Source organism: Mycobacterium numidiamassiliense (assembly GCF_900157365.1).
Classification (GTDB): domain Bacteria; phylum Actinomycetota; class Actinomycetes; order Mycobacteriales; family Mycobacteriaceae; genus Mycobacterium; species Mycobacterium numidiamassiliense.
This window is the reverse complement of the sequence record NZ_FUEZ01000004.1, coordinates 3139888-3194384: the sequence shown is the minus strand read 5'-3', so window position 1 is coordinate 3194384 and position 54497 is coordinate 3139888. Positions and strand designations below refer to the sequence as shown.

60 protein-coding genes and 1 pseudogene (2 of these 61 only partly in view) are annotated in these 54497 nt (G+C 64.3%); 25 read left to right on the top strand and 36 right to left on the bottom strand.

What is annotated here, in order from left to right:
• Positions 1–525 carry the 3' portion of a carboxymuconolactone decarboxylase family protein gene (locus MNAB215_RS23550; protein ID WP_077080934.1) on the top strand. It extends 36 nt beyond the left edge of the window, so the window shows 525 of its 561 coding nt (coding positions 37–561); its start codon lies off the left edge, out of view; it ends in the stop codon at positions 523–525.
• A gap of 83 nt (positions 526–608) precedes the next feature.
• Here the strand turns inward: MNAB215_RS23550 and katG are convergent, their stop codons facing one another.
• Together katG and MNAB215_RS23540 are read right to left on the bottom strand one after the other, a co-directional pair.
• Entirely contained in the window at positions 609–2825 is a 2217-nt protein-coding gene (gene katG / locus MNAB215_RS23545; protein WP_077080933.1) for a catalase/peroxidase HPI, read from the bottom strand.
• Positions 2826–2858: 33 nt separating this feature from the next.
• Positions 2859–3299: a Fur family transcriptional regulator gene (locus tag MNAB215_RS23540; RefSeq protein ID WP_077080932.1), complete on the bottom strand. Its 441-nt coding sequence runs from the start codon at positions 3297–3299 to the stop codon at positions 2859–2861.
• 195 nt (positions 3300–3494) lie between these two features.
• Here MNAB215_RS23540 and MNAB215_RS23535 point away from each other — a divergent pair, with 195 nt between their 5' ends.
• On the top strand, positions 3495–4997 hold the full coding sequence (locus MNAB215_RS23535) for a flavin-containing monooxygenase (protein WP_077080931.1): 1503 nt from the start codon (positions 3495–3497) through the stop codon (positions 4995–4997).
• A gap of 12 nt (positions 4998–5009) precedes the next feature.
• Here MNAB215_RS23535 and MNAB215_RS23530 read toward each other — a convergent pair whose 3' ends face one another.
• Together MNAB215_RS23530 and MNAB215_RS23525 are read right to left on the bottom strand one after the other, a co-directional pair.
• Positions 5010–5558 carry a cupin domain-containing protein gene (locus MNAB215_RS23530; RefSeq protein ID WP_077080930.1) on the bottom strand — a complete coding sequence of 183 codons (549 nt, stop codon included), beginning with the start codon at positions 5556–5558 and terminating at the stop codon, positions 5010–5012.
• Between the two features lie 29 nt (positions 5559–5587).
• Complete coding sequence (locus MNAB215_RS23525) at positions 5588–6631, bottom strand: class I SAM-dependent methyltransferase (protein ID WP_077080929.1); 1044 nt, start codon at positions 6629–6631, stop codon at positions 5588–5590.
• 94 nt (positions 6632–6725) lie between these two features.
• Between MNAB215_RS23525 and MNAB215_RS23520 the strand changes: the two genes are divergently transcribed.
• Positions 6726–7130: a PPOX class F420-dependent oxidoreductase gene (locus MNAB215_RS23520; RefSeq protein WP_077080928.1), complete on the top strand. Its 405-nt coding sequence runs from the start codon at positions 6726–6728 to the stop codon at positions 7128–7130.
• Positions 7131–7138: 8 nt separating this feature from the next.
• Positions 7139–8017: an alpha/beta fold hydrolase gene (locus MNAB215_RS23515; RefSeq protein WP_077080927.1), complete on the top strand. Its 879-nt coding sequence runs from the start codon at positions 7139–7141 to the stop codon at positions 8015–8017.
• 42 nt (positions 8018–8059) lie between these two features.
• Here the strand turns inward: MNAB215_RS23515 and MNAB215_RS23510 are convergent, their stop codons facing one another.
• The 3 genes from MNAB215_RS23510 to MNAB215_RS23500 all read right to left on the bottom strand — a co-directional run bounded on the left by MNAB215_RS23510 (position 8060) and on the right by MNAB215_RS23500 (position 10008).
• Positions 8060–8296: a hypothetical protein gene (locus tag MNAB215_RS23510; RefSeq protein ID WP_077080926.1), complete on the bottom strand. Its 237-nt coding sequence runs from the start codon at positions 8294–8296 to the stop codon at positions 8060–8062.
• A gap of 137 nt (positions 8297–8433) precedes the next feature.
• The gene (locus MNAB215_RS23505; protein ID WP_077080925.1) at positions 8434–9192 is read right to left on the bottom strand and encodes a cutinase family protein; all 759 of its coding nucleotides are present in this window, start codon (positions 9190–9192) and stop codon (positions 8434–8436) included.
• Positions 9193–9459: 267 nt separating this feature from the next.
• Entirely contained in the window at positions 9460–10008 is a 549-nt protein-coding gene (locus MNAB215_RS23500) for a thioredoxin family protein (protein ID WP_077080924.1), read from the bottom strand.
• A 96-nt stretch (positions 10009–10104) separates the two neighbouring features.
• Between MNAB215_RS23500 and MNAB215_RS23495 the strand changes: the two genes are divergently transcribed.
• The gene (locus MNAB215_RS23495) at positions 10105–11034 is read left to right on the top strand and encodes a DMT family transporter (RefSeq protein ID WP_077080923.1); all 930 of its coding nucleotides are present in this window, start codon (positions 10105–10107) and stop codon (positions 11032–11034) included.
• Positions 11035–11115: 81 nt separating this feature from the next.
• On the opposite strand, the gene MNAB215_RS23490 is transcribed toward MNAB215_RS23495, so the two are convergent.
• Together MNAB215_RS23490 and MNAB215_RS23485 are read right to left on the bottom strand one after the other, a co-directional pair.
• Positions 11116–12303, bottom strand: coding sequence for a glycosyltransferase (locus MNAB215_RS23490; RefSeq protein ID WP_077080922.1), 1188 nt, complete (start codon positions 12301–12303; stop codon positions 11116–11118).
• A gap of 54 nt (positions 12304–12357) precedes the next feature.
• The gene (locus tag MNAB215_RS23485) at positions 12358–13002 is read right to left on the bottom strand and encodes a cutinase family protein (protein ID WP_077080921.1); all 645 of its coding nucleotides are present in this window, start codon (positions 13000–13002) and stop codon (positions 12358–12360) included.
• Between the two features lie 176 nt (positions 13003–13178).
• On the opposite strand from MNAB215_RS23485, the gene MNAB215_RS23480 reads away from it, so the two are divergent.
• Positions 13179–14021: an LLM class F420-dependent oxidoreductase gene (locus tag MNAB215_RS23480; RefSeq protein WP_245830385.1), complete on the top strand. Its 843-nt coding sequence runs from the start codon at positions 13179–13181 to the stop codon at positions 14019–14021.
• 5 nt (positions 14022–14026) lie between these two features.
• Here MNAB215_RS23480 and MNAB215_RS29845 read toward each other — a convergent pair whose 3' ends face one another.
• On the bottom strand, positions 14027–14197 hold the full coding sequence (locus MNAB215_RS29845; RefSeq protein WP_165691606.1) for a hypothetical protein: 171 nt from the start codon (positions 14195–14197) through the stop codon (positions 14027–14029).
• 192 nt (positions 14198–14389) lie between these two features.
• On the opposite strand from MNAB215_RS29845, the gene zwf reads away from it, so the two are divergent.
• Positions 14390–15889: a glucose-6-phosphate dehydrogenase gene (gene zwf / locus MNAB215_RS23475; protein WP_077080919.1), complete on the top strand. Its 1500-nt coding sequence runs from the start codon at positions 14390–14392 to the stop codon at positions 15887–15889.
• A 23-nt stretch (positions 15890–15912) separates the two neighbouring features.
• Here the strand turns inward: zwf and MNAB215_RS23470 are convergent.
• Together MNAB215_RS23470 and MNAB215_RS23465 are read right to left on the bottom strand one after the other, a co-directional pair.
• Positions 15913–16104 (bottom strand): annotated as a pseudogene (locus MNAB215_RS23470) (betaine-aldehyde dehydrogenase); the annotation flags it as partial.
• Between the two features lie 109 nt (positions 16105–16213).
• Positions 16214–17062: an aldo/keto reductase gene (locus MNAB215_RS23465; RefSeq protein WP_077080918.1), complete on the bottom strand. Its 849-nt coding sequence runs from the start codon at positions 17060–17062 to the stop codon at positions 16214–16216.
• Positions 17063–17198: 136 nt separating this feature from the next.
• Here MNAB215_RS23465 and MNAB215_RS23460 point away from each other — a divergent pair, with 136 nt between their 5' ends.
• Positions 17199–18080, top strand: coding sequence for an HpcH/HpaI aldolase/citrate lyase family protein (locus MNAB215_RS23460; RefSeq protein ID WP_077080917.1), 882 nt, complete (start codon positions 17199–17201; stop codon positions 18078–18080).
• On the opposite strand, the gene MNAB215_RS23455 is transcribed toward MNAB215_RS23460, so the two are convergent.
• Positions 18077–18706, bottom strand: a complete 630-nt coding sequence (locus tag MNAB215_RS23455; RefSeq protein WP_077080916.1) for a biliverdin-producing heme oxygenase — start codon at positions 18704–18706, stop codon at positions 18077–18079. The two genes, MNAB215_RS23460 and MNAB215_RS23455, sit on opposite strands and share 4 nt — an antisense overlap.
• Before the next feature lie 79 nt (positions 18707–18785).
• Positions 18786–19673, bottom strand: a complete 888-nt coding sequence (locus MNAB215_RS23450; protein ID WP_245830384.1) for an L-lactate permease — start codon at positions 19671–19673, stop codon at positions 18786–18788.
• A 368-nt stretch (positions 19674–20041) separates the two neighbouring features.
• Here MNAB215_RS23450 and MNAB215_RS23445 point away from each other — a divergent pair, with 368 nt between their 5' ends.
• The gene (locus MNAB215_RS23445) at positions 20042–20266 is read left to right on the top strand and encodes a deoxyribodipyrimidine photolyase (protein WP_077080915.1); all 225 of its coding nucleotides are present in this window, start codon (positions 20042–20044) and stop codon (positions 20264–20266) included.
• Between the two features lie 174 nt (positions 20267–20440).
• Here the strand turns inward: MNAB215_RS23445 and MNAB215_RS23440 are convergent, their stop codons facing one another.
• Positions 20441–20998 carry an FKBP-type peptidyl-prolyl cis-trans isomerase gene (locus MNAB215_RS23440; RefSeq protein WP_174604631.1) on the bottom strand — a complete coding sequence of 186 codons (558 nt, stop codon included), beginning with the start codon at positions 20996–20998 and terminating at the stop codon, positions 20441–20443.
• Between the two features lie 188 nt (positions 20999–21186).
• On the opposite strand from MNAB215_RS23440, the gene MNAB215_RS23435 reads away from it, so the two are divergent.
• Both MNAB215_RS23435 and MNAB215_RS23430 read left to right on the top strand, forming a co-directional pair.
• Positions 21187–21543 (top strand): DUF732 domain-containing protein, encoded by a 357-nt coding sequence (locus MNAB215_RS23435; RefSeq protein WP_077080913.1) that lies wholly within the window; start codon positions 21187–21189, stop codon positions 21541–21543.
• Between the two features lie 218 nt (positions 21544–21761).
• Positions 21762–23600 (top strand): putative bifunctional diguanylate cyclase/phosphodiesterase, encoded by a 1839-nt coding sequence (locus MNAB215_RS23430; RefSeq protein WP_077080912.1) that lies wholly within the window; start codon positions 21762–21764, stop codon positions 23598–23600.
• 130 nt (positions 23601–23730) lie between these two features.
• Here the strand turns inward: MNAB215_RS23430 and MNAB215_RS23425 are convergent, their stop codons facing one another.
• Both MNAB215_RS23425 and MNAB215_RS23420 read right to left on the bottom strand, forming a co-directional pair.
• A complete protein-coding gene (locus MNAB215_RS23425) occupies positions 23731–24207 on the bottom strand; it encodes an SRPBCC family protein (RefSeq protein WP_077080911.1) in 477 nt (158 codons plus the stop codon).
• Positions 24204–24893, bottom strand: a complete 690-nt coding sequence (locus MNAB215_RS23420) for a DUF899 domain-containing protein (protein ID WP_077080910.1) — start codon at positions 24891–24893, stop codon at positions 24204–24206. Before MNAB215_RS23420 ends, MNAB215_RS23425 begins: the two co-directional genes overlap by 4 nt.
• Before the next feature lie 138 nt (positions 24894–25031).
• Between MNAB215_RS23420 and MNAB215_RS23415 the strand changes: the two genes are divergently transcribed.
• The 3 genes from MNAB215_RS23415 (at position 25032) to MNAB215_RS30355 (ending at position 26607) form a co-directional block, all read left to right on the top strand.
• The gene (locus MNAB215_RS23415; RefSeq protein ID WP_077082270.1) at positions 25032–25340 is read left to right on the top strand and encodes a hypothetical protein; all 309 of its coding nucleotides are present in this window, start codon (positions 25032–25034) and stop codon (positions 25338–25340) included.
• Positions 25341–25546: 206 nt separating this feature from the next.
• Positions 25547–26002, top strand: a complete 456-nt coding sequence (locus MNAB215_RS23410) for a DMT family transporter (RefSeq protein ID WP_083746229.1) — start codon at positions 25547–25549, stop codon at positions 26000–26002.
• A gap of 32 nt (positions 26003–26034) precedes the next feature.
• A complete protein-coding gene (locus MNAB215_RS30355) occupies positions 26035–26607 on the top strand; it encodes a J domain-containing protein (RefSeq protein ID WP_131829167.1) in 573 nt (190 codons plus the stop codon).
• A gap of 196 nt (positions 26608–26803) precedes the next feature.
• On the opposite strand, the gene MNAB215_RS23400 is transcribed toward MNAB215_RS30355, so the two are convergent.
• Positions 26804–27394 (bottom strand): TetR/AcrR family transcriptional regulator, encoded by a 591-nt coding sequence (locus tag MNAB215_RS23400; protein WP_077080908.1) that lies wholly within the window; start codon positions 27392–27394, stop codon positions 26804–26806.
• A 99-nt stretch (positions 27395–27493) separates the two neighbouring features.
• Between MNAB215_RS23400 and MNAB215_RS23395 the strand changes: the two genes are divergently transcribed.
• From MNAB215_RS23395 to MNAB215_RS23380, 4 genes are all read left to right on the top strand, one after another.
• Positions 27494–27970 carry a DUF1772 domain-containing protein gene (locus MNAB215_RS23395; protein WP_077080907.1) on the top strand — a complete coding sequence of 159 codons (477 nt, stop codon included), beginning with the start codon at positions 27494–27496 and terminating at the stop codon, positions 27968–27970.
• Positions 27971–28025: 55 nt separating this feature from the next.
• Positions 28026–28343, top strand: coding sequence for an NIPSNAP family protein (locus MNAB215_RS23390; protein WP_077080906.1), 318 nt, complete (start codon positions 28026–28028; stop codon positions 28341–28343).
• 22 nt (positions 28344–28365) lie between these two features.
• On the top strand, positions 28366–28749 hold the full coding sequence (locus MNAB215_RS23385) for a DUF4267 domain-containing protein (protein WP_077080905.1): 384 nt from the start codon (positions 28366–28368) through the stop codon (positions 28747–28749).
• Positions 28750–29032: 283 nt separating this feature from the next.
• Positions 29033–29662: an NAD(P)-dependent oxidoreductase gene (locus MNAB215_RS23380; protein WP_165691605.1), complete on the top strand. Its 630-nt coding sequence runs from the start codon at positions 29033–29035 to the stop codon at positions 29660–29662.
• Positions 29663–30471: 809 nt separating this feature from the next.
• Here the strand turns inward: MNAB215_RS23380 and MNAB215_RS23375 are convergent.
• The 5 genes from MNAB215_RS23375 to MNAB215_RS23355 all read right to left on the bottom strand — a co-directional run bounded on the left by MNAB215_RS23375 (position 30472) and on the right by MNAB215_RS23355 (position 33941).
• Positions 30472–31050, bottom strand: a complete 579-nt coding sequence (locus MNAB215_RS23375; protein WP_077080903.1) for a carboxymuconolactone decarboxylase family protein — start codon at positions 31048–31050, stop codon at positions 30472–30474.
• A 127-nt stretch (positions 31051–31177) separates the two neighbouring features.
• Entirely contained in the window at positions 31178–31843 is a 666-nt protein-coding gene (locus MNAB215_RS23370; protein WP_077082268.1) for a nitroreductase family protein, read from the bottom strand.
• A gap of 35 nt (positions 31844–31878) precedes the next feature.
• Positions 31879–32592 (bottom strand): 2OG-Fe(II) oxygenase, encoded by a 714-nt coding sequence (locus MNAB215_RS23365; RefSeq protein WP_077080902.1) that lies wholly within the window; start codon positions 32590–32592, stop codon positions 31879–31881.
• A complete protein-coding gene (locus MNAB215_RS23360; protein ID WP_342743239.1) occupies positions 32592–33107 on the bottom strand; it encodes a methylated-DNA--[protein]-cysteine S-methyltransferase in 516 nt (171 codons plus the stop codon). The genes MNAB215_RS23365 and MNAB215_RS23360 overlap by 1 nt, the downstream gene beginning before the upstream one ends.
• 57 nt (positions 33108–33164) lie before the next feature.
• A complete protein-coding gene (locus MNAB215_RS23355) occupies positions 33165–33941 on the bottom strand; it encodes an isocitrate lyase/PEP mutase family protein (protein WP_077080901.1) in 777 nt (258 codons plus the stop codon).
• A 215-nt stretch (positions 33942–34156) separates the two neighbouring features.
• Between MNAB215_RS23355 and MNAB215_RS23350 the strand changes: the two genes are divergently transcribed.
• The 7 genes from MNAB215_RS23350 (at position 34157) to MNAB215_RS23320 (ending at position 41130) form a co-directional block, all read left to right on the top strand.
• Entirely contained in the window at positions 34157–34663 is a 507-nt protein-coding gene (locus MNAB215_RS23350) for an RNA polymerase sigma factor (RefSeq protein ID WP_245830383.1), read from the top strand.
• Positions 34660–35262: a methylated-DNA--[protein]-cysteine S-methyltransferase gene (locus tag MNAB215_RS23345; RefSeq protein ID WP_077080900.1), complete on the top strand. Its 603-nt coding sequence runs from the start codon at positions 34660–34662 to the stop codon at positions 35260–35262. The genes MNAB215_RS23350 and MNAB215_RS23345 overlap by 4 nt, the downstream gene beginning before the upstream one ends.
• Positions 35259–35882: a hypothetical protein gene (locus MNAB215_RS23340; protein WP_077080899.1), complete on the top strand. Its 624-nt coding sequence runs from the start codon at positions 35259–35261 to the stop codon at positions 35880–35882. Before MNAB215_RS23345 ends, MNAB215_RS23340 begins: the two co-directional genes overlap by 4 nt.
• Positions 35883–35960: 78 nt before the next feature.
• Positions 35961–36890: an alpha/beta hydrolase gene (locus MNAB215_RS23335; RefSeq protein ID WP_077082265.1), complete on the top strand. Its 930-nt coding sequence runs from the start codon at positions 35961–35963 to the stop codon at positions 36888–36890.
• A gap of 46 nt (positions 36891–36936) precedes the next feature.
• Complete coding sequence (locus tag MNAB215_RS23330) at positions 36937–37545, top strand: TetR family transcriptional regulator (protein WP_077080898.1); 609 nt, start codon at positions 36937–36939, stop codon at positions 37543–37545.
• Positions 37546–37786: 241 nt separating this feature from the next.
• Positions 37787–38221: an MmpS family transport accessory protein gene (locus tag MNAB215_RS23325; protein ID WP_174604629.1), complete on the top strand. Its 435-nt coding sequence runs from the start codon at positions 37787–37789 to the stop codon at positions 38219–38221.
• Positions 38218–41130: an MMPL/RND family transporter gene (locus tag MNAB215_RS23320; RefSeq protein WP_077080897.1), complete on the top strand. Its 2913-nt coding sequence runs from the start codon at positions 38218–38220 to the stop codon at positions 41128–41130. Before MNAB215_RS23325 ends, MNAB215_RS23320 begins: the two co-directional genes overlap by 4 nt.
• Here MNAB215_RS23320 and MNAB215_RS23315 read toward each other — a convergent pair.
• From MNAB215_RS23315 to MNAB215_RS23260, 13 genes are all read right to left on the bottom strand, one after another.
• On the bottom strand, positions 41123–41905 hold the full coding sequence (locus tag MNAB215_RS23315; protein ID WP_077080896.1) for an SDR family oxidoreductase: 783 nt from the start codon (positions 41903–41905) through the stop codon (positions 41123–41125). The two genes, MNAB215_RS23320 and MNAB215_RS23315, sit on opposite strands and share 8 nt — an antisense overlap.
• A 233-nt stretch (positions 41906–42138) precedes the next feature.
• Positions 42139–42621 carry a hypothetical protein gene (locus MNAB215_RS23310; protein ID WP_131829166.1) on the bottom strand — a complete coding sequence of 161 codons (483 nt, stop codon included), beginning with the start codon at positions 42619–42621 and terminating at the stop codon, positions 42139–42141.
• 174 nt (positions 42622–42795) lie between these two features.
• Entirely contained in the window at positions 42796–43977 is a 1182-nt protein-coding gene (locus MNAB215_RS23305; protein WP_077080894.1) for an acetylornithine transaminase, read from the bottom strand.
• Entirely contained in the window at positions 43974–44861 is an 888-nt protein-coding gene (argB, locus tag MNAB215_RS23300; RefSeq protein ID WP_077080893.1) for an acetylglutamate kinase, read from the bottom strand. The genes MNAB215_RS23305 and argB overlap by 4 nt, the downstream gene beginning before the upstream one ends.
• The gene (argC, locus tag MNAB215_RS23295) at positions 44858–45901 is read right to left on the bottom strand and encodes an N-acetyl-gamma-glutamyl-phosphate reductase (RefSeq protein WP_077080892.1); all 1044 of its coding nucleotides are present in this window, start codon (positions 45899–45901) and stop codon (positions 44858–44860) included. Before argC ends, argB begins: the two co-directional genes overlap by 4 nt.
• Positions 45902–46025: 124 nt before the next feature.
• A complete protein-coding gene (locus MNAB215_RS23290; RefSeq protein ID WP_217348943.1) occupies positions 46026–46880 on the bottom strand; it encodes a GNAT family N-acetyltransferase in 855 nt (284 codons plus the stop codon).
• A 49-nt stretch (positions 46881–46929) separates the two neighbouring features.
• Positions 46930–47193, bottom strand: coding sequence for a hypothetical protein (locus MNAB215_RS29840; RefSeq protein WP_165691549.1), 264 nt, complete (start codon positions 47191–47193; stop codon positions 46930–46932).
• A gap of 217 nt (positions 47194–47410) precedes the next feature.
• The gene (locus tag MNAB215_RS23285; protein ID WP_077080891.1) at positions 47411–48814 is read right to left on the bottom strand and encodes a WS/DGAT/MGAT family O-acyltransferase; all 1404 of its coding nucleotides are present in this window, start codon (positions 48812–48814) and stop codon (positions 47411–47413) included.
• Positions 48802–49755 (bottom strand): 3-oxoacyl-[acyl-carrier-protein] synthase III C-terminal domain-containing protein, encoded by a 954-nt coding sequence (locus MNAB215_RS23280; protein WP_083746227.1) that lies wholly within the window; start codon positions 49753–49755, stop codon positions 48802–48804. Before MNAB215_RS23280 ends, MNAB215_RS23285 begins: the two co-directional genes overlap by 13 nt.
• Entirely contained in the window at positions 49739–50842 is a 1104-nt protein-coding gene (locus tag MNAB215_RS23275; protein WP_077080890.1) for a 3-oxoacyl-ACP synthase III family protein, read from the bottom strand. Before MNAB215_RS23275 ends, MNAB215_RS23280 begins: the two co-directional genes overlap by 17 nt.
• 115 nt (positions 50843–50957) lie before the next feature.
• Positions 50958–52502, bottom strand: a complete 1545-nt coding sequence (locus MNAB215_RS23270; RefSeq protein WP_083746226.1) for a bifunctional aminoglycoside phosphotransferase/ATP-binding protein — start codon at positions 52500–52502, stop codon at positions 50958–50960.
• A gap of 42 nt (positions 52503–52544) precedes the next feature.
• On the bottom strand, positions 52545–53432 hold the full coding sequence (locus MNAB215_RS23265; RefSeq protein WP_077080889.1) for a universal stress protein: 888 nt from the start codon (positions 53430–53432) through the stop codon (positions 52545–52547).
• 181 nt (positions 53433–53613) lie between these two features.
• Positions 53614–54497: the 3' portion of a universal stress protein gene (locus MNAB215_RS23260; RefSeq protein ID WP_077082261.1), read on the bottom strand. The gene runs 4 nt beyond the window's last position; only the last 884 of its 888 coding nucleotides appear in the window; its start codon lies beyond the right edge, outside the window; it ends in the stop codon at positions 53614–53616.

Below are 54497 nucleotides of genomic sequence, written 5' to 3'. Positions count from 1 at the left end.
CCCGCCGAACCACCGCTGCCGAACGACATCCAACGGGCCGTCGACGCGATCATGCGCGGCAAGCCTCCGCTGCTGCTCTTTACGACCTTGGCGCGCGACCGCCGATTGTTCTTCAAATTCTTCAATTCCGGGCTGCTCGATCGGGGTCATTTGACCCTCCGCCAGCGCGAAATCGTCATCGACAGGGTGACCGCGTCGTGTGGCGCCGAGTACGAGTGGGGAGTCCACGTGAGCGCGTTCGCGGCCAAGGCGGGCCTCGGCGAGGACGAGATCGCATCCCTGACCACCGGAGGGCCGTCCGATGAATGCTGGGACGAGGCGGATCGGGTCCTCATCCGCCTGTGCGACACCCTCCACCTCGACTGCGCGGTAGACGACGAACTATGGGCACAGTTGACCAGCCAGCACAGCGACGAGGCGATCCTCGAGCTGCTGATGCTCGCGGGGAGTTATCGGACGGTCAGCTATTTGGTGAATGCGCTGCGCCTGCCGCTCGAACCGGGCGCACGCACCTTCTCGGTGTAGCGGGCCGTGCCCGCAACGCACGACACCCCGCGAGCTTGCGGCTCGCGGGGTGTCGCACCGTATGGACGATCAGCGCCCCAAGGTCACTTGAGGTCGTACCGATCGTTGTTCATGACCTTGACCCACGCCGCGACGAAGTCCTCGACAAACCGCCCCTTGTTGTCGTCCTGGGCATAGACCTCGACGATGGCGCGCAGCACCGAGTTCGAGCCGAACACAAGGTCATTCGCGGTCGCGGTCCATTTCTGCGCACCGGACGCCCTGTCGTATCCCACGTAGACGTTCTCCGCGGTCTCCGACGCCTTCCACTCGGTGCTCATGTCGAGCAGGTTGACGAAGAAGTCGGTCGTCAACGTCCCCGGGTTGTCGGTGAACACCCCATGCTTGGACCCGCCGTGGTTGGCACCGAGGGCCCGCAGGCCGCCGATGAGCACGGTGAGCTCCGGACCGTAGACGCCCAGCAGGTACGCCCGCTCGAGTAGCAGCTGCTCCAGCGGAGCCTTCTCCCCGGGACGGACATAGTTGCGGAAGCCGTCGGCCCGTGGTTCGAGCACCGCGAAGGAGTCCACGTCGGTGTTCTCCTGCGAGGCGTCGGTGCGCCCCGGCGCGAAATGCACCGAGATCTCGTAACCGGCGTCCTTGGCCGCCTTCTCCACCGCCGCAGACCCCGCCAACACGATCAGGTCGGCCAGCGAGATCTTCTTTCCGCCGCCGGCCGAGGCGTTGAAGTCCTGCTGGATCCTCTCCAGCACGGGCAACACCTTGTCCAGCTCGGAGGGCTCGTTGACCTCCCAATTCCGTTGTGGCTCAAGGCGAATACGTGCGCCGTTAGCGCCACCGCGCTTGTCGGTGTTGCGGTAGCTTCCCGCTGCCGCCCAGGCCGTCTTGACCAGCTGGGGAACGGACAAGCCCGACTCGAGCACCTTGGCCTTCAGGGCCGCGACGTCCTTGTCGCCGACCAGCTTGTGGTCGACCTCCGGGACCGGGTCCTGCCACAGCTGCGGCTCGGGAATCCACGGTCCGAGGAAACGCGACACCGGTCCCATGTCGCGGTGCAGCAGCTTGTACCAGGCCTTGGCGAAGGCCTCGGACAGCTCCTCGGGGTGGTCCAGCCAGCGCTTCGTGATCTCCCGGTAGATCGGGTCCTCCCGCAGCGCCACGTCGGTGACCAGCATTGTCGGGGCGCGGCCCGGCCCGCCGAACGGGTCGGGGATGGTGCCCGCCCCGGCGCCGTCCTTGGCCGTGAACTGCCATGCTCCGGCGGGGCTCTTGGTCAGCTCCCACTCGTAGCCGTACAGGTTCTGCAGGAATCCGTTGCCCCACTTGGTCGGGGTCGACGTCCACACCACTTCGAGGCCGCTGGTGATGGAATCCTTGCCCTTGCCACTGGCATACGAACTCTTCCAGCCCAGGCCCTGCTGCTCGATCGGCGCGGCTTCCGGCTCGGGACCGACCAGGTCGGCGTCGCCGGCGCCGTGGGTCTTGCCGAAGCTGTGGCCACCGACGATGAGCGCGGCGGTCTCCTCGTCGTTCATGGCCATCCTGCCGAACGTCTCACGGATGTCGACCGCGGCAGCGACCGGATCCGGCTTGCCTTCGGGGCCTTCGGGATTCACGTAGATCAAGCCCATGGTGGTCGCACCGTACGGCTGCGCCAGGTCCCGCTTGCCCGAGTAGCGCTTGTTGGTGCCGAGCCACTCGTCTTCCTCGCCGAACAGAATCTCTTCGGGCTCCCAGATGTCTTCGCGGCCGAAGGCGAAGCCAAAGGTCTTGAATCCCATCGACTCCAGCGCGACGTTACCCACAAAGAGCAGCAGGTCGGCCCAGGAGATTTTATTGCCGTACTTCTGCTTGATCGGCCACAGCAGGCGACGGCCCTTGTCCAGGTTGGCGTTGTCCGGCCAGCTGTTGAGCGGGGCGAAGCGCTGCATGCCCTGACCGCCGCCGCCGCGGCCGTCGTGAATGCGATAGGTGCCCGCGGCATGCCAACTCAGCCGGATGAACAGACCGCCGTAGTGGCCGTAGTCGGCGGGCCACCAGTCCTGCGAGGTGGTCAGCATCGAGATGACATCGGCCTTGAGGGCTTCGACGTCGAGCTTGGCGAACTCCTTGGCGTAGTCGAAATCATCGCCGAGTGGGTCGGACTGGGGCGCGTGTGGGTGCAGCTTCGATACGTCGATCTGGTTGGGCCACCAGTCCTGGTTGGTCAGGGGAGCGTGGCCTTTGGGCTCAGGCGCATCAATGACCGGATTTTCGCTCTCACTATGGGTTGTATCGGAAGACACAGCATTCCTTTCCAGGGGTGGTGATGTGGGCTGCGATCACGGCTGTGATCAGGGCACGACGCTGGAGCAATTCGGACACAAGCCCCAGTAGATGACTTCCGCCTCGTCGAGGACGAAGCCATCCAGAACGTTGTTGTCGTCGGACGGAGTCAGGCAGGGCGTATCGCCGACGGCACAGTCGATGTCGGCGATGACCCCGCAGGACCGGCACACGAGGTGGTGGTGATTGTCTCCTACCCGCGACTCATAGCGGGCCACCGACCCAAGGGGCTGGATGCGCCGGATCAAACCGACGGAGGTGAGCGCATTAAGCACGTCGTAGACCGCCTGCCGGGAGACATCGGGCAGGCCGTTCCGCACGGCCGAATAGATCGTCTCGGTGTCGGCGTGCGGGTGGTCGTGCACGACTTCCAAGACGGCGACTCTTGGTCGGGTTACCCGGAGATCGGCCAAACGCAGCTGCTCCGCGTAGTCCGACGTTGACGACACACTGTCAATATGTCGCACTTATCTGGAATCGGTCAAGACTTTCTCGGGGTAGCCCGAGAAAATATCTGGCGAACACGGCGCGACCGCGTGGAGCCGATTCACCCAGACGAGTGACGAGCTAAACCCTTGCCATCCTGCGCCCTGAACGAGACGCTGAGATTGCCGTCGCACCCGCGTGAACGAAAGGACGATCGCTTGCATCCTGACTTCCAGACCCTGATCGTTGGTGCCGGCTTCTCGGGAATCGGCGCTGCCATCGGGCTGGACGCTGCCGGAATGAACGGGTACCAGATTGTCGAAGCCGGCGAGGGTGTAGGGGGCACCTGGTTTTGGAACACCTATCCCGGGATCGCCGTGGATATTCCGTCGTTTGCCTACCAGTTCTCCTTCGAACAGAGTTCGCAGTGGTCACGCACTTACGCCCACGGCCACGAACTGCGGGCTTATGCCGAGCACTGCGCCACCAAGTACGGATTGTGGTCGCGAATCCGGTTCAACACCAAAGTGATTGGCGCCGCCTTCGACGAGGAGAACGATCTGTGGCGGATCGACCTTGATCCCGGCGGATCGGTGACCGCCCGCTTCTTGATCAACGCCAGCGGCGTGCTCACCATCCCGAACCTGCCGGATATCGACGGGGTCGACTCGTTCGCCGGCATCACCTTGCACACAGCGCGATGGGACCATGGTCAAGACCTCGCCGGCAAGCGGGTGGCGATTATCGGCACCGGCGCTTCCGCTGTTCAGGTGATCCCAGAGATTGCGCCAATCGTCAAGCACCTCACCGTTTTTCAGCGCACACCGATCTGGTGCTTCCCCAAAGCTGACGTCCCGCTGTCGACTGCGGCACACGTCGCGATGCGGGTCCCGGGCGGTAAGGCGCTGCAGCGACTGATCAGCCAAGCCTATGTGGAACTGACCTTTCCACTGGCCGCGCACTATTTCACGGTGAATCCGATGGCCCGGCATATGGACGACATCGGAAAGGCCATCCTGCGCAAGCAGGTTCGTGACCCGGTGGTGCGTGACAAACTGACTCCCCGTTACGCGGTGGGCTGCAAACGGCCGGGTTTTCACAACACGTACCTGTCGACGTTCAACCGCGACAACGTAAGGCTGGTGACCACCCCCATCGACAAGATCACCGGCGGCGGGGTTGCCACCAGTGACGGCGAGTCCCACGATGCCGATGTCCTGATCCTCGCGACCGGATTCAAGGTGCTCGATGCCGACAACATCCCCACCTATCCGGTCCGCGGTGTCGGGGGACAGTCCCTAGCCGGTTTCTGGGATGAGAACCGGCTGCAGGCCTATGAAGGCGTCAGCGTTCCTGGGTTTCCCAATATGTTCACGGTTTTCGGTCCGTACGGCTTTGTCGGGTCGTCGTATTTTGCTCTGATCGAGGCACAAACCCGCCACATCGTCCGCTGTCTCAAGCAGGCGCGCCGCAAGTCCGCGACTCGGGTGGAGGTCAGCCAGCAGGCCAATGACCGCTTTTTCGCCGAGATGATGCGCAAGCGGCACCGCCAGATCTTTTGGCAGGACACCTGCCGACTGGCCAACAGCTACTACTTCGACAAGCACGGCGACGTGGCGCTGCGCCCAGCCACCACACTGGAGGCGTACTGGCGCAGCCGCCGGTTCCCGCTGGACGACTATCGGTTCACCACTACGGCCCCCAGCGGGACCGCCGGATAGGCAAGGCCGCCGTCACACCTGCCGGAACGACGGCTGTGTGGGATCGATCAGCAACTGGTCGACGGGGCCGACCCCGAAGACGGCGATCACGGCAGGATCTGGCTGGTTTGCCGGAACGCCGTCGTAGTGTGGGGTGCGCGCCGTCCGCTTGACGTATCCGCCCGGCCCGACCGGAAGCGCGTCCTGCGGCTGAAACTCGTTGCCGCTGTTGACAAACCAGGTGCCGAACACCACGACCTGAATCCGGTCGGTCGCGTAGCTATGCGGCGCGCTGAACCAACCCGGATTCCATTTCATCAGCACCAGGTACGGGCCGGGCTTATCGAAATCGCCGTATAGCTTGGCCATTTCGCCGCTGTGCGGCGGTAGGTTGCCCCACGGCTGAAAGCCGATCTGGTCGTATTGCTGGACGAAGGTCTCGCGTGGGTCCGGGCCCGTTTTTGGTGGTGGGCCTAGTTTGATGCCCCCGCCGGCGCCTGACTTGTCACCGGCGGCGATCGCCGCCAGCAACAGCGGGGCGGCCATGAGCAGTGAACGCCGGTTGGATTCCAGATCTCCCATCACACAAACCTCCCCACTAGTCTGCTGACTCAACCCTCCTTCTGGTACACGAGCCAGCGCAACTCGATCGGGGATTCCTCGGGGTCGACGTCGAACACGTCCAGCCCACGTGCCCACCCGTCAAACCAGTCGGTCGGCGGCCACGCGCCGGCGGGCAGGTGGGTCTTCTCGTATTCGTAGGCGGGATCGTCGGCAACGAGCCGCAGTGGGAGCCCCGCGGCGGCCGCCGCGAACTCATCGCGAGTGAAAAACGTGCTGTTGCACTGCTGCGCAAGCTCTCGCGCGGCGTCGTCGGGGGTGTAGTCCACGTGTGCCTCGAAGGCGTTGAACACCAGGCGCCCACCGGGAGCCAAGGATTCGGCGGCCAGTTCAAGCAGGCCACGCAGCTCCTGTGCCGTCCGGAAATCGGGCACCACCTCCGAGGCCACGATCAACTGATACTCCGTCCCAAAAGCTTCCACGGCCATGAAGACGTCATTCTGGATGACGCGTACGTCAAGCGAATCCCGTTCGGCCTCCGAGCGAATGATGTCGGCGAACTTCGTCGCCACCTCGACCGCGTCGACCGGGTGCCCGCGTCGGGCCAGTGCCAGCGCGTTACGCCCCGTGCCGGCGCCGATGTCGAGAACCCGATGGACGCTGGGGTCGGGCGCCTCGGTAGCCAGCGCCCAGACCCGGGCGTCGGGTTCGATGCCGAACAGTGGCCCCTCGCGCGCGTTAAGCCAGGTGTCGTAGTCGCCCCCGACGGTCGACCATTGGGGTTTGACGCGATAGTTCAGCATCACGCCGAAGGGCGCGTTGAATTCGATGACGATGTTCGACCGTGACGAGGCCTTGAAAGCCTTGCCCAGCTCGCCCTGCAGCACCGTCTTCAGCTGGGCAGACTCCTCGTCGGTGTAGTTCACTCCGAGACTGGCGAAGAGGTTGAGACACATGGTCATGTACTCGTCGATCATTGCCGGAACGGCCGGCAGCGCGATCTTTCCCTCGGCCACCGTTCGCCGATACAGTCGTCGGGCCGTGGCTTCGCGCAGCACCGAGGCGTCGAAAGACCTGGGGGGCCGATCCTCCATCAGACTCTTGTACACGACCCAGCCCGCCGACGCACCGTCGGGCGGGGGGGAGGATTACCGGACTGGGATCGTTAGCGAAGGAGAAGGGGAGGCCATGAGCACCGATAGCGCAGCAAGTCTGGGATCGCAGAAGTTCGTGTCGCTGACGACGTTCAAGCGCAGCGGAGAAGCCGTGGCCTCACCGATGTGGATCGTCGGCGACGGCGGCCTGCTGTGGGCCTGGACACCGGCCGACGCGTGGAAGGTCAAGCGGATCCGGCGCGATCCCCGCATCACGCTGGCCCCCTGCGGACGAACGGGGAAGCTGCAGGCCGGTCAGCCCGTCGTCGACGGAACCGCCGAAATACTCACGGACCCTCAAGACGTCGCGCGGGTTGAAGCATTGATCAAGCGCAAGTACGGGTTGGAGTTTCGGATCGTGACCCTGATCGAGGCCATCGCGGCGCGCGGCCGCAAACCCCGGTTCGCCTTGCGCATCACGCCGTCGAGCTCCGGCTGACCGTCCTCATGTCCGCGTCGAGTAGGACAGTGAACGGCTTTCGGCTGGCGTTCGACCGCTTTGGATCCGAGAACCGCGAGTCGGTGGTCTTGCTGCACGGCTGGCCGGGCAATCGGCGCGACTACCGCCTGGTGGTACCCCGCCTCGCCGACGTCGCCGATGTGGTGGTGCCGGATCTACGTGGTTTCGGCGAATCCGACAAGCACCTGCTGGAGCCGCGGCAGTTCTACACCGCCGACGCGCAGGCCCGCAGCGTGGCCGCGCTCATCGACGAGTTGGGGTTGGAGCGCGTCGTGGTCGGCGGCTACGACATCGGCAGCCGGATCGCGCAGGCGCTGGCGCATCGGCTTCCCGGGCGGATCGTCGGCCTCGTTCTCTCGCCGCCGTTGCCCGGTGTCGGTGATCGCATCCTCAGGGAGCCCGCGCAGCGAGAATTCTGGTATCAGGCATTCCACCAGCTTGACCTGATCGAGGACCTGGTTGACGCAAAGCCAACCGCGGTCCGCGCTTATCTGCGCCACTTCTGGGACCACTGGTCGGGCCCGGGATTTCGCCTGTCCGATGCCGACCTGAACCGGCTCGCCGCCGAATACGAAGCTCCGGGAGCCTTCACTGCCTCGATAGCGTGGTACCGCGCCGGCGCTGGAACCGTCGCACACTCATTAGGCGAGCACACACCCAATCCCGCCGAGCGCACGGCGGTGCCGACCCGGGTGCTTTGGCCGCGGCACGACCCACTCTTCCCGCCGGACTGGGCCGACCGGCTGAACGAATACTTCTCCGACGTCACCGTTAAATTCTGTTCTGGCGCAGGGCATTTCACACCACTGGAATGCCCTGCCGACTTCGCGGAATTGGTTCGCGGCTTCCTCAGCCCAGCGCCTTAGCCGGCGATCGGGTGATCGCCGGTTCGTGGGGGGCCTGCGGCGTCAGTTGCAGGGGTAGCAGGCCCACCCGCGGTCGCCGTTGCGCCAGGTCCAGCCGGGACCGCAGCCATGGCCACCGGTGGTGCCGTTGCAGTCGAGCGGCTGGATCAACGACGGCGTGCCAGGGTTGGTGGGAACGGTTGGGTAGTACGGGTCCTGTGCGGCCTGCGCATGCGGGGCCATCGACACCGAGCCCATGACAATCGCCGCGGCGGCAAAAGTAGCAATTCGTGTTCGCATTTTGGCGTCCCGATTCGTCAAGGTGGAGGGGACTGCGACGTTACGCCCGTGCTGCGGCTCTCAAAGAAATTCCTACGAGTTGTTCAACACCCCTACATTTGCGTGTTTCCCCAGGTCCACCTGGCGCGGCCGGTGGCTCAGTTGCCGAAGCCGCCGCCCGGGGAGTGCGCGGTTGATACCGGTCCAGGGGGCGTGGCGTCGAGCCGGCTGACCGCGAAGTCAGTCCCCTTGTCGACGATGTTGGCGTCGTCGGCGTAGGTGTCGTGCGCGGCGAAGTTCAGCCCGTCCGAGCACACCGGGTCCTCGGGCGCACACACCTTGATCGTCTTGGCCTGATAGGTCGGGCCGATCACAACCGGCGGCTGGCCCAGGAAGTTCATCGCACGCACATTGGGCATCCCGAACAGCACGACGGCGGCGACGTGTTGGGCGATCTCGGGAGCCAGCGGCTTGGGCACCGTCGCGGGGTCGACGCCATCGGGCACCGCGGCCGAGGTGACGAAACCCATCACGGCCGCGCCCTGCGAATACCCGCTGAGAACCATCCTGGTCTTGGGGCAATTACCGGCCATGGACACCACGTGTGCGCCCGCGTCGGTGATGCCCTCCAAACCCGTCGACCATTCGTTGCTGGCCGGGTAGTTGACCGCGTAGACGTCGACGGACTTGCCCGGCTCGCGTGAGCGGAGCTGGTCGACGAAGGCCTGCCCGGTCGGGCCGATGCCGGGATCCTCCCCGGTACCGCGGGCGAAAACCACCTGCACGTCGGGACACGGGTCCGCCGACGCGAAGGGGGCGTCGGCGGTCAGGGCCGCACCGAGGGCGCTTAAAGCGACAGCGGCAGCGGCCAGGAATCGAAGGACGTAACGCGCGCTCATATGGCAATAAATGCCCATGGAAACGAATCCTCAAACGGGTGACCTTCCACACGCCTCCGAAATAATTCGCGGTGCGGTGGCGATGGCGATCAACGCACCCGCCAATGTCCTTGTCGCAGCAGATTTTAACCGGGTCGCTGACAACAACGATTGTCGCGGCCAAACGCCGGCCCCGTCGTCGAATGTACGTGTGTCTCGATTCCCGTCGCGTCGTGAACAATTGGGGATCGGGACCCGGTTACTTGAACAGCCGCAAGCTATCTCGTGGGGTCGCCGCGAGCCGGCTCAACGCCATTTGATGCCGCAGCCTATCGACGGCCGCTGATTGGGGTCGACCACGCGCCCAGCCAGGACGGCCTCCACCGCCGCCCGGACGTCGGCCGCCGTCACCGGCAGGCCGTTGCGGGGCCGGGAATCGTCGAGCTGACCTCGATACACCAGGCGACGCTCGCCGTCGAACACGAAGGTGTCGGGCGTGCAGGCGGCCGAGAATGCGCGGGCAACGTCCTGCGTCTCGTCGTAGAGGTACGGAAATGTCCAGCCGTGACGGCGAGCCTCGGCGGCCATCTGCTCGGGTCCGTCCTGCGGGTGACTGGTGATGTCATTGCTGGAGATCGCGACCATCGCCACACCTTGCGCAGTGAGGTCTCGGCCCAGCTCGGCCAGTCCAGCGGCGACATGCTGGACATACGGGCAGTGGTTGCAGATGAAGGTGACGACCAGGGCAGCGCCCGTGAGGTCGTCCAGCTTGACCGTGTCACCGGTTGCTGGGTCGGGCAGCGCGAACTGCGGCGCGGGGGTGCCAAGGGCGAGCATGGTGGACTCGATAGCCATCGCACCAGCCTACGTCGGCATCGCGCGTGCGAGTTCGGCTGGTGGCGTGGTGCATTGCGAGTTAGCCGCATCGGCATCCGGGGTATTCGACGAGGCATGGGGTGGGTGGCGTCGCACGCAATCGCGATTTTCTCGGGTTTGCTGGCCGCGTTCTGGGCCGCGGTTGGCATTGTCGTCCGGCAACGCGTCGCGCAAGAGGTTCCGCCTGATCAAGAGCGGTCGGCGACGATGGTGTCGGCCTTGGTGCGCCACCCGTTGTGGTGGGCAGGCACCCTTGCCGCCGCCGCCGGCTACGTGTTTCAGGCCCTGGCGTTGGCCCATGGATCCCTATTGCTGGTCCAGCCGTTGCTGGTCTCTTCGCTGCTGTTCGCGTTGCCCCTGAGCGCGAGGCTTTGCCACCAGCGCATCAAGCCGGCCGAGTGGGGCTGGGCCCTGTTGCTGACGACCGCACTCGCCGTGTTCGTGCTGGTTGGCCAGCCCCGTGAAGGCCACAACCGTCCGCCGATACCGGCATGGACTCTGGCGTTGGCGATCGCCGTCCCGGTGGTCCTCGCCTGTCTGCTCGCCGCGCGGCGCACCGCCGGACGAGCGCGCGCGATGCTGCTGGCCGTCGCGGTGGCGGTGCTGCTGGGCATGATCGCCGTCGTGACGAAGGTCTGCACACACCGCTACGCGGTGGGCGGATGGCATGAGCTCATGAACGTCCCGGCCCCGTACGTGTTGGTCGCGCTGGCGGTGACGGTAACCCTGGTGCAGAACTCGGCGTTTCACGCCGGTGCCCTGCAGGCCTCGGTTCCGATCATGTTGGTGGGTGAGCCCGTGGTCGCGGTCCTGCTCGGGGTTGTCGTGCTCGGCGAACACCTCGCGGTACGGGGTCCGGCGGCGCTGGCCCTGGTCGTAGCGGTCTTCGCGATGGTAGCTGCCACCATCGCGCTGGGACGCGATCAGGCCCCCGATCCGGCCAACATGGCTTCGAAAGCCTCTGGCGCACTGCACGATAACGAAAACGGCGTGCTCAGTAGGTAGCGTAAACGGCCGACGCGCAGCCGCTGAGCGACTGTCGCGGGGTGCCTGCCATGCGTTGCGTTCCGCACGTTCGGTTCGCGCTTATCGCGACGGCCTGAGCCCGGCGGCGTCTTCAAGGAGATCGGCAGCGCGAGAGACGCTTTCGGCCGATCCGGTCATCTGAGCGGCGACTTCACGGGCTCGAGTGAGGTACTGCGGGGCCAGAATGCAGCGCAAGTCGGCGGTCAATGTGTCCAGCGTGCTGGCCGTAAAAGCCCTCCCGGTACCAACTTTGAGTCGCGTGACGCCGTCTGCCCAGATCGGCTGGTCATGCCAGAACCAAAGGATCAAGGTCGGCATGCCGGCCCGCAAGCCGGCGGCCGTGACGCCGGCGCCGCCATGATGCGCGACCGCCCGACAAGCCGGGAAAACGGCCGCGTGGCTCACCTCGCTCACAACCTTTGTGTGGTCGTAGCGCGGCACATCGGTGAAATCATTCCAGCCGCCGCAAATCAACGCCCGCTCGCCCAGCCGTGCACAAGCCGCGCTGATCACGGCGACCGTCTCGACAGGGGAGGGGATCTGGGTGCTGCCGAACCCGAAATAGATCGGCGGCGTTCCGGCGGCAATCCACGACAACACCTCCTGATCGGCATCGGTCGGCAACTCCAGCGCCAACGCGCCGACAAAGGGGTGTCGGCCATCTGGCTCCACCCATTCGGCCGCCGGCCCAGGCAAATAGAGCTCGTCGTAGGCCTGGATCTCCAATGGTGTCGACGGTTCAGTTCGCTTCGGCAACCGCAATAAATGGCGCTGAGCATCGTCGGTCTGCTCCGTCAATTGGGTAAACATGTTCCACGACGACCAGACCCGCCTGGGGAAGATGTAGAGCGCAGCAAGCGGAATACCGTGGTATTCCGCAACATTGGCAGCCAGACCCTGTTCGTTGAAGCCGGCGACCAGCAGATCGGCTCCGTCGGCCAACTCTGTCAATGCCGTGGTCTTGGCCGCCTTGACTTGGGTGACGTTCTGAATCGCCTCGTTCAGCGCGACGACGGGGTCCGCCTCGTTCGCCGTGTAGTTGTCCACCAGGACCGCGGCCGATTCCATCTGGTCCCACGAGTCCGGCCCGTACGCGACCGCAGCCAACCCTACTGATCTGACGAAGGGGACCAAATGAGGCGTGACCGCCATACGCACCTCGTTGCCCCGGCGCATCAGCTCGCGACCGGCGGCAGCCAAGCACTCCACATCGCCACGACTGCCATAGCCCGCGAGCACAACCTTCATCGGCTAAACCTCACTCGCGGCGATGGCTAACGGCTGAAGTGGGTGACCGCGATGTCAGTGCAGCCTGTTCACCGCGAAGGTGGCGGCTTGGTTGGTCATCCCTGACTCAATGTAAGAAACATGCGCCATGATGTTGCCGCCCGGGGAGCAGATTGGGTCGTCGGGGGCGCACAGGCTGATGGTTTTGGGGCCATACAGCGGGCTGATGGTCGGCAACGGCTGGCCACCCCACAACATGCTGGAGAAACTGCTGGTCGGCTCGCCGAACAGGGCGACCGCCGCGACGTGATCGGCAACCGGCGCGGGCATTGAATTACTGGCCAAGTCGATCACCGTGGAGCCCTGCGAGTATCCGCCGAGCACGAGCTTGGTGTTCGGGCAGCTGGCGACCGTGGCCTGGATGTGGGCGGCCGCATCGTTGGCGCCGGCCGTCGCGCTGTTGTGGTAGTCGTCGTTCGCCGGGTAGTTGACCGCGTAGACGTCCACCGACCGACCCCCGAGCTGCGAGGTCAGCGAATCGACGAATGCCTGGCCCATATTGCCCAGACCGGGTTCCTGGTGGGTGCCGCGAGCGAACACAACTCCGACGTCGGAGCATGGATCGGCGAGTGCGGCGGGACTGCCAATGGGCGTGCTCACCAATGCCCCCGCCACTACACCCGCGGCGCCAACGATACGAACCAGTCTGCGTGCACTCATCCTCAAATGCTTACACACCGCCGAAGACGGGTCGTGGGTGGGAAGGAATTGCCTGTTCGGGCAGTTTGAGCGTAGGTGACCTGGCGAAGCGGTAGAGATAGCGTCTCTGACTGCAGCAACATGCCTAAGCATGGGGTCCGTGGCACACCAAGCAACAACCTGGAAGGCAAGAAAAGGTGACCGACTCAACCAGTAGCGGCGCAGTGTCATACCGGCCGAGCCGAGTGCGGGTGGGGGTTCAGCTATGGCCGGGCGGGACGCCCGACTACCAGACCTGGCGCCGGGCGGTGCTGCACGCCGAAGAACTGGGTGCCGACGCCATCTTCGGTTACGACCACTTCCACAAGCCGTTCGTCCAAATCGTCGATGGCAGTCCACTGCTCGACGACGACCAGCCCGACGTCAACAACTTCGAAGGGTGGACCGCGCTGGCGTCATGGGGTGAGATCACGAACCGGGCCGAGATCGGACTGCTGGTCACCGGTGTCCCGTACCGCAACCCCGACCTCGTCGCGGACATGGCCCGCACTGTCGACCACATCAGCGGCGGACGGCTGATCCTCGGCGTCGGGGCCGGCTGGTATCCGAAGGACTTCATGGAATACGGGTACGAATACGGCACCACGAAATCGAGAATGGACCGGTTCGACGACAGCTTGGCGCGCATCGAACACCGTCTCAACCGTTTAACGCCCAGCCCGATACGGCAGATTCCAATCCTGATCGGCGGCGGCGGGGAGAAGCGCACCATTCCCGCCGCGGCACGCCATGCCCACATCTGGCACAGCTTCGAACCCATCGAGGAGTTCCGGCGCAAGAACGAGCTCCTCAAGCAGCTGGCCACAGACGCGGGACGCGACGAGGCCGACATCGAACGCGCGATGGCCTGGACCGATGCCAGCACGGCCGACGCTTTCGTGGACGAAGGCGTCACGTTGTTCACCACCGAAATCCACCCAGACGCCAACGGATACGACTTCTCCGAACTGGAGACGATGCTCACCTGGCGAGGTCAGTGAGATCGCTAATCCGGCGGCTCGTTTTCCGAGCCGCGCCTGGTGGCATTTTCCCGGTCGCTCCGCCTGCCGGGGACACCTTCTGCCTCCCGCTCACGGGCGACCTTCTCGTCGAGCTCGTCGACGATGTTTTCCAGGTCCTGAGCGCGAGTCGGGGAGTCATTGTCGGGTGCAGTCATGTCACTCTCCCTGTGGCTTCGGCGTTCGGGCCGCCGTCGATGTGGGCCGTCGCTATCCCGTACCCCGTCGCGCGGTTTGTAACCGGTTCGCGCAGCCCCGCTACCGGTCGCGGGTGAACATCTGATGGTGAAGAACCACCGATGCGCTGCCAGGCGCTGCGAATACGACGCCGCGATGGAAGGATCGCGGGAGTGGCCACCAAGAAAGCACAGACCATCTCTTACCCGGCTCCAGGGTCCCGCCCCCACCGCTACGACCATGACCGGTTCGTCGATCCGCACGTCATCGTCCTGTTCGGCGCGACGGGGGATCTGGCCAAACGCAAGCTGCTCCCTGGCCTGGCTCACCTGGACCAATCCGAGCTCGCGCCCGACATCCAGATCATCGCGACCTCGCTCGAAGACCTGACCGATGACGAGTTCCGGGAACTCGCGAAGAACGCGATCGAGACGTTCGGCACGCACAAGCTGACGCCCGAACAGTGGGACGACTTCTCGAAGATCCTCAGGTACGTCCCGCAGAGCGCCGGGCCGTCATCGCTCGCCGCTGCCGTCGCGGAAGCCGAGATCACGTTGGGGCCCGACACGCGCCGCCTGCATTACCTGTCCGTGCCCCCGAAGGCCGCCCGCGCCGTCATCGGTATGCTCCGCGACGCCTACCTGATCGAGCGGTCCCGCGTGATCATGGAGAAGCCGTTCGGTACCGACCTCGCCAGCGCGGTGGCGCTCAACGATTTCGTGCACGAGACGTTCGACGAAGCCCAGATCTTTCGCATCGACCACTTCCTGGGCAAGGAGGCGGCCCAGAACATCCTGGCGTTCCGCTTCGCCAACGGTCTGTTCGAGCCGATCTGGAACCGCAACTTCATCGACCACATCCAGATCGACATTCCCGAGACGCTGGGGCTGGATGAACGGGCGAATTTCTACGAAAACACCGGCGCCTACAAGGACATGGTGGTGACCCACCTGCTGCAGGTGATGGCATTCGTCGTCATGGAGCCGCCGACGGCACTCGAGCCGTATGCCATCAGCGAAGAGAAGAACAAGGTGTTCCGCTCGATGCTGCCCATCAATTGCTCGGACGTGGTGCGCGGTCAGTACGGCGGATACCGCGAAACCCCAGGCGTCGCAAGCGATTCCGATACCGAGACGTTTATCGCGCTCAAGGTCGCGATCGACAACTGGCGCTGGGCCGGCGTACCGATCTATCTGCGCACCGGCAAACGGATGGCCGAGGGCATCCGCATCATCTCGATCGCGTTCAAAGAGGCGCCCCGGAGCATGTTCCCGCCAGGCTCGGGCGTGGGCACTCAGGGTCCCGATCACCTGACATTCGACCTCGCGGACAACTCGAAGGTGTCACTGTCGTTCTACGGCAAGCGGCCCGGGCCCGGCATGAAGCTCGACAAGCTGTCCATGCAGTTCTCGTCGAGAGAGATCGCGTCTTCGTCCGCCACGTTGGAGGCCTACGAACGGCTCATCCTTGATGCGATGCGGGGTGATCACACGCTGTTCACCACGGCCGAGGGCATCGAATCGCTATGGGAGCGTTCGCAGGCGCTGCTCGACGATCCGCCGCCGGTCAAGTCATACCCGGCCGGGACGTGGGGACCCAACGCCATTCACCAGTTGATTGCGCCCAATGCGTGGCGGTTACCGTTCGAGCGCGGATGGCGCGAAAAGAAGTAGCTCCGTTCGCAAGCGTCTGACGCTCGTCCGAGGACTGCGGACCAAATACCCGATTCAGCAGAGGCTTTGGCGCGAGCGACCGCGTCGTTGACGGCCTGGACTCCGCCGTCGGTGAATTCGGTGATCTGTTCCTCGGTGGAGGGGTCGAAGATCGGGATCACGTCCCCGGTACCGGGCCGCTCGCGGACCTCGTCCAAAACAGCCTGCACCGTCATGACCAATCCCTTCTCGCCACACCGCGATTCACCGCGCGAGGCCGAAGTTACGCGCTTAACCAGCTGGTGTCCAGCGTCACTCGAGAACCGAAAGCGGCTCGGGGAGTGGTCAGTTGGGAATGTAGTCGAACTTGTCGGGATTGGGCCCGTTGCGGCCGTCCTCGCCGCGGTCCAGGCCCGAGATCGCGTTCATGTCGTCGGCGCTGAGAGTGAAGTCGAAGATCTCGAAGTTCGCCTTCACCCGCTCGAGGGTGACCGATTTGGGGAACACGATGTCGCCCCGCTGGATGTGCCACCGAAGCACCACCTGCGCGGGTGTCTTGCCCAACGGCTTGGCGATTTTGGCCAGCACCTCGTCGTCGAGGACCTTGCCCTGGGCGATCGGCGCCCAGGCCTCCGTCACGATCCCGTGGGCGTGGTCGTAGGCCCGCACCTGCTCGTTGCCGAAGTACGGGTGCACCTCGATCTGGTTGACGGCGGGGACGGTCTTGGAGCCTTCGGCAAGCCGATCCAGGTGGTCGGGCTGGAAGTTGGAGACGCCGATGCTGCGCGCGCGTCCGTCTGCGGCGAATTCTTCGAGGGTGTTCCACGTCGACACGAAATCGCCGCCGTACAGCGTGGGCAGCGGCCAGTGGATGAGGAAGAGGTCGACGTAGTCCGAGCCCAGGGCGGTCAGCGTCGCATCGAATGCGCGGCGCGCGTCGTCGGGTCGGTGAAATCCGTTGTTGAGCTTGCTCGTAATGAATACCTCGCCGCGGTCCAATCCCGCGTCACGAATTCCTTGGGCGACTTCCTTCTCGTTGCCGTACATCTCCGCGGTGTCGATGTGGCGATAGCCCACCTCGAGGGCGGAACGAACCGCCGCGGCAGTTGCGGCGGGCTTGATCTGAAAGACGCCGAACCCCAACTGCGGGATGGTGTTCCCATCGTTGAGGGCGATAGACGGGACAGAGCTCATGTGTTCAGCCTCCTGATCTAGTGGGCAACGATCACTGGGGTGCCCAGTTCTAGCGGTACCCAACACCCGAGCTTATGCGCGGCGGGGCGGTCAACCCTGATCGTGAGCGCCCGGTCTTACTTGATTGGATGACGTCATGGCACCCACACCGCGCCCGCGCCGATCTGCGCTCTATTTGCCCGGCAACAAGGCTCGGGCGTTGGAGAAGAGCAGGACATTACCGGCGGACGCGTTGATCTTCGATCTCGAGGATGCCGTTGGCCCCGACGCGAAAGCCGAATCGCGGACCAGGGTGTGCGAGGCGATCGCGACCGGGGGCTACGGCCCCCGAGAGGTTGTGCTGCGGATCAACGGCTTGGACACCGACTGGCACGACGACGATCTCGCCGCCGCCGCCCGCTCGGGTGCGCAGGGCGTGCTCGTGCCGAAGGTCGAACGAGCCGAGCACGTCCACGTTCTGGCCGCCGCGCTCGACGCGCTCGGCGCGCCGGAGTCATTGCAGCTGTGGGTGATGATCGAAACGCCCGGCGCGTTCCTGCGGGCCGAGGAGATCGCCTCGGCCAGCGATCGGTTGGCCGTACTGGTGATCGGCACCAACGATCTCGTGAACGACCTGCACGCGCTGCACGTTCCCGGACGCGCCACGGTGGTGCCGGCGTTGTCGCTCGCGGTGTTGGGCGCGAGGGCGGCGGGGAAGGTCATTTTGGACGGCGTGTTCAACGCCATCAACGACGAAGACGCCTTTCGGGCCGAGGCCCAACAGGGCCGCGCGATGGGCTTCGACGGCAAGACGCTGATCCATCCGTCCCAAATCGTCCCGGCCAACGAGGTGTTCGGCCCGTCGCAGAAGGAGCTGGATCACGCCCGCAAGGTCATCTCGGCGTATGAAGAGGCTCAGGCGGCGGGTACCAGCGTCATCACGGTCGACGGCCGGATGATCGAGAGCCTGCATGTCCGCGATGCCCAGCGGATCGTCGCGCTCGCAGAACGTATCTCCGAGCTCGAATCGGCCTCCTAGGCCGCCAGTTCGTCGAGCAAGGCATGGTTCAAACCGAAGGCGACTTTGACCTCCTCGACGATGCGATCGGTCGCGTCCAGGTCGGGACACAGCGCGTCGAGGCGAGCTCGATAGTCGTCCTTGTAAGGCTTGGGTCGCATCGGGAATTCGTAGAACGCGAGTCCTCGGCCCCCGAGATCGAAGCTGCGGTCGAGCACCTTGCCGATACCACGGCCTCCGGACAGGTCGCCGAGATAGCGGGTGTAGTGGTGGGCCACCAGCGAACCACCCCACGCGAGGGCACCGACTCGCTCGCTGTAGGCCGTCGCCGCCGGGGAATGCAGTTCGCGTGACGCGCCTGGCAGCCAGAATTCGAGATCGGCCTCAATTGCGGGCAGGCGCTCCAGCGCGGGGTCATACACGGCGGCAACCATCGGGTCGTGTCGGTGCACCCGGATGGCGTGTTCGAGGGCCGCATAGACCACGCGCAAGCGGAGCAAGTAATTGGAATAGCCTTCCGCGGTGACCCGGCCGGCAAACAATTCGGAGATGAATGTGGTCCCCTCAGCGGCACTATGCTCTGCCGCTGATCCGTCCTTCATCGCCGCCGACAGACGGCGGAATTGGGAGACGGTAGTCGAGGACATGTACTGCCCAGATTACATTGATTGGTAGTGCAACAGACGCAACCAGCGGCGCCAATTGCGTAGCAAGGTATTTCATATTCTAAGGCACCATCCAGCTCAGCACATAGGCCTGCAGCCCGGATAGGGCGCAAATAAACGCCAGGAACACCAGGCTCCATACGACCACTCGGCGGAAAAGGTCGCCCTCCTTGCCGCGGAATTCCACCGCGGCGGCACCGATGGCGAGGTTCTGCGGCGAGATCATCTTGCCCAGCACACCACCGGAGCTGTTGCTGGCCGCCATGAGCACCGGCGATAGCCCGGCCTTGGTCGCCGCGGCGACCTGCAGGGCGCCGAACAAGGAGTTCGCCGACGTATCGGAGCCCGGCGTCGTCAGCAGATTCAGGGTGAATTTCGGCAGTGCCGAGACGGTGCCCTTCGCGGTGTACAGGTTCAGGCCCGGCCAGCGCACGGCGAAGGTCGCCGTCTCAAGGAGCTTCTTGACGACGGAGATCTGACACACCACGAATACGGCGATGACGATCCCGTAGGGCGCGTGGGCGCGCAACACGCTGGCGCGCCTGTCCGTGGAAGTCTCCCCGGGTTCCGCTTCCGCGGGAATCTCCGCGGGTTGCGTTTCCGCGCGCGTCCTTCTGGCGCGAACCAACAGCACAATGGCCAAGGCGGACAACAGGGAAGCGATGACGTCAGCCAGCGGCACCGACACGAAGTTGGAGGTGGCGTATTGGCCGAGACCGAAAACCACACCGCCGGTAGGGGCGATGGGCCATGTTTCTCGCATACCGCGCCGGCCGTCGACAATGGCCACCAGCGCCAAGGGAACGAAGGCGGACATGATGGGGGTTTGCCGTCCGACCATGGCGCCCAGCGTCTCGGTCGACAACCCGGACACCTGAGCGAGGGTGATGATGGGCGTGGCCATCGCGCCGAATGCGACCGGCGCGGTATTGGCGACCAGCGCCAGCACCGCCGTTTACGAACAGCGCCGCCCGCGTCAGCGCGGCCACCAATGAACTCCAGCCCAGCCAATGGGCCACGGGATCGAGGATCTGTCGATACATAGCGGGTCCCCCCTCGCCACGCAGATGGGCCGTCTTGCATTGAACGCCTGCGTGATTCGGCAGTGAAGGGAGAAGCCGCACCCACGGCGACAACGCACGTTGCAGAGCCGCGGCGCGATACGCCCGGCGGGGCGGGCGTCAGCTTACAAGTGGAGATTGCTGCCCGCGGTCCTTAACTAGACAATTTGTCAAGCAGCTTTTCCCGGATAATTCTGATTTAGCGCGAGCCCGCGAGGGTATTAGTCTGTCACTGGTCGCAGAGAAGGGACTTGACATGTTGCATTCGGTGATTCTGGCGAGCTCGGATCCAGTTGCGGCGGGGTTCATTCTCCGCGGGATCAAGGGGATTTTCGTTGCAATCGGCAGTGTGATCGCCGCGGTGGTCTGCGGTCTCATTGCGATGACGAAGGGACGCAACCCCCTGGGCTGGGGAATTCTCGGCCTGTTCTTTTCCATCCTTACGTTGATCGTGGTTATCGTCATTCCCAGCAAAAAGTAGTTGTAGGGGGACCTTTGCCTGAGCTGCGGGCTCTCTGTCTTTGATTGTGCGACAGTGCGGTTCACCCGCGTTGGCGCCGCCGTGCACTGCTTGTGGGGTCGAACCCGTGGGCAAAAGCGTTGGCAGTCAAGGGCAACAGCGACGGTTGCGACGACGTCCGTCGGCTCGTGCCGCTTAGCCTGAGGCGCTGAGGATCTTGATCGCGAAGATAAGCGAGTCGCCCGGCCGGATGCCCGCGCTGGGCTGACCGTCCGGGTAGCCATCCGCGGGGACCATCGCGACGGCGACTGTAGAACCGACGTTTTGACCCGCAATGGCCTTCTGGAAGCCGGTCACAACTCCGGTGAGCGGGAAGTCAACCGAGGCGCCGCGGTCATAACTGCTGTCGAACACGGATCCGTCGCGTCCATTGACACCCATGTAGCATACGGACACCTTCGCGATACTCGAGACCACCGGTCCAGTTCCGGCGTGCAGCGTGTGTACCTGGGTCTGGCCCACGCTGAACGGTGTCGTCACGGCGATCCGCGGGGCGGTGGTGTCCGTGGATCCGGTGACCGCGACGCTGCCGGTCGTCCCGGCCAACGTCCAGTCGGGCGCTCCACCGCTCGGTGGCGCGGCCGTCGGGCACGAACCGGCTGCGGTTGCGATGCCCGATGCAGCGAGCGTCAGAACGAACGATGCGGCGCAGGCAGCAACCGCGATGGAGGAGTACACCCGGGAGGAATTCACCGGCGTCACGCTACAGCCAGCTATTGGAATCCTTGCCGGTAGCCCAGCGGTTGGTGACCGGGGCGAAGACCAGAAATAGCGACTCTGAATTATGAAGAGCCGCCGATGCGAGCTTTCGCTATTCTTCATATTCATGCTTGCTTAGGACCCGCATCACTGGCGGCGTCGCCAGAAAGGAAGCGAATCGAATGCTCACACCTCGCTGGCTGGCCGCACTGACCATCCCCGTGATGGCCGGCGCCGCCCTGGTTAGTAGCGCCGCGACAGCGACTGCCACCACCCCTCAAGACGAGGCGTACCTCGCGCAACTGCGCGCCGTCGGCCTCACGTGGCCGCCGCAGACAGAAGAGGCCCTGATCGGGGAGGCGCACCTCATCTGCTACGACCTCACCTGGGGCTGGACACCGCAACAGATTGCCGACGAAGTTCACCAGCACCTGGACAAGAGGGGCGTCACGTTGCTGGACATCGGAACCATGGTCAACGCCGCACACTCGACCTATTGCCCCGGCAACGTGTGCGACGCCCCTACCCTGTGCACCTGACCGGCGTGAGCAGTGGTCCGGCTCTACGCGTCGGCAGGCTGGCGGATGGATTTTGTGCCGTCGCATTGAGCTAGCCGACAGTGAATATTGCCGCGCTGCAACGGTGTTCGATGCCGACGACTGTCCAGAGATTGAATCTCGGGTTGTAGAAGCATCAGAGTAGGACCGCAAACGGACAGTTTTGCTACCCGGGGGAGCCCTGCGCGTACCGTAAGAGCATGGGGGGCAGTGGCTCGCTGAACAGTCTCGTGACTGCGGCCGCCGCCGAGCTGATGGCGGCAACCGCAGCGAACTCTGCTGAGATCAGTCAACGGGTGCTGGCCAACCTTGTCGACGCATTGGGTCAGGACTTCGGGTTTCTGCGCCACAACGATCACACGATCCGAGCGACGGTGCTTATCGCGGAGTTCCCGCCGCGCAACGCCGATCCCGATCCGATCGCGGTGGTGTATTTCGCCGATGCCGACTCGGTGTTCGCGACTGCCGAACATCTCAAGGAACCCGCGGTGGTTCGTCCGCGTCCGGAAAACGCTGACTATCAGCAGACGATCGAGGAAGGCACCGGTTTTGGTTCGGTGTCTTTGGCTGCCGTGCCGCTGCTGTCCGGAGAAGTGACGACCGGTGTCTTAGCCTTCGGCAAGTTCGGAGATCGGGAGTGGGTCACCGATGAGCTCGACGCGCTGCAGGCCATCGCCACGCTCTTTGCGCAGTTGCAGGCCCGTATCGCCGCTGACACGCAGGTGCGCTGGCTCGCTGAACACGACGAAATGACTGGCCTGTTGAATCGGCGCGCGCTGATCGCGCAGTTGGGCGAACGGCTGGCCCAGGGGATGCCAGGCCCGGTGTCGATTGTATTTCTCGAGGTGGAACGGCTCCGGGCGATCAACGACGTGTTCGGGCAGGACGCGGGCAATCGCTTTCTCGTGACCTTCAGCAACGTGCTACGCGACGGCGCAGACTTTCCTGCCGCGATCGCGCGGTTCGGGGGTGACGAGTTCGTCGTGGCTCCGCATGCACCCATGGATGCTCGAGACATCTTTGCCTGGGCGCAGGAGCTGCATCGTCACCTGCGAACGCAAGCCGACATTCGTAGCGACCTCTTCGGACGCGCTGCCAGTATCGGCGTCGCCACCGGTGTGCCCGGCAAGGACAGCGCATCCATGCTGCTGAGTCGAGCCGACCTGGCGACCCAGTCGGCCAAGAACGCGCGAGGGGTCACGGTCGTTGCCTACACCCCACAGATGGCGGCGAAAAACGCTATCCGGGATGAGATTGAACGGCGCCTGGAGGAGCCCGACGCCGCCAACGATCTGGTGTTGCACTATCTGCCGGAAATCGACCTGCGCACCGGTGAGGTCTTGGGCACCGAGGCGCTTATGCGTTGGCAACACTCGGCTTTGGGGCTGTTGATGCCTGATTCATTCATCGATGTGGCCGAGTCGATGCCGCTGGCCGAGAAGTTGGGCCGTCTGGTAATCCGGGCAGCCTGTGCGGAGTTTGCGCAGTGGCAAGCAGAAGGACTGGTGCGCAATGCCGTTCTGCGCGTTAATGTCTCGCCGGTTCAGCTGATCGCTGAGGGCGTGGTCGAAAGGATCGCAGCAACGTTGAGCGAATTCGGCATCGAGGCCGGTGCGCTATGTCTGGAAATCACCGAACGGGTCGTCGTCGCAGATATCGAGGCCACTCGAAAGACATTGACCGACCTGAAAGACATTGGTGTGCAGGTGGCCGTTGACGACTTCGGTACCGGCTACAGCGCGTTTGACTACCTGACGTCGTTGCCGATCGACGCCCTCAAAATCGACAGGAGGTTTATCCGCGACCTTGGGCGAGATTCGAAGAACCTGGCTGTCGTGCGATCGATCCTGGGCTTAGCCGAGGCATTCGGGCTCGATGTGGTAGCCGAAGGTGTGGAGACCCCGGGGGATGCTCAGGCTTTGCTCGCACTGGGATGCAAACGCGCACAAGGCTTTTTGTTCTCCAAACCCCTACCAGGAGCGCAGATGGGGTTGCTGTTCGCCCGACGCTTCGTAAGCACGGACTTCCTCAACGACTAGATGCAGACTCCCGGTGGCGGTGGCGCTGTGTCACCGAAGCCTTTGTGCCGCAACATACTTGATCGAATGACGAGGCACAGGCGGCTGACCTTTCTATGCCTGCTGCTCACGACTTAAAGTTGCGGGCCGATCAGCTCGCGACCGTTCGCTCTAACGTAGCCAGCGACGCAGCGAGGTAGTCCTCAGCGAAAATGGGCATCGCGCCGACGCGCTCCCGGAAATCCTGCGGCGTGCCGCTCCAGTCGTACGTGAGGGTGACATCCGTGGCATCGTTGTTCGGAGCGAGATCGTAGCGCCAGAACCAGCCGCCGGGAGAGTGCCTGCCCGCGTGATCGAGCACACCCGGCATCCAGGCGATGGCGCGATTCTCCTCGAACACATTGACCAGGTTATGCGTGACGTAGTCGCCGCCGGCCCGTTCGAGGTACATGTTCATTGCGAAGAGCTGTCCGGTACCCGTGATCGGTGCGGTGTCTACGGCGTCACGGACCCAGTCGGTGGGTTCGGTGTTCTGATGGCGGGCAGGATCAACGAGCACAGCGAAGATCTTGGCCGGGGTCGCGGCGACGGTCCGAGTGACAACGTAACGTTCGGCGGCGGGCGTCATGAGTTGCCTTTGGTTCCGTACGCGCGGGCGATATCGGGTGAGTCAAGCCAACCGGAGTACGTGGGACGAGAAGGCCACCCGTCAGGCGAATCGAGCCATTCCTCCTGCCGGCCCCACGGCAGGAGATCGATCAGCCCGAACGAGTGACTGAGCTGCTCGGTGCCGCGCCCGTTTGTATGCCAAGTGCGGTATACCGTGTCGCCGTCGCGCAGAAAGACATTGACCCCGAAGCCTCCGCCGGGTGGTGCGTCCATGTCGGCGGCGAACGGGCTCTCCGACGACGAGTACCACTCCATGCGGTTGCCGACTTTCCGCTTGTAGGCGAGTGCTTCCTCGATCGGTCCGTTGGTCACGATCACGAACCGGGCGTCGTAGTTGTCGAGGAACTCCAGCCGGGTGAATTGCGAAGTGAAACCCGTGCATCCGCCGCACTGCCACTCCGCGCCGTCCGACCACATGTGGTGGTAGACGATGAGCTGGGGGCGACCGCCGAACGCGTCGATCAGGCGGACGGGCCCGTCGACACCGATGAGGGTGTAGTCAGGGATCTCGACCATCGGCAGACGTCGGCGCTGGGCGGCGATCGCATCCAGTTCGCGGGTGGCGGCCTTCTCGCGCTTGCGAAGTTCGTCGAGCGCGGCGCGCCAGTTTTGGTGATCGACGATTGGCGGCAGGGCGTTGGGCATGGCATCCACCTTTCCTCTCGATTGGTCCGTCTGGAAGGTCTGACCGACGGGGCATCCGAAATTAATCGGTGACCACGGTCTTGACCTACCTGCCCGGGCTCGGTTCGATTAATGGATCGTTTCGAGGGGAGGCCCGCAATGAGGAGTTTCGTTCGCCGCCTTGTTCCCGCAGTCATGGCGGCGTTGGCGTCGATGGCGGCCGTGGCGATCGTGACGCCGGCGGTGAGCAAGGCCGATTGCGCGGGCGGCGAGTGGTGGGACCCGACGGCCAAGGTGTGCCGGCCACTCGGTGTCGGACCCCAACCTTTGGCGTGCGACCCGGGCCAGTGGTGGGACCCGACGGCTAATGTCTGCCGACCACTCGGTGTCGGACCCCAACCTCTGGCGTGCGACCCGGGCCAATGGTGGGACCCGGGCGCCAACGTATGCCGTCCGGTAGGCGGCTAACGCGGGCAGACAACTGGATTCAGGAAACCCTCGCGGAGCTCACGCGGGGGCCGGGCGCCAATCGAAGTCAGCAGGTCAGGCCGGACCGCTTACTGGTAGCCCGGCAAATTCGATTCCTGCACATTCTCCCGAGTCCGCTGTTAGGCCGGCGGGGTGTCCTGCAACGATGACTGAGCCCGGTCGCACGAGAATGAAGGAGCCTAGCGATGACGCCCACCAGCATGTTGTGGCTGTTCCCTTTGATCGCGGCGGGAGGTGTGCTGCAGGCGATGGGCGGCCCCATGAACAACGCCCTTCGCGTGTCGCTGGTCAACCCGTGGCTGGCCACCCTGGTGTCATTTGGGCTGATCGTGCCGATCTTCCTCGTCATCGCAGCCGTGTTCGTGCGGCCGCTACCGACTGTCGCCGGTATCGCAGGCATGCCGTGGTGGGCACCGCTGGGCGGAATCATCGGGTCCCTCGCGGTGGTCTGCGGCCTGCTGTTCATCGGCACGATCGGAGCCGGCACCTACGCCGCGTTGACCGTCAGCGCCAACCTCATTACCTCGGTGGTCATCGACCACTATGGGTGGCTCGGCGTATCTGCGCATCCGATCACCCCGACGCGCGCAATCGGCGCTGTCGCGCTCGTGACCGGAGTCATCCTGATCACCAGTAGCTAGCCGACTATCAGTACCGGGGGGGAGACTTAGTAGTGGACGAATTAGTACGCCGTTCAACAACACCCGCGAAAGCGGAGAAGCGAGCGCCGGCCAAAAAGACCCCGGCGAAAAAACCCCCGCCCAAGAAGACTGCAGCGCACAAGGCCCCGGGCAAGAAAAATCCCGCACACAAAGCGACGGCGAAGCAGCCGGGCAAGAAAGTACCGGGGAAGAAGGCTGCGCCCAAAAAGGCACCGCCGAAGAAGGTTCCGCCGCACAAGGCGGATGCCCACCGCCCACAGAAGAAAGCCAAAAAGGCAGCAGGCAAGAAGGGCGCCACTAAAAGAAGTGCTGACCCGCCGCCGAGTCGGACCACCTCGGGACGCCAAGCGCGCAGGACGACATCGCAAAAACCGTCAATGGGATTGCCCGAATTGCCGGCACCGCCCCAGGACCCACTGGCAGTGCTCGGGCTCAAAGAGCCCCTACACCCGGCTGAGTTGCGGCGCGCCTGGCGCGGTTTCGCGGCGCGCCATCATCCGGATCGCGGCGGTGACGCGGTGACGTTCGCCCGTGGGCAGAACGCGTACGACGAACTCCAGCGGCGTTTGCGTTTCGAAGATTAACAAGCCGAGGCGGTCATGCCGAGTTGCAGATCGGCGAGATATGACAGGGGAGTGGCGCTGGTTGCCGCATGGCTTTGGCTGCGCGGCTGGGCCTCTCGGCAAGGGCTGGACATGATCATTCGCTGTTGTGTGAGTTCGGCGCGGTGGCTTCCTGCGACGCGGCCAACGTATTCGACTCAAACCATCAATGCTTCACCTACGCAACGCCTTCGGATCTGTTGGTGAACTGGTTGACGAGTATTTGGAGACGTTCCGACTCGTAGTCAGGGCGTAGTCGGCCGGTGCGGGTAAGGGTGACCATTCCGTGCAGCGCGGCCCAGAACACCTCGGTGAGCGCTTCTGCGTCTTGGTCGTCCGCGACCCCTTCGACCGCTTGGCGCAGCCCAGTGAAGCCCGCCCTCAACGGCGGCGGTGTGTCTTGGGCGGCGAAGCGCAAGGTAGTCGCACGGGTGAACATCGCGTCGTAAACGGCCGGGTTGTCGCGGGCAAAGTCGAGGTAGGCGTGTGCGATCCGGGTCAGGGCGTCGCTGGCCGTGCCGGCGTCCGAGCGGGCGGCCCGGATCACCTCCGCGAGCTCGCCGAACCCGTCGATGGCGACGGCCTCAGCGATTTGTTCCATGCCGGTGAAGTGCTTGTACAACACAGGCTGGCTGTATTCAATCTCGGTGGACAGCCGACGTGTGGTGACGGCGTCCCAGCCTTCGGCCTCCGCCACCGTGCGGGCCGTGGTGATGATCAGCCGCCGGCGGGCGGCCCGCTCCCTCTCACGGCGATCCTCAATAGCCATACCTCACAGTATCACCGCTATAAGTCCTAGCGCTGCTATTGACGTCGAAGAAACGGAGGGTTAGCGTTGCTAGCAGTTACCACCGACGGGAGTTACGACATGATCTTGGACCTGCTCGCCCGCGGCGCCGCACTGATCGCGGTGCTGAGTACCGCGGTGGTTTACGGCACCGACGTGTTCTGCGCGATCGCGCTGCGGCCGGCTTTGGCGTCGGTCGACGACGCTGCCCTGGTCGCGGTGATGGGAAGCGTGCATCGCTACGGAGACCGGCGGATGCCGGTGCCCGGGGTGCTCGGCGTCGTGGCCACCGCGGTGAGCGCAGTGCTGGCCGCGGTAGCCGCGCACTGGGCCCAAGCCATCGCGGCCAGTGCCGCGCTGGGCCTGCTGGTGATCTGGCTCGTGCTCTACACCCAGGTGAGCGCACCCATCAATCGACAACTGACAGCCGCCTCCGACGCCCGGCAACCGCTACCGAGTGGGCGCGCGCTGCAGGCGAAGTGGGACTCGATCATCAACGCCCGCGCGGTGCTGCAAGGTCTGGCAGTGGCCGCTCTCTGCGTGGTGCTGATGATCTGACACGCCCGCCCACCGATGTACCCCAGCCGAATTCAACTGAAGGAGCTCGACTTCGATGTTCCAGCTCAGGATCTACACCCTGCGCTCGCCGCAGGCTCTCCAGCAGTACGCGACGGTGCACTGGGCCCGCCACCTGACGACCTTCACGACATTCGGGGTCGCCACCCACGGTGTGTGGACCGAGCAAAGCGGCGGCGCGAATCGCCTCGTGGCACTGATCCGCTACCCACCGGGCGCCGACCCGGAACACCTCACCCGCCAGATCATGACCAGCCCGGAATTCGCCGACGACATGGCCGGCTTCGACGTCGACGACATCATCGACGTTCAGACGGCACTGCTCGACCCGACCTCGTTCTCACCGATCCGCTGACAAAACCCAAGGAGTTTTCGACATGACCATCACCACCACCATCGGCTACGTGCTCGCCGGACTGCTCGCCGCAGGCATTATCTTCATCGGCGCACGCTTCCTTGTCGCCCCACGCGTCGCCGCCGTCGGCTACGGCGTGCCAGCGGATCTCGGCCAGCCGTCCGCGGACGCCTACCTGAGCGTCAAAGGCGTCCGCGACATCGCCACGGGGCTATTCGTCATCATCCTGATGCTCGCCGGGGCGACGCACCTGGTCGGCTGGGTGATGTTGGCCGCCACGATCATTCCGCTCGCCGATGCGACCATCGTGCTGCGCAACGGCGGCTCCAAGTCCGTCGCCTGGGGAGTCCATGGCGTCACCGCCGCTGTCATGCTCATCACGTCCGCGCTTCTGCTGATTTCCTGAGCAGGACAACGTGACAGCGACATTCACCGACATGACCTTGGACTCGATTACTTCCCACTCAAGGATGCTGGCGCGATAACCGGGTCGATCACGGTCGGGGATCGGACCGATTCACAGATTCTCGCGCAGCCGTCGCCGGACTACAGCCGGTGATCCACCACGTCTTCGAATTCGATTCGGCCACAGCGGTATAAATGTCCGGACGTTGCGTACTACGTTGGTACATCTGACCCACGACTAGTAGCTGATTCTTGACACGAACATGTCACGTGAGGAGCACGTCATGGAACACGCTGTCGTCCTCGGACCGACCGGTCGCGTCGGCACAGCCGTCGTCACGTTCGCCCTCGAAGCGGGCCACCGCGTCACCGCGGTGGCCCGCAACCCCGCCAGGATCGGCGTCTCGCATGAGCGGCTGACCGTCGTCCAGGGCGACACGGTCGACCAGGCCGGCATCCGATCCGTCCTGGCCGCCATCCCGGATGCCACCGCGGTCGTGATGGCCGTCGGTGCCGACCCCCTGCGACCGTCCACCGTGGTCACCGACACCGTCCGCAACCTGGCCTCCGCCATGGTCACGAACGGCCCTCCGCGCTACCTCGGCATCACCGGCACCGCCCAGATGCCTGCCACACTTCTGGGCCGCATCACCCAGGCCGCCATCCGCCGCGCGATCAAAGCCGCCACCGACCACCAGGGCGCCTACGACATCATCACTGCCACCGACCTCGACTACACACTCGCCGCATGCCCCTACATCAAGGACGGCCCGCACACCGGCCGCTACAAGCGTGAACTCGGCAGCTTCCCCGGCGGATTCAAGACCATCACCCCCGCCGATGTCGCTGATTTTCTCGTCGACGAGCTCGGGGCACACCATTACCACCGTCAGACCATCGGCATTTGGAGCTGACTCCGCGCCGGGCGCGGGACGTGCGTGGCGCGGGGCGTGCGGGCCGCGCCGAACGCGGGTCGCCGCCCTCTGGCACCGACCTCGCGTTCATCCCAGCACGCGGGGTCGACCTGTCGGTCCCGATCTGCCGCGCGGCCTTGACTGTGGCGGGGTCTCATCGAAACGCGCTGGTGGGGGGCAGTGCCCGGTTGATTCACCTGGTGCACTGTATGGAAGGACAAGTTGACATAATGTCGCTTATCGGCATATTGCGGCGCTGGGCTTATCCAGTCGAAACGACTTGGCGAGCCGTATCCACGCCCACTTCGTCGACACGGCCATCATGCGCGCCCCCGAGGTGGCCGACGATTACCTCGTCGCCTTGGCTCGGCTCGGCATTCACCGACGCCGTGGAGCCGTGGAACACCGCCCAGGCCACACTCACTGGTACCCAAGGGTGTCGGTGCCACCAACCCGCAACGCCCTACCCCGCGCGCCCCCATTACGTCACCGTGACGTAATGGCCAACCGCGGCTGGATCCGCGCCGAATGCGTTGAGACCGAACCGAACTCGCCGTGGGACGCCCGGGACTGTTCGGTGGCTCGGGACTACGCGCGTTACGTCCGGCCCCGTACTCGACTGGGATCACAACGCCTACTACCAGACTCGCCTGCGGCTTATCCCCCGAAGGAAGACCGAACGGCTTGACGCCAAGCGTGCCTACGACCTATTGCGCTGGCGCAAACCGGAGTAGGCGGATTCCCGCGCTGCACGCCAAATTCGTCACTGTGACGCTATGCGCGTGTAAAGGCCCGTCCGACAAGATGTTTCAGCCCGTCGCGACCACAGACGAAGAGTTCCAGGGTGCCAACCGTTCGGACGAGCCGTTCGATTCCGGCAGATCCTCGCTGACGTCCCACGTCGCCGAAAGCCGCCCCACCCCCAACGCAATCGCGCAGTGCAAGCCGAGCTCTACAAGCTGGTCCTCGGTGAAGTGTTCGCGCAATTCGTCGTACACCGCGTCATCGATAGCGAGATGGTTGGTCGCGAAGAGCTCGCCAAAGCGCAATGCGGCCCGCTCGGCGGCGGAAAGATTCTCCGCGTCGGCCGGCTGCTCCAACGAGCAGACCGCGCCCTCGTCAAGTCCGTCATCGATGGCGCTTTGGTACCGCACCGCAATGCAGCTTCGGCACTGGTTGAAAAAGGCGATGCGCAGCCGCACCAACTCGAGAAGCCGCGGCGGCAGCGTCCCATTGGTGCGCAGCGCGGCGGTCAGGTAGCCGAGCGCTTCGGCCGCCGCGGGAAGGCGGCCGATGATCCCGGCGACGCCGAGGTTGATCCGATCTCCTTGACCAAGGTCTGCTGTCGGTACCGCGGCGAACGCCGCCGAAGGCGCGATTCGTGTCAATTCATCGACTCCTCTAGGTAGCTTGGCCCCGTTGCAGTATTGCCCCCCGCGAGAAGCAACACCACCCGTGTCGGAACCGCCGGCGGCATCGAATCGTCACCGTGATGAAACGTGAGCCACCACCGCGTCAGCCGCCGAACGACGCTCCGTCGAATCGCTCGCGGGTGGCGAGTTCAGACACCGGACGTCGGCGCAGCTTCGTCACTTGGCGCACCGGCTTGCCCAGTGGCACGACGGCCGCGATCGCGAAGTGATCGGGAACGCCCAGAAGGGCTTTCACGCGTTGTTCCTCGGATACAACCATCGTGGTCAGTACGCCCCCGAAGCCTTCGTTGCGCGCGGCCAGCAGAACATTCCAGACGAACGGGTAGACCGAGGCGCCGGGCACTACCGCGATGCGGTCGAGATCCTGATCGGTGGCGGCGACCACGCCGAGATCCAAGCAGGCGACCAGCACCACCTGTGCCTCGCGCAGCGGAGCCGACATCTGCGCGGGCGGCTCTGTTTCCGCGATGTCGGAAGCGGAGACAGCCGTGGGCTGCAACGGGTTCCACGGTGCTTCGCCGTTCGCCAGCTGCGCCGCATACCGGCGGGCGGCCGCAAGCCCCAGGTCCGCCAGCGCCAACCGGGTGTCCTTGTCGCGGACGACGATGATGCGCACGCCCTGCCGGTTACCACCCGTCGGCGCGAACCGCGCGTTGTCGAGGATCCGGTCGAGGACGTCGTCCGGCAGCGGATCGTCGGTGAATTCGCGCACCGCGGAAGTGGATCGCATGACGTCGTAGAGCTCCATGATCACCATCGTGCACCAACCCACGGCGCCGGCGTTCAGGCGGCGTCGTGGAAGATCAGCCCCAGGGCGTAGCGCTGGCCCGAGCGGACCGTGGACACTCCGTGGCGCATCGGCGCGGACGACCATCCCCGGGTCGAGCGGACCGGCCGTTCTCGCGTCGTGAAGATATAGCCGTGTCCGTGCGGCACCATGGTGGCCGTCCCGCGCGACTGTGCGCGGGCCCGCTGCTCGACGAGCAGGAATTCACCGCCCGTATGTGAGACGCCGGGTTCGCTGAGGTTGATCACCACCTGCAGCGGAAAGATGAGTTCTCCGTAAAGATCTCGGTGCAGCGCATTCCAATCGCCCGGCCCGTATTTGAGGAGCAAAGCGGTGGGTTTGGTTTGGTCGGCGCGATGGCACACATCCAGCCATTCGTCGAGAGTGTCCGGCCACGGCGCCTCGCGGCCCAGCTTGGTCCACCAGTCCCTGGCGATCGGCAACAGCCGCGGGTAGAGCGCTTGTTTGAGTTCGTCGATCGGGCACGGATACGGCAGATCGAAATACCGGTACTCGCCTTGCCCGTAACGATGGCGGCCCATGTCAATCGTCTTGCGAAACAGGCTGGCGTCGGCATAGAGGTCGATGAGCGACGCACACTCGTCGGCTGCGAGCAGCTGTGGCAGCAGTGCGCCACCGACCTCCGTCATGTCGGCGGCGACCGCGTCCCAGTCGGCGCCATCAACGCGCCTACGCCATGGCGGTGGCATCAGAACAGTCTGCCCGCCGTGACGGGTGCCGGCTCTTCGAGCTCCAGCAGGAACCGCTTGCGTTTCAGGCCGCCCGCGTAGCCGGTCAGCGACCCGCCCTTGCCGACGACCCGATGGCACGGCACGACGATGCTCAGCGGATTGCGTCCGACCGCCTGGCCGACCTCGTATGCGGTGGTGCCACCGGCCAGTTCGGCGGCCAGCTCGCCGTAGGTCTTCGTCTGCCCGTAGCCGATACCGGGCAACAGATCCCAAATCCGCCGCTGCCGGGGATCGCCGACCAGAGTGACCGGCAGGTCGAACTGCGTCCGCTCCCCGGCCAGGTATTCGAGCAATTGGTCGGCGGCGCGTCTCAACAGTTCGTCGGCGGCCGGCCGCACGCATTCGCCCAGGGCTTCGGCAGTGGGCGGATGCCAATGATGCCGGAAATACACGCCCGTCAGGGCGTCGCCATCGGCGACTACCGTCAGCTCACCCAGCGGGCTATCGATCACTACGTGTCGCGTCGTCATCATCTCACCCTCCTCTCCCGGTAAACGTTGAGTGGTCACCGAATGTGAGATCGCCGTGAATTACGTTGCTTTCGAACGCTTTTCGTAATCAACTAGCCGTCCCTGCAGCTCGGCGTAGGGCACCGACGGCGGCAGTGGCTGCCCGTCACGGACGGCGCGAGCCGCCGCTGCGGCGGCATACAGCCCGGCGCTGTAGGCCACCGAACCGGTCGACACCCGGGCCACGCCCAGCTGCCCAAGCTCGGCGAGCGTCAACCCCGGGACGGGCAGCGTGTTGACGGGCCGCGGAACATTGCGAATGATCTCGGCGAGTTCTGCGCGATCGTTCGCCAGCGGCACGAAGATGCCGTCGGCGCCGGCCTCGACATAGCGAACAGCCCGCTCGATGGTGCTCGTGGGGTTGGCTTGCTCGCCTAACCAATACGTGTCGACGCGGGCGTTGACGAATATCTCGGGATCGCTGTGTTTGATGGCGGCCACTTTGGCGGCCGCCAGGGCGGGGTCGACGAGCCTTTCGTCGGTGCTGTCTTCGATGTTGAGCCCGTCGATCGGTAGTTGTGCGACGTAGTCGGCGACGGCGTCGGGGTCGTCGCTGTAGCCGTCTTCGATGTCGACGCTGAGGAAACACCGCAGCGACGCCAGCGCGGCGGCCAGGGCGACGTTGGCGTCCCGGGTGGCGCGGCCCCCGTCGGGCTGACCGCGGCTCGAGGACACCCCGAAACTGGTGGTGCCGATCGCGGTGAAGCCGTCCGCCAGATACGCCAGTGCCGACGGAACGTCCCAGGCGTTGGGCAACACGAACGGACCTCCCTGATGGTGGAGATCGTGAAAACTCATGGCTTCCCTCCGGCTGGGAGATTGTTCTCCATATTTGTAGACGCTCGAGCGGCCCTCGGCGTGAGATCGAGACTTTGCTTCGGCGCGCCGACCGACAATGGTGGCCGTATGACCAGCATGAAAATGGTCTCTCACATTTCCCCGAGCGCCGGCGTCTACACAGTGAAACTCGTTACCTACCGCGGAGGATCGCGAATGTCGTCGGTGACTCCCACGTGAAGTCCCAACACCAGATCAAGCCGCCGTTCGAGGCTGTGGTGGCGCAGCACGGCGCCACGGTGTTGCGGGTCGCGCGCGCGGTGGTCGGTCACACCGATGCCGACGACGCCTGGTCCGAGACCTTCCTGGCCGCGTTGAAGGCCTACCCTCAGCTGCCGGCGGACGCCAACATCGAGGCGTGGTTGGTGACGATCGCGCACCGCAAAGCCATCGACATCACCCGATCGAGGTCACGGCGGGCCGTCCCGATCGCCGACACCCCCGACTCCCCCGCCGGTGAATGGGCCGATGGCCGCGATCTCGACCTGGACTCCGCCGTCGGTGCACTGCCGCCCAAACAGCGACAGGCGGTCGCCTACCACTACCTGGCCGGGCTCGCCTATGCCGAGATCGCCGAAATCCTCGACAGCAGCGTGGCTGCCGCACGGCGGGCCGCGGCCGACGGCATCGCCACACTCCGACGTACCTATCCGCGTATCGACACCCCGAGGAACAGCCAATGACTACCGACGAACTCACCGAGCACTTCCCCGTCGACCCGAATCACCTCGCGCGCCTGCACGCCCGCCTGGAACGAGAAGCCCAGGACCGCGATCTGCTCGATATCGCTTATCGCACAGTGGATTCCGCAGTCGGATCCCTCCTACTGGCAGCCACGACGCATGGACTGGTAAGGGTGGCGTTCGCCAGCGAAGACCACAATCGGGTGCTGCTGGCCCTTGCCCGGCGAGTCAGCCCGCGGCTGCTGCAGGCACCCGCCCGCTTGGATCCGGTCGCCCGACAACTCGACGAATATTTCACCGGGCGCCGCCACAGGTTCGACATCCCACTGGATTGGTCGCTCTCGCAAGGCTTTCGACGCACTGTGCTGGAGCACCTCAACACCGACGTCAGCTATGGCGCCACGGCCAGTTACGCCGCGTTGGCTCAACTGTCCGGCTCGCCAAGGGCGGTCCGTGCCGTCGGGACCGCGTGCGCGACCAACCCGATCCCGATCGTCGTGCCGTGCCATCGGGTGATCCGCTCCGACGGCACCGTGGGCGCCTACCGCGGCGGGCCCGTGGCCAAGCGCGTCCTGCTCGACCTCGAGCGCCAACCGTGACGACGGGCAAGCCCGCGCGCAACCGCGTCTCACCGCGCGGAGAGATCATCGCCGCCGCCGGCCGCGGCGCGTGGATGGGCAATCGCGGACGGCTGCACCAGGGGCGCGGCACTCGCGACGTCGTGCGCAACCATCAGCACAAAACCTGGATCACCTGCGCCCTGTGCTTCCGTGGCCGGCGGGTGGCGCAGTGGCAGCCCAACCGCTATACGCCGCTGTTCTTCCTCGACGAGGCCGTGGCGCTGGCTGCCGGACACCGCCCCTGCGCCGAATGCCGCAACGGCGCTTACAAAAGGTATCGGACACTGTGGGCCGAAACCCACAGTGGCGCAATGCCTTACGCCAAAGATATGGATGCCCAGCTGCATCGCGAGCGCACCGGGCGGGCCGAGCATCCCATGCCGTGGAGCGCTCTGCCCGACGGGGTTTTCGTCGCCACCGACTCAGGGCCGGCCGTCGTGGCCGGTGGCCGGCTCGCGGTGTGGGACCGCGACGAGAACGTCTATCGGGACAGGCCGCGACGCCCCACCGCGGGGACCGCGTGCGTGCTCACTCCGCCGTCCAACGTTGCGATACTGCGCGCTGGTTATCCCGTGCAGATTGACGACGCCGCCCGCTGATCGCAGGCTGTACTGACGTTGTTTATCGTGTGTATGGTCTACCTGGCTGTCCGGCGCGAGGGAACAGAGAGCATGCCAATGGCAAACACCTTGCCCGACAACGCCTTCACGTCACGCCAGGCACTGGATCCCGATCTGCGCAAAGTCGCCCGCTTCCTACCCAAGGGAAACGCCTTGCAGCGCGGCTACAAGGTCCAGCGGGCGATCATGTATCTCATGGGCAACGCGGGCCGACTCCGCAACGTCCCCGTCGTCGCGGTCAACGAACACGTCAAAGTTCGTGTGCACCGTCCTTCCGGGCTTCCCGCCCCGGCGCCGGCGCTGCTCTGGATCCACGGCGGCGGCACCATCATGGGGACCGCCGTGCAAGATGACAAGTACTGCCGCAAGCTATCTCGCCTTACCGGCGTCAGCGTGGTGGCCGTCGAACACCGCCTGGCTCCCGAGCACCCGTACCCGGCACCGCTCGAAGACTGTTATGCGGCACTGCGGTGGCTGGCGCTTCAACCATGGGTGGACCCGAATCGGATCGCCGTCGGCGGAGCAAGTGCGGGAGGACATTTCGCGGCCGCGGTGGCACAGCGGGCGCACGACCGCAACGAGGTCAAACTCGCCTATCAAATGCTGGTGTACCCCATGCTGGACGACCGCACCGGCGCCAACCGCGACGGGCCCAAGCGGATCATGTGGACCGAGACCGACAACCAGCAGGCCTGGCGGTGGTACCTCAACGGCGCCGACCCTGTCGAGGCCGCGCCGGGACGTCGACGTGATTTGTCCGGGCTGCCTCCGGCCTGGATCGGTGTCGGGACGTTGGACCTCTTCCATGACGAGTGCCTGGACTACGGACGGCGCCTGCGCGAGGCGGGCGTGCCCGTCCACGAGGAGATCGCCCCAGGCGCGTTTCACGCGTTCGACCAGATCGCGGATCAGGCCCCGATCTCGGTGAATTTCTTCGCCAGCCAGCGCGATCACCTGTGGGCCGCTCTGGCCGAACCCACCGGATAACCACCCATTCGACTGCAAAGTGTGCAGAACGTGCAACTATGGGGAGATGGCGAATCAGGTGGGACTGCGCGAGCGTCGTCGCCGCGAGACCAGCGCAGACATCCGCGATGCAGCAGTACGCCTCACCCTGGCGCGCGGCTTCGACAAGGTGACCATCGACGAAATCTGTGCCGAAGCCGGAATCTCAACGCGCACGTTCTTCAACTACTTCCCGAATAAAGAGTCGGCGATCGCGTATGGCCCCTCAGATATCCCTCCCGAGTTGGTCGAAGATTTCGTTGCTGCCGGGCCTGCCCCCTACTCCGTGGTCCTGGCAGAGTTGATCACCCTGGCGGCACACCATCTGCGAGATGTGCCCCCGCCCCGTGAGCATGCTGCCCACATGCTGGAGCTGGCCAAAACCTCGCCCGCGGTGTTGGCGGCGTTTCTGGCCGACTTGGAGCGTTTTCAACATCAGCTAACCGACATCATCGTCCGCCGCCAGGCGATGCATCCCGACGACGAGATGGCGCCGCTGATCTCCGCGCTGGCGTTGACGGCGGTGCGCTCAGGTCTGGAAAAGTGGGCAAGCGGTGTGCCAGAGGGTCCCGACGACACGCCGATGCCCTTTGTCGAGCGCGCCGCCGTGCTGGTCAACAGCATTTTCACGAAGTGATCTGAAACACCGCAGCTCGATGTTGCATACTCTGCAACATATGCACATTATGTACTATGCGCTGGTGGGGGTATTGGACGCCGCTTGCGCTCCGCGGAGCGCTACTCGTTGCCGGATTTGACCGCCGGCGTGCGCGGGCAGTAATCCCCGCGAACGACGCTCGAACACGAACGACCCCGTCTAGGGGTACGCCGACGCTGGCCACGTCACGGCTGCCGTGACGAGGAAGGGACTCAGGTAGTTGCAGCTCTCGAAGATCGTGCGCAACGCGTGGTTGCCACTGCTGATCGTGGCGGTCGTGACGGTCGGGGCCTTCGCTGTGGTCCGGGTCAAGTCGTTCTTCGGCAACAACGACACCGGCGTGCTGACAAGTCCACGGCTGGATGATTCCAAGCCGTTCAAACCCAAGGTCGTCAAATACGAGGTCTTCGGCTCGGCGAGCCAGGCCAACGTGAACTATTTGGATCTCAGCGCCGACCCCAAGCGGATCGACAATGCGCCGCTGCCGTGGACCATGGTGCTGACCACCACCGCTCCGTCGGTCTTCCCGAACCTCTCCGCACAAAGCTCCGGCGACTACCTGGGTTGTCGCATCACCATCGACGACGAAGTCAAGGACGAGAAAATAACCACCGGCGTGCACGCCCTGACCTTCTGCTTGGTGAAATCAGCATGAGCACCACGTTCAGTGACACCCGCACCGACGCCATCCCTGCCGCACAAGAACCGATACGGGAAAAGATTCCGCGCTTCATCCGGAAATTTGCGATACCGATCATCATCGGCTGGATCGCGCTCATCGCGCTGCTCAGCATGATCGTCCCCGACCTGGACGAGGTAGGGAAAATGCGTTCGGTGTCGATGGCACCTGACGACGCGACATCGGTGATCGCGACAAAGCGCATGGGCGCGGTGTTCAACGAGTTCAAGTCCAACAGCTCGGTGATGATCGTCCTCGAGGGCCAAAACGCACTCGGGGCCGACGCCCACGCCTACTACGACCAGATCGTCAAGAAGCTCGACGCCGACACCAAACATGTTGAGCACGTGCAGGATATGTGGAGCGACCCGCTGACCGGAGCGGGCGCACAGAGCAACGACGGCAAGGCCGCCTACGTCCAGGTCTATCTGGCCGGTAATCAGGGCGAGGCGCTGGCCAACGAGTCGGTCGAATCCGTACAGAAGATCGTCAAAAGCGTGCCAGCGCCCAGCGGGATCAAGGCCTACGTGACCGGGCCCGCGGCCCTCTCAGCCGATCAGCACATGGCCGGTGACCGCAGCGTGCAAATCATCACGATGTGCACGTTCACCGTGATCATCGCGATGCTGCTGTTGGTCTATCGCTCGGTCGTCACGCTGTTGCTCACGCTGGTGATGGTGGTGTTCGAATTGGCGGCCGCGCGCGGAATGGTCGCATTCCTGGGCTACTACAACATCATTGGGCTCTCTACGTTCGCCACAAACCTCTTGGTCACGTTGGCGATCGCGGCCGCCACCGACTACGCGATCTTTTTGATCGGCCGATATCAGGAAGCGCGGGCTATCGGCCATTCTCGTGAAGACGCCTACTACGACATGTTTCACGGCACTGCGCACGTGGTGCTGGGCTCCGGTTTGACCATTGCCGGTGCCACGCTCTGCCTGCACTTCACCAACTTGCCCTATTTCCAGACGCTGGGAATCCCGTTGGCCATCGGCATGGTGGTCGTGGTGGCGGCGGCGTTGACGCTCGGCCCCGCGGTCATCTCGGTGGCAACACGTTTCGGCAAGACGCTCGAACCCAAACGAACGCAACGTATTCGCATGTGGCGCAAGGTCGGCGCCGTCGTGGTCAGGTGGCCCGCCCCCATCCTGGTCTTGACGATCGGGATCGCGCTTGTCGGCCTGTTGACCCTGCCCGGCTACCGCACCAACTACAACGACCGCAACTATCTGCCCGCCGACCTACCCGCGAACGAGGGTTACGCAGCCGCGGACCGGCACTTCTCGCATGCGCGCATGAATCCCGAAGTGCTGATGATCGAAAGCGACCATGATCTGCGCAACTCGGCGGACTTTCTGGTGATCGACAAGATCGCCAAGGCGGTCTTCCGGGTTCCGGGAATCGGTCGCGTGCAAGCGATTACCCGGCCCGAGGGCACACCGATCGAGCACACCTCGATCCCGTTCCAGATCAGCATGCAGGGCGTCAGCCAGCAGATGAACCAGAAGTACCAAGAAGACCAGATGGCCGACATGCTCAAGCAGGCCGACATGATGCAGTCGACCATCGACAGCATGCAGAAAATGGAGAGCCTGACCCAGCAGATGGCCGACGCCACACATGCGATGGTTCTCAAGACCAAGGAAATGACGGCCGACATCAACGACATCCGGGACAACATCTCGGCTTTCGACGATTTCTTCCGGCCCGTCCGCAGCTACTTCTACTGGGAAAAGCACTGCTATGACATCCCGGCGTGCTATGCGTTTCGGTCCATTTTCGACACCCTCGACGGCATCGACACGACCGCCGACGACGTCGCCAGCCTGGTCCCGCTTTTGGAGCGCCTGGACTCACTGATGCCTCAGCTGACGGCACTGATGCCGGCAATGCTGGAAAACATGAAAGCCATGAAAACCACCATGCTGACCATGTATTCGACGCAAAAAGGCCTGCAGGATCAGCAGAACGAGGCGCAGAAGAATTCAAACGCCATGGGTAAGGCATTCGACGCGTCCAAGAACGATGACTCGTTCTACCTGCCCCCGGAAACCTTCAACAACGCCGAGTTCAAGAAGGGGATGAAGAACTTCATCTCCCCCGACGGCCACTCCGTGCGCTTCATCATCAGCCATGACGGCGATCCGATGTCGGCGGACGGGATTGCGCACATCCCCTTGATCAAGAAGGCCGCGTACGAGGCGATCAAGGGCACACCGCTGGAGGGCTCGAAGATCTACCTCGGCGGCACCGCGGCGGTCTATAAAGACCTCAGTGACGGCAACACCTACGACCTGTTGATCGCCGGAATCGCCTCGCTGTGCCTGATTTTCATCATCATGCTGATCATCACCCGGGGGGTGGTGGCGTCGGCGGTCATCGTGGGAACCGTCTTGCTCTCGCTCGGCGCGTCGTTCGGGCTCTCGGTACTGATTTGGCAACACATCATCGGCATCGAACTGCACTGGATGGTGCTCGCGATGTCGGTCATCATCCTGCTCGCCGTCGGCGCCGACTACAACCTGCTGCTGGTGGCGCGGTTCAAGGAGGAGATCCACGCGGGCCTGAACACCGGCATCATCCGATCAATGGGCGGCACCGGTTCGGTAGTCACCTCGGCCGGACTCGTCTTCGCCTTCACGATGATGACGATGGCGGTCAGCGAGCTGACCGTGATCGGCCAGGTAGGCACGACAATCGGTCTCGGCCTGCTGTTCGACACGCTGATTGTCCGGTCGCTGATGACGCCGTCCATCGCCGCGCTGCTGGGTAAGTGGTTCTGGTGGCCGCAGCGCGTCCGGCAACGTCCGCCCCCTTCACCCTGGCCGGACCCAAATGCCAAGTTGGCCAAGGAGTCCGAAGCCGTGACTGCCGCTAGGTAACCCACTCGGGTTGATCGCCGGTGTCGACCGCCGAGAAATCCTTGTGGCCTAGGCCAGCGGTGGTGCCGCCGTCGACCACGAATTCCGAGCCGGTCGAGTAGCTGGACTCGTCACTGGCCAGGTAGATCACCAGGTTCGAGACCTCCTTGGGTTCGGCGATCCGACCCAGCGCGGTCTGAAATATGTCTTCGGGAACCCACTCGGTCATCGGGGTCCTGATGAGTCCGGGATGGATCGAGTTGACCCGGATTCCGCTGGGGCCCAATTCCAGTGCGGCCGATTTGGTCAGCCCGCGGACCGCGAATTTGGTGGCGGTGTAGCCGTGGCAGGCAATCGTGCCGGCGATGCCCTCGATCGAGGAGATGTTGATGATCGATCCTCGTCCCGCTTCCTTCATGGGTTTGACCACGGAGCGGATGCCGAGAAACACCCCCGTCAAATTGATGTCGAGGATTCGCTGCCACTCCGAGATCGCGTAGTCCTCCAGGGTGCCGACGTTGATGATGCCCGCATTGTTGACCAGCACGTCGATGCGCCCGAATTCGCTGAGGGCGGTGGCCACCGCGGCGTCCCAATCTTCGGGCTTCGTCACGTCGAGGTGCAGATAGCGAGCCGCGTCGCCGACCTCCGCCGCCACCGCCTTGCCCTCGTCGTCGAGGATGTCGCCGAACACCACCTTGGCGCCCTCGGCCACCAACATCCGCACGTGCGAGGCCCCCATCCCCCGCGCACCGCCGCTGATGAGTGCTACCTTCCCCGCCAACCGTTCTGCCACTGTCTCTCCTGTCGTGTCGGTGCGACTCAGGCGCCCGAGTTGTAGTCGAGTATGCGCCAGGCCTACAGCGTGGGGGTATTGCCCTCGTCGTTTTCATCGAACCGGGCCGGTGCGAACAGTGTTGGGGAGCTCGTGACACCGACTACGCGAAGAACCTTGTGAAGAAAGCACCCAATGGTGATGTCGGCGGCCGGTTTGGCGAAATGTGCCTGTCAACGCTCGGGGCCGACAGCCTAAGCGGGAGGGCAGGGGACCCTGACCGTGTTGTACCGGCAGACCTCGTTCGGCACGTTCGGCGGTGGCCCCGCGGCCAACATCTGCTGGCCCTGCATGTACATCTGCGATATCTCCTGCTGTAACTCCGGCGACAACGCCATCCCCTGCGGCAACGGCGGCAGCGGCAGCCCTCCGGGCAGGACCATCGACGGCGCCTGCTGCAACGGCGTCCCCGGCGGCCACGTCATCCCCGGCGCCAACAACACCCCAGGCGGTGGCCCCCCAGGCGGCGGCGGCGGCGAATCGGTGGCCTGGTCTACCAGGCGCACTGAACCCGATGCGACCGTGTTGTCGCCGGTACCATTCGGTGCGGCGCTGAAGAGCGCGAGCGTCGCGATGGCCGCGGCCCCGGCAAAAATCACTTGCGCAACGCGGCGACGATGACACCAACCGTCGGCTGAATTGACATCACGCCGCTGATGCTCGATAGGTGTTGTCATCCGTACACATTGCGCGTCGTTGTTAGCCGCAGGCTACGTGCCAATTATCGATCTGCTGTGTCCGTAGTGCTTTGACGCGTTGATGGCGACTACGAAGAACGCGTCGGGAACCACGATGGAGCGCATGTGGCCGGATCCGACACGCGAAGCAGCAGGCGTGTTTGCTGACAAGCGTCACACCGCGGCTTTGTCCAGCACGTCCGGCAGACTCTTCACGAATAGGTCGATCTGAGCCTCGGTGATCACCAGCGGCGGCGCCAGCCGGATCACATCAGGGGCAGCCGCGTTGACGAGAAAGCCGGCTTCGCGGGCAGCCGTCTCCACACTCTTGGCGGCGGGCGCGGTCAGCACCACCCCCAGCAGTAAACCGCGCCCCCGAACATGGTCCACCAAAGGATGATTCAGGGAATCGATGCCTTTGCTGAGTGACCTGCCCAACGCATCGGCGCGTTCGATGAGGCCGTCGCCGGCCAACGTCCGCAACACTGCCAGCGCCGCGGCCGCGCAGATCGGATTGCCGCCGAATGTGCTCCCATGCAGGCCGGGTGCCAGCAGCGCCGCGACCGATCCTACCGCCAGGCACGCCCCAATGGGCAGTCCACCCCCCAGCCCCTTGGCCATCGTGACAACGTCGGGCATTATCCCGTCGTGCTGGTGAGCGAAAAACTTTCCGGTGCGGCCCATTCCGGTCTGCACCTCATCGATCACCAGCAATGCGCCGTGCCGGGCGGTGATCTCTCTGGCTGCGACCAGGTAACCCGCCGGCGGGACGACAACACCTGCTTCGCCCATGATCGGTTCGAGGAATACCGCCGCGGTTTCGTTGGTCACGGTCGCCGCCAGCGCGTCAACGTCCCCGTACGGGACGTAGGTGACGTAGCCGGGCAGCGGCGCGAACGGCGCTTGCTTCTCGGGCTGGCCGGTCAGCGCCAGCGATCCCATCGTGCGACCGTGAAACGCCCGTTGAGTGGCAACGAGTTTCGTGCGGCCCATGAGCCGGGACAGTTTGAACGCCAACTCGTTGGCTTCGGTGCCGGAGTTACAAAAGAACACCCGCGCGCCGTCAACACCCCACAGCTCTACCAAGGCTTCGGCCAACGCGATACCGGGCTCGTGGGCGTAGAGATTAGAGGTGTGGCCCAACATGTTCAGCTGACGCGTTGCGGCTTCGATCACCGCGGGGTGGCGGTGGCCCAGGATGTTGACCGCTATTCCGCCCAGCAGGTCAATGTAGGTCTTGCCGTCAACATCGACGAGCACTGCACCGTCGCCGCGGGCGAGTGCCAGCGGCGGAGTGCCATAGTTCGTCATCATTACGGAGTCCCATCGGTGCAGCAGCGTGTCGGTGTGGGTCATGCGCGCAGCACCTTGGTTCCAGCGCCGTCGTTGGTGAGGAGCTCAACCAGCACGCCGTGCTCGACCCGCCCGTCGATGATGTGCGCACTGGGTACCCCGCCCTCGACGGCGCGTAAGCAGGCCTCGGCCTTGGGCGCCATGCCGGATTCCAGCGATGGCAATATCTCGGCCAGTCTCACCGTGTCGATTTCGCCGACCAGTGAATCCCGGTCCGGCCAGTCCGTATAGAGCCCGTCCACATCAGTCAGAACGAGCAACTTCTCGGCCCGCAGCGCTTGAGCCAGCGCGGCCGCAGCGGTGTCGGCGTTGATGTCGTACACCACGCCCTCGGCGTCCGGGGCGATCGATGAGACCACCGGAATGCGCTGATTGATGAGATCGAGCACAGCCGCGGTGTTGACGCTTTGGACATCACCGACCAGACCGATGTCGGTGGGCACACCGTCGACCATGACGCTGCGCCGTGTTGCGGTAAACAACTGCGCATCCTCGCCGGTGATGCCGACCGCGTACGGCCCGTGGGCGTTGATCAGGTTCACCAATTCCCTGCCGACGTGGCCGAAGAGCACCATGCGTGCCACGTCGAGCACCTCTGGAGTGGTGACCCTGAAGCCGCCCTTGAATTCGCTGGGGATGTTGAGCCGCTTCAGCATTGCGCTGATCTGCGGTCCCCCACCGTGCACGACGATCGGTCGAATGCCGCAGTTGCGCAGGAACACCATGTCGGCGGCGAACGCCCGCCGCAGGTTGTCATCGATCATCGCGTGGCCGCCATATTTGACGACTACGATCTTGCCGTGAAGATGCTTGAGCCACGGCAGCACCTCGGCCAATATTTTGGCCTTTTCTTCGCGGGCAACGGTGGCGGTTGCGGTCGCGGTCATGGCGCCAGCCCCACAACGGACAGCCCGTCCGTTTCCGGCCAACCCACTGCGAGATTCATCGACTGCACGGCGGCTCCGGCTGTGCCTTTGACGAGATTGTCGATTGCGCAGACAACCACCAGGGTTTCGGCATCTTCGTCGACAGCGACCGCCATCTGCGCGGCGTTGCTGCCGATGACCGCGCCGGTGCGGGGCAGTCGGCCCTCCGGTAGCAGATGTACGAACGGCTCACCGCTGTAGTGCTTTTCGTAGGCGGCACGTACCTGCGATACGGGAGCAACGCACCGCGCGGTGCAGGTGGCCAGAATTCCGCGGGTAGTGGGGATAAGTACCGGCGTAAAGGAGACGGATACGTCACGGTCGGTCACCGTCCGCAGTCCCTGGGCGATCTCGGGAGTGTGGCGGTGTACGCCACCGATGTTGTAGGCGCGCGCAGATCCGATGACTTCCGAGCCGAGCAACTCCACCTTGGCCGCGCGGCCGGCGCCCGAGGTTCCGCTGACCGCCACTACGGTCACTGCGGGTTCGGCGAGGCCTTCAGCCACCGCCGGCACCAGGGCCAGCAGGGCCGCGGTCGGATAGCAACCGGGCACGGCGATCCGGGTGGCACCCCGCAATTGGTCACGGGCGCCGGGCAACTCGGGCAGACCATAGGGCCAGGTGCCCGCGTGCGCACACCCGTAGAACCGTTCCCAGACGGCGGCGTCGCGCAGCCGAAAGTCGCCGCCGCAGTCGATGATTCGCGTGTCCTCGCCGAGCTGTGCGGCGAGGCCGGCCGAGCGGCCGGGCGGCAAAGCCGTAAACACGACGTCGTGACCGGCTAGCGCGGCAGCGTCGGTAGGTTGCAGCACGCGACTACCAAGCGGCAGCAGGTTCGGATGGTGTTCGGCCAGCGGAGTGCCCGCACTATCACCGGCGGTCAGTGCGCCGATGGCCAATCGTCCGTCGCGGTAGGCCGGATGGCCCAGAAGTAGCCGCAGAATCTCACCACCCGCATAGCCACTGGCACCGGCAATCGCCACTGTCGTAGTGACACCCATTCGTGTTGCCCTTCGTTTCGTGCACTTCGTCATGTCAACGCTATGAACGAATCTCTCCACCGGATAGGGTCATTCGGCCTGGGCGGGCCAGCCCTTGGGCCCCGAGAGCGTCTGTTGCGGGCAATCAATACCATGTCGATGCAAGAAACGGGCCGCGCGGCTCCGAATATAGGCCGATCGTCATGAGATTCACGGCGACGAACACCCGCAGTCCGTGGGCCAGGCACCAGCGCAGCAGCTCGGTATTACGCATCGGGACAAGAAACCCAGGACCCGCGAATGCGTCGGCTGCACCAATGAGCGCCTGCAGATCATCATTGGTTTCGGCCACCGAATGCCCGTAAAAGCCGATGCCAGTGGTGTATCCGGTAATGCGGCCTCCGCGTTCGACCACCCTGGCTCCCGCCCTGGCGACGACGCCGCGCAACTCCCCGCCGCGGTCGTGGCCGTGCACACGAAGACACAAGGCGTTGCACGACTCCACGTCGGCCTCCGTGGCCGTGCGGACGTCGTATCCGGAGAACCGTAGTCCCAGTGGGTTGCCCTGCATCGCAGCAAAAGGCTCACGCACGTCGAAGCCGAGTTTGGCGTACAGGCTCATCGAGCGGTAGTGATAGGCGGCCTGCAACAAGCGCACACCCGCCACCTTCCGCTGCGCGCAACGTTGGAGCACCGTAAGCATCAACTCCCGGCCGATCCGGCGGTCCTGCACCTCCGGCGCGACCGTGACGTGTCCTACGCCGGCGATCGTCGAACGCTCGTCCAGGAAGCTGCTTCCCACGATTCGCCCGTCGCACTCGGCGACCGCACTGAAGAAACCGGGATGTGCGATCAACCGTGAAACCAGGGAGGTCGCGGCGTCGATCGACGCGACATCTGGCGGAAATCCGTGCCGCGCAGCGATTGACGCGAAGGCGTCATAGCAGATGCGGCCAGACTCCGGCACATCTGCTGAACTCGCCGGACGAATGGTCAACACGACAATGGCCGTCCGCTCTCCGGTGCCATCACTCGACGCCGACCATGTGTCAATCCTGCCGCAGGTAGCTATAGGCGATCGCTTTGAGTGCGTCGAGCCCGTCGAACAATGCCCGGCCTTCGATGATCCAGTCCTTGAATTCGCCATGACGTCTGGCGGGCTGCCGGGCATGCCAATCGGCCAAATATATTTGGTGGCAGAGGTAGTCGCCCATTAGCGCCCTCAGCGCGGGATCGGCAAGCAGTGCCTGGTCTGACACTGAAGACAGGAGCGCGGACAGATCAATGAAAGCGGGCGATGCACGGTGAGCCATGATTGTTCGGTTTCCTAACGGCTTCGTCGGGACCGCTTCGCGGCCATTGCTCTAGCTAAGAGTTCTGCAGCCTCGCGGGCACCGCCATGGCCGAAAGGTCCCCACCTCAAGGGCGAATTACCTATTGGCCCATGCGTTTGACTCGCCGCCTTTGTCAGAGGGCAAGATCCGCTGCCGAAATCCCAGCCGTCGCGACCTGTTTGCCTAGCACAGGGTTTCACTTTCGCCCATGCGGGTTAGATCCGCGTTTGCGGCGACGCGCGCGGCTGGCCGTGAGCAGCCGCGCAACCCCATCCTCGATTCCCGTTGCCAGGGCCTCGATATCGGGCGCGGTGTCGTAGTCGGCGGTGATGCCAAAAATGAACTGATCGGTGTAGCTGAGCATCGCAACGGCGGTGCGCAGATGAAGAGCGATCGGCGGAATCGGCAGGACTTCCAGCACCCGTCGGCCCATCAGTTTCTGCCCATTCCGTGGCCCGGGAACGTTGGTCGCCACGGCGACCACCGCCTTTTGGGGCAACCGAGTCAACAAGCGAATGGCCCACGCCGAGAACGCGAACGGGACATTTTTGGCCGCCGAAGTCAGCGCGTTGCCTCCTTCGCGTTGACCGCTGGCCTTGGCCCGCGTAAGCCGGCTGTGCACCAGCTGCAACTGCTTCACCGGGTCCGCCTCGTCGACCGGCAGCAACGGCAGCATCGCCGAGACTCGGTTGTCGGCCATGTCGAAGTGGTTCGCCGCACGGACCGAAACCGGAACAAGCGTGCGCAGCGAGTTGCGGCCGGGCTGCTCACCGCGGTCAAGCAAGATCCTGCGGTAACTGTCGGTGATCGCCGCTAACGCAACGTCGTTGAGCGTCACGTCGAACGCGTGAGAAATCTCCTGCAGGTCAGCCAACAGGACCCGGGCCGCGCTGTAGCGTCGCATCGTTGTGACGGGCCCGTTCAGCGACGATTCCGGCGACGCGCTGAGCAGACTGGCCGTCAGTTCGGCCGCACCCACCGCCATGTGTTCGGCTGCGGCCACCGCGGCAAACGCACCCTGCCCGATCCCGCTCACCCAGTCCAACGGGTTCAAGCTCACCTTCGGCAGACCCAGCCCATGCCGGACCGGCTCCTTGGCTGCGCGAATGTCGCTGGCGAAGCTGTCGCCGCCGCCGTTATCGCTGAACTTCGCCAGCATCTGCGTTGTCGCGATGCCATCGGCCATGCAGTGGTGAACCTTGGTCAGCACGGCCCACCGGTCATCACTCAGCCCCTCGAAGATCCAGCACTCCCATAATGGGCGCTCGCGATCAAGCCGCCGCTCCATCACCGACGCGACCATCTCGAACAATGCCGCGTCGTCGCCAGGATGCGGCAGGGCAAGACGGTGCAGGTGCCGCGAGATGTCGAAGTGCGGGTCATCGGCCCATTCGGGCGAGCCGAGATCGAGCGGATGCGTCCGCAGGATCTGTGCGCAGCGCGGAATTGTCGTTGCCCGTTCGGCGAAGGTCGAGACGAACTCCTCGTAGCTCGGAGCCGGCCCTTCCATGATCGAAACGCTGCCGATCGCCAGACTCACATGCGGATCGGAGTCTTCGACCTCGAGGAAAGTCGCATCGAGGGCACTTAAATGCTCCATTCCGACACTGTCCTCTCTCCCGTCACCTCGCCGTGAGGGTCGAAAGTCCTGAAGCTGGGCGGCGGCTGGCAGTACAGGGCGGCACCGGCGGTGACGCCCGCACCAGCGGCGACCAGCAGAATCTGCGCGCCCACTGGCAACCGGTCGGCGTGCTGCTCAAACGCCGCCGCCAGCGCAGCTGTATGCATCCGCTGATCATCGGCGACGCTGATCTTGTCGACCGGCACCCCAAGCCGGTTGGCCAAGGCGGTGCGATACCCCGGCCGGGCCGGTGCCGCGACGATGAGGTCGATGTCGGAAAGCGGCACGGATTGCGCATCCAGGCATTCGTGCGCCGCCTGCGCAGCCGCCGCGGCGAATCGCTCATCCATGTCGGCTGCCTGGCTGAACCGGAGAACGTTACGTGCATCAGCGAATCCGACTGTCGCAGAGAATATCTCGGAGCCGTCTTGGGAATCGTAGGCATTGACCCAGGACACCCGGCCCAGGCCGTAGCTGTCATCGGTCCACCCGCACAACACCGCCGCTCCAGTAGCCGAGAACGGAAAGTGCTCGCTCATGCCATGTCCCGGGTTGGCATCACTGGCGACGACGAGCGCGCGGTCGATGCTGTGCGACCGCAGGAATCCGTCGACGATCTGCAGCGCAGTCAGTACCCCGCAGGCGCCGTTGGCGATATCGAAGGAGAAGGTACCGTGAGCGTCATCGTGGGGATCCTCGGGGTTGGCCCCGATGTCATCCTGAATCAGCGCGGCCAGCGCAGGCTCCCCCAGGTTGCGGTCGCGGTAAATCCCGGCATTGACTACAAGATCCAGCTCATTTGGATCGCATCCAGCGCGCTGCAGGCAGTCGTTGGCAGCACTGACCGCGAGGTGTAGCGCGCTGTGCCGGTCACGCCACCGGGCGCGCGCGATGTCGACTCGATCAATGACTGTGCCCATAACGGCTCACCAAATCCTCATCCAGGGTCAGTAAGACCACGCCGATCTCGAGTCCCGAGGCCAACGCAAGCAGCGCAATCCTTTCCCCGGCCGCGATGCGTCCGGCCTCGAGTTCCTCGACAAGAGCCACCGTGTGGGTCGTCGATGCCGTATTGCCGTATCGGTCGACGGTGATCACGGCGTCGTGGCGGGGACTGTCGCCGAACGACTCCGACATCCGAGCCATTCCTTTGCGGATTGCCCGGGCCGACGTCTGGTGGGTGATCACGTGGTCGATGTCGTGGATCGAGATGCCGACGGTGTCAAGCACTTCGTGCAGCAGCAAAGGCGTGTTGGCGATCGCGGCCTTCTGGATGGCCCGGGAATTGGTGAACATCCGCGCGCCCGGATCGTGGCCCTTTGGATAGGCCAGGCAGAGCCGGCTGTAGTCAGCGACCGTCGTGAATCCGGCAAGTCCGATGCCCGCGGAGCCGGCGGGAGCACGCTCGAGCAGCAGTGCCGCGCCGGCATCACCGAGCGTCAGGCAGGCAAGCTCTTTGCTCATGATGTTGCGGATGTGGCGGGCCGCGTTATGGCCGAGCTGGGAAATGTACTCCCCGCTCACCACCAGTCCGCGCGACACGATGCCCTGCCGGATCCAATTGTTCAAAATCGTTACCCCGGTGAGCATCCCGGCGCACGCATTCGATACATCGAATGTCATTGCCTGCGAGGCCCCGATCCCGCGGGCCACGGCACTACTCATGGTCGGCTCGAGCCATTGGGTAAAGCCGCCGCGGAGCTTCGTGATGCTGCAGCTGATAACCACGTCGAGCGACGTCGGATCCTGTTGCGCAGTGGCGAGACAGTTCAGTGCCGCCGCCGTGGCCAGAGTGTAGGAATCCTCGTCCCCCACCGAAACCCGGCGCTCGCGGATCCCGGTCAATCGTTCCAGATCGATGTGGGTGCGATGACGTGTGGTCGCCATCAATTCCTCTGTGGTGAGGTGCGTCTCGGGCAGATGCCGGCCGGCACCTGCCAACCGGGCGACGAACGGTGCCGGCACCCCTTCTCCGTCGGTGTCCATCACCAGCCAATGCCGAACCATCAGCGATACCCCCCTGGCGCGGCTGCTGGTGGCATCTTCGCCAGCGCTGTCATGTCAACCAGTCCATGGACGGGGTGCGACAATAGTTTTCGTTGACATGTCTTCTGCCTTCCGCTCAGGACCAGGCGGTCATCCGCATACCCGGCGCGTAAATCGCCCGATACCAAATGTCTCGCGCCGCGTGGACACAGTGCTCGAGCGATTGAGAGGTGTCCACCGAGTACGCGGTTCCCCAGCCGGTGTTCCGGGACGCCACAGCCGCCGCAATCTCCGGAGTCACATCGGAGTTTCCCCCCCGTCGAGTCGTTATCCTCTCGGCTGCGGCGTCATTCGTTGCCACGCACATGAGCTCTACCATCGCCGAAAGTGTCTCCGTAGCGACCCGATGAGCATGGGCACGAAGATGTGAGTCTCGCCAGGTGCCGTCGAGGATGACCGATTGCCCGTTGCCTAACAGCTCCCGCGCTCGGTCCAGAGCCATGTCGTAGACCATTCTGACGTTGCGGGCACTATAAAGCCCCCCATCCAGAACTCCCGCGTCCCCGGTTATGGCGCCGGATTCCCGAAGTTCCCGCCGGATGTCGTCAGTTGAAATTACCTGTGCCCCTACCTTTTCAGCTAGAGCGTGAGCGATGGTCGACTTCCCGGTTCCCGGATTTCCACCGACCAGCGCCAGACGAACGCTACCGTGTTCCAGGTGCCGGGTCGCGATGGCCAGATGTCGGGTGGCATCTTCGGCAGCATCCAGCTTGCCCTGTGTCAGTCGTACGCAGGCAACCTTCGCTCTTACCACCGCTCGGTAGGCAATGTAGAAGTCCCGCAACGACGATGGCGCCGTATCGGCCGAGTGCACGGCGTAGCGTTCGAGGAAATAGTCGCCAAGATCTTTGCGGCCCAGAAACTCTAGATCCATCGCCAGGAAGGCAGCGTCGTCGATACAGTCGACGTAACGGAGTTTGTCGTCGAACTCGAGACAGTCGAGCAGTGCTGGACCGGTAGCCGCGCAAAAAATATCGTCGGCCAGCAGGTCGGCGTGGCCGTCAACAATGCACCCTTCATCGATCCGCTGCCCGAACAAAGGGGCGCGACCAGAGGTGAATTCGGCAGCAAGGCGGTGGATCCGCGATAGAGTCTCGTAATCGACGCCTGAATTCGCTTTGCTCGCATAACAGTTCAGCTCTGACAGGTTTTCGCGCCAGCGTCCGTCGACCGCCGTTGCCGTCGCCTGGGCATCGATCACCCGACTTCGCCCGGCGTCCTTATGGAAACGAGCCAACACACCGGCGATGGTGTCCAGCACGCCCCGGACGTATTCGGCGGGACCGCGGTTCATCACGGACGCCAACCGGTCATCGTCGTGGTATCGCCGCATCACGACGATTGGTTCGTCTGGCCCTCCGCTGGGATCGGTGAGGTGCGCAACACCAAGATAGCTGTCGGGAGAGAGGCGGCTGTTCAACTCGACTTCCCGCGCGCATGCGCGCTCACGCTGCTCAACCGTCCGGAAATCGAGAAAGTCGGTCAACACCGGTTTCTTTGCCTTAAATGCGCGGTCGCCGATCAGCACCACCACACCCGTGTGGGTTTCGTGGACATCGACGTAGGGCACGTCAGCCGTCCCCACCTCGGCGGCCCCACTGGTCCGGATCGCAGTCGTCATGATGGCGGCTTCTCTGTCGCTGAAGACATTTCGCGGCGCAGCCTAGGACGGCCGGGCGACGATGACTGGTACCCGAACAGATTGGACGACCGAGTTGCTGACCGAACCCAGCATCGCGCCGCTGACGTGACCTCGGCCGTGGCTGCCCACAACGACCAGCTGGGCCGATTCCGAGTGCTCGGTCAATTGCCGAGCCGGCCGATCACGAACAATCAGGCGCTCCACCACGACATCGGGATAGCGTTCTTGCCATCCGGCCAGGCATTCGGCCAGGTTTCGCTCGGCCTCCGCTTCCACCGCCGTCCAGTCATACCCTGGGAGTTCGAAAAGCTCACGGTCACTCCACGCATGCAATGCCCTCAAAGCGACACCGCGACGCGCTGCTTCGTCAAACGCGATACCCGTGGCAAGCTCTGAAGCCGGCGATCCGTCGATTCCGACCAACACCGGCGCCCGATGGGAATGCGGGACATCGGCGGCTTTTTCGTGTATCACCGCTACCGGGCACTTCGCGCGGTGAAGCACGCCTGAACAGACCGAACCCAGTATCACCCGGGCTAAGGCTCCGCGCCCAGTGCAACCCACGACGACCATCTCTGCCTCTTCCGACATGTCAGTCAGGGCCAGCACGGGCGGCGAATAGTTCAGCTCAGTTGTTATGGCAATGTTCTGCCCTGCCGGCGCGGCGTCTTGGGCGATCTTGACCGCCTGCTCGAGGACCGTGCGACCGTCGTCCTCCGGCCACATCACATCTCCGGTGGGCATCGGTATTTGCGGAAACGTCGGCACGAATGTATTGAATGCGTGGACCAGGGTCAGCGGGACATTTCGCGTGACGGCGTCCTGCGCTGCCCACAAGACAGCGGCGTCAGATGCGGTAGACCCATCTACCCCGGCGACTATGCCGTAACGCTGCCCGGTTGCAGACATTTCGTTCTCCTTCGGTCACTCAAAACGCTATTGCCAGAACAGTCGCCGATCATGAGGCTTTAGTCCCCAAACGCGTGGTACTGCGACCTTGGTGTTGCACGGTGCCAAGGTCTGCCCCGTCGGCGTTGATTCCGGCTTCTCGCCTCAAGTTCCCATCGGTGTTTGGATTTCTCTGAGCGGCCTACGACGGCCGCGCGACGATGACCGGCGTACTCACCGTGTGAACGACCGCGTTACTCACCGAACCCAGCAGCATGCCGCTCAGGCCACCTCGGCCGTGGCTGCCCACGACAACCAGTTGAGCTGATTCCGACTGTTCGATCAGCAACCGCGCCGGCCGGTCACAAACAGCGAGCCGGTGCACGGCGACATCCGGGTAGCGCTCTTGCCAGCCCGCCAGACATTCAGCCAGTCTGCGGTCTGCCTCCAGTTGCACTGCCGGCCAATCCGACTCAGGGAGTTCAAACAAGCCGATATCGCTCCACGCGTGCGCTGCCCTCAGGTGGACGCCCCGACGTGACGCCTCGTCGAACGCAATGGTTGTCGCAAGCTCCGAGGCCGGCGAGCCATCGACTCCCACCAGCACAGGCGCCTTCGCCGAATAGGGCGTTGATGGGTCTTCCTCGTGGATGATGGCGACCGGGCAGCTCGCGCCCCGCACAACACCGGAGCTGACTGAACCCAGCAAAACCCGGCCCACCGCTCCGCGCCCGGTGCTGCCCACGACGACCATCTCCGCCTCTTCCGACATTTCGATCAGCGTCGGCACCGGGGGTGAACGTTTCAGCTCGCTTGCGATGTCGATTTCGCGGTATGTCTTTGTGGAGTCTTCGGCGATCTTGACCGCCTCGTCGAGGACCCGGCGGCCGTCGTCGTCGTGCCAGACCCCAGCCTCGGCCGTCGACGGCATTTGCGGCCATACCGGCATGACGGTGTTGACGATGTGGACCAAGGTCAACGGAATACGACGCATCGCCGCTTCATGCGCGGCCCAGCAGATTGCGAAATTCGACGCAGCCGATCCGTCGACTCCTGCGACGATGCCGTATCGCTTCACGGGCGTGG

Excerpts from the sequence above, each read along its gene's own strand:
- MNAB215_RS23280 (WP_083746227.1), bottom strand. The coding sequence starts at position 49,755 with ATGGGCACAGTCATTGATCGAGTCGACATCGCGCGCGCCCGGTGGCGT.
- MNAB215_RS23415 (WP_077082270.1), top strand. The coding sequence starts at position 25,032 with ATGAGGAGTTTCGTTCGCCGCCTTGTTCCCGCAGTCATGGCGGCGTTG.
- MNAB215_RS23495 (WP_077080923.1), top strand. The coding sequence starts at position 10,105 with ATGGGGTGGGTGGCGTCGCACGCAATCGCGATTTTCTCGGGTTTGCTG.
- MNAB215_RS23310 (WP_131829166.1), bottom strand. The coding sequence starts at position 42,621 with ATGACAACACCTATCGAGCATCAGCGGCGTGATGTCAATTCAGCCGAC.
- MNAB215_RS23390 (WP_077080906.1), top strand. The coding sequence starts at position 28,026 with ATGTTCCAGCTCAGGATCTACACCCTGCGCTCGCCGCAGGCTCTCCAG.
- MNAB215_RS23465 (WP_077080918.1), bottom strand. The coding sequence starts at position 17,062 with ATGAGCTCTGTCCCGTCTATCGCCCTCAACGATGGGAACACCATCCCG.
- MNAB215_RS23525 (WP_077080929.1), bottom strand. The coding sequence starts at position 6,631 with ATGGAGGATCGGCCCCCCAGGTCTTTCGACGCCTCGGTGCTGCGCGAA.
- MNAB215_RS23385 (WP_077080905.1), top strand. The coding sequence starts at position 28,366 with ATGACCATCACCACCACCATCGGCTACGTGCTCGCCGGACTGCTCGCC.
- MNAB215_RS23360 (WP_342743239.1), bottom strand. The coding sequence starts at position 33,107 with ATGATGACGACGCGACACGTAGTGATCGATAGCCCGCTGGGTGAGCTG.
- MNAB215_RS23355 (WP_077080901.1), bottom strand. The coding sequence starts at position 33,941 with ATGAGTTTTCACGATCTCCACCATCAGGGAGGTCCGTTCGTGTTGCCC.
- MNAB215_RS23510 (WP_077080926.1), bottom strand. The coding sequence starts at position 8,296 with ATGCGAACACGAATTGCTACTTTTGCCGCCGCGGCGATTGTCATGGGC.
- MNAB215_RS23460 (WP_077080917.1), top strand. The coding sequence starts at position 17,199 with ATGGCACCCACACCGCGCCCGCGCCGATCTGCGCTCTATTTGCCCGGC.
- MNAB215_RS23520 (WP_077080928.1), top strand. The coding sequence starts at position 6,726 with ATGAGCACCGATAGCGCAGCAAGTCTGGGATCGCAGAAGTTCGTGTCG.
- MNAB215_RS23345 (WP_077080900.1), top strand. The coding sequence starts at position 34,660 with ATGACTACCGACGAACTCACCGAGCACTTCCCCGTCGACCCGAATCAC.
- MNAB215_RS23305 (WP_077080894.1), bottom strand. The coding sequence starts at position 43,977 with ATGACCCACACCGACACGCTGCTGCACCGATGGGACTCCGTAATGATG.
- MNAB215_RS29845 (WP_165691606.1), bottom strand. The coding sequence starts at position 14,197 with ATGACTGCACCCGACAATGACTCCCCGACTCGCGCTCAGGACCTGGAA.
- argB (WP_077080893.1), bottom strand. The coding sequence starts at position 44,861 with ATGACCGCGACCGCAACCGCCACCGTTGCCCGCGAAGAAAAGGCCAAA.
- MNAB215_RS23370 (WP_077082268.1), bottom strand. The coding sequence starts at position 31,843 with ATGGAGCTCTACGACGTCATGCGATCCACTTCCGCGGTGCGCGAATTC.
- MNAB215_RS23530 (WP_077080930.1), bottom strand. The coding sequence starts at position 5,558 with ATGGGAGATCTGGAATCCAACCGGCGTTCACTGCTCATGGCCGCCCCG.
- MNAB215_RS23320 (WP_077080897.1), top strand. The coding sequence starts at position 38,218 with ATGAGCACCACGTTCAGTGACACCCGCACCGACGCCATCCCTGCCGCA.
- MNAB215_RS23430 (WP_077080912.1), top strand. The coding sequence starts at position 21,762 with ATGGGGGGCAGTGGCTCGCTGAACAGTCTCGTGACTGCGGCCGCCGCC.
- MNAB215_RS23285 (WP_077080891.1), bottom strand. The coding sequence starts at position 48,814 with ATGGAGCATTTAAGTGCCCTCGATGCGACTTTCCTCGAGGTCGAAGAC.
- MNAB215_RS23485 (WP_077080921.1), bottom strand. The coding sequence starts at position 13,002 with ATGAGTGCACGCAGACTGGTTCGTATCGTTGGCGCCGCGGGTGTAGTG.
- MNAB215_RS23500 (WP_077080924.1), bottom strand. The coding sequence starts at position 10,008 with ATGGCTATCGAGTCCACCATGCTCGCCCTTGGCACCCCCGCGCCGCAG.
- MNAB215_RS23515 (WP_077080927.1), top strand. The coding sequence starts at position 7,139 with ATGTCCGCGTCGAGTAGGACAGTGAACGGCTTTCGGCTGGCGTTCGAC.
- MNAB215_RS23275 (WP_077080890.1), bottom strand. The coding sequence starts at position 50,842 with ATGGTTCGGCATTGGCTGGTGATGGACACCGACGGAGAAGGGGTGCCG.
- MNAB215_RS23445 (WP_077080915.1), top strand. The coding sequence starts at position 20,042 with ATGTTGCATTCGGTGATTCTGGCGAGCTCGGATCCAGTTGCGGCGGGG.
- MNAB215_RS23400 (WP_077080908.1), bottom strand. The coding sequence starts at position 27,394 with ATGGCTATTGAGGATCGCCGTGAGAGGGAGCGGGCCGCCCGCCGGCGG.
- MNAB215_RS23265 (WP_077080889.1), bottom strand. The coding sequence starts at position 53,432 with ATGTCTGCAACCGGGCAGCGTTACGGCATAGTCGCCGGGGTAGATGGG.
- argC (WP_077080892.1), bottom strand. The coding sequence starts at position 45,901 with ATGGGTGTCACTACGACAGTGGCGATTGCCGGTGCCAGTGGCTATGCG.
- MNAB215_RS23455 (WP_077080916.1), bottom strand. The coding sequence starts at position 18,706 with ATGTCCTCGACTACCGTCTCCCAATTCCGCCGTCTGTCGGCGGCGATG.
- MNAB215_RS23380 (WP_165691605.1), top strand. The coding sequence starts at position 29,033 with ATGGAACACGCTGTCGTCCTCGGACCGACCGGTCGCGTCGGCACAGCC.
- MNAB215_RS23505 (WP_077080925.1), bottom strand. The coding sequence starts at position 9,192 with ATGGGCATTTATTGCCATATGAGCGCGCGTTACGTCCTTCGATTCCTG.
- MNAB215_RS29840 (WP_165691549.1), bottom strand. The coding sequence starts at position 47,193 with ATGGCTCACCGTGCATCGCCCGCTTTCATTGATCTGTCCGCGCTCCTG.
- MNAB215_RS23425 (WP_077080911.1), bottom strand. The coding sequence starts at position 24,207 with ATGACGCCCGCCGCCGAACGTTACGTTGTCACTCGGACCGTCGCCGCG.
- MNAB215_RS23365 (WP_077080902.1), bottom strand. The coding sequence starts at position 32,592 with ATGCCACCGCCATGGCGTAGGCGCGTTGATGGCGCCGACTGGGACGCG.
- MNAB215_RS23490 (WP_077080922.1), bottom strand. The coding sequence starts at position 12,303 with ATGAAGGTTGTGCTCGCGGGCTATGGCAGTCGTGGCGATGTGGAGTGC.
- MNAB215_RS23435 (WP_077080913.1), top strand. The coding sequence starts at position 21,187 with ATGCTCACACCTCGCTGGCTGGCCGCACTGACCATCCCCGTGATGGCC.
- MNAB215_RS23270 (WP_083746226.1), bottom strand. The coding sequence starts at position 52,502 with ATGACGACTGCGATCCGGACCAGTGGGGCCGCCGAGGTGGGGACGGCT.
- MNAB215_RS23420 (WP_077080910.1), bottom strand. The coding sequence starts at position 24,893 with ATGCCCAACGCCCTGCCGCCAATCGTCGATCACCAAAACTGGCGCGCC.
- MNAB215_RS23410 (WP_083746229.1), top strand. The coding sequence starts at position 25,547 with ATGACGCCCACCAGCATGTTGTGGCTGTTCCCTTTGATCGCGGCGGGA.
- MNAB215_RS23330 (WP_077080898.1), top strand. The coding sequence starts at position 36,937 with ATGGCGAATCAGGTGGGACTGCGCGAGCGTCGTCGCCGCGAGACCAGC.
- MNAB215_RS23335 (WP_077082265.1), top strand. The coding sequence starts at position 35,961 with ATGGCAAACACCTTGCCCGACAACGCCTTCACGTCACGCCAGGCACTG.
- MNAB215_RS23395 (WP_077080907.1), top strand. The coding sequence starts at position 27,494 with ATGATCTTGGACCTGCTCGCCCGCGGCGCCGCACTGATCGCGGTGCTG.